Below are 44651 nucleotides of genomic sequence, written 5' to 3'. Positions count from 1 at the left end.
TACACGAGTGTTTGTATATGATTTTTCATATACAATCCCTGCATTGCGCGAGAACCATGAAAGCACCGAAATTTGAGTTAAAAAAACATTTCGACAAATTGTATGTAAAACATCCCATTTCTTCCGATATAAATTAAGTGTGCTTTTGAATGATCCATACATTATAAGGAGGAATATGATGCGTTACATTATTTATCCCACAGGCTTCACTAACCAGACCATTGAAGTCGCCACTTCTGGATTAGGAGGTAAAGCCAAGCTGTTTGTCAATAACCAGGAAGTCGTCAGCAAACGGAGGAAGCCTATGATCCTGCGGCGTGATGACGGGCAAGAAGTAGAAGCTATTTGGAAAAGGGATGCATTCGGACTAGATGTTCCTAATTTGATTATCGACGGAGCTTTAGTCCAAGTGACCAAGCCGCTGCCTGTCATCGCTAAGTTATGGTGCTTTCTTCCGTTGATACTGATCTTTATCGGCGGAGCGATCGGAGGCTTGATCGGCGTAATCGCCGCCGCAGCCAACACCAGCGTGTTTCGCTTATCCGCTAATATTATGGTGAAATTCATAATAACCCTATTGATTGACCTAGTTGCGCTGGGCCTTGTACTATTCCTGGCCGCAACCATTCGTACCTTGCTTACATAGCGACTCGTACCTTGCTTACATAGCAACTCGTACCTTGCTTACATAGCAACTCGTACCTTGCTTACATAGCGACCCGTACCTTGCTTACGCAGCGACTCGTACCTTACTTACATAGCTACTTTTTTCGACAAGATCGCCCTTTGATACATATACATGGCACTGTTTTCAGCCCTGCATCCATTATGAATATTGTTCAAAATGAAGTACAATAAAGACGTTGGACCGTTTAGTATTTCTGCTCATTATACGAATACTATCAAATCAAATTGATGAGGAGGAACGTACATGAGTTTCACGTTGGAGATTGGAGCAAAAGCTCCGGATTTTGAGCTTAAGGCAACAGATGGGGCGTTGTATTCCTTAGACAGCTTCGCCTCGGCCGAATATTTGATTGTCTTTTTTACGTGCAATCATTGTCCTTATGTCGTAGGCTCCGATGAAGTAACCAGGCAAACGGTGGAGAAATTCCAAGATAAAGGTGTAACCTTTGTTGGAATTAACGCTAACAGTGAAAATACACATCCTGACGATTCCTACGAACATATGATTCTCCGAATGGAAGAGCACCGCTTTCCTTGGGTATACCTCAGGGATATGGATCAAGACGCGGCCAAAGCTTATGGTGCACTGCGTACCCCTCACTTCTTTGTGTTTGATCAGCAGCGCCGTCTCGTTTATACGGGCCGCGGAGTGGACAACCCTCGGGATACGACGAAAATGACAACGAACGACCTTGAGAGAGCTCTTGCTGAACTCACCTCGGGCCAACCGGTTAGTGTGCCGCTGACGAATCCGATCGGCTGCAATGTAAAATGGGAAGGCCAGGACGCCCACTGGATGCCGGCGGAAGCCTGCGATTTGGTATAAAACAATGTCTCAGCTATATCAATTCAAAGTGCGGACGATTGACGGAGAGATTACAACACTTGAACAATACAAAGGAAAGGTTCTGCTGATCGTTAACACGGCCAGCGCCTGCGGACTAACACCGCATTATGAAGGCTTGCAGCAGCTTTATAGTACGTATAACGACCAGGGCCTGGCCGTTCTCGGATTTCCCTGCAACCAATTTGCCGGCCAAGAGCCGGGCACGGAAGAGGAAATTAAAGATTTCTGCAATTTAAACTATCACGTCACTTTTCCGCTGTTTGCCAAAATTGATGTCAAAGGGGATAACGCCCATCCGTTATACAGGTACTTGGTCGAACACGTCCCTGCGCCTTACCGCACCGGCGACATTGAATGGAACTTCGTCAAGTTCCTGATCGACCGCGAGGGCAATATTGTGAAACAATATAGCGCACGGACAGAACCGCTGGAGATAGAGGATGATATCCGGCAAGCCTTGGCCGAAGGATAATAATCCTTGCCAGGCTCCTGCAGTTTCAATAGAAGCGATAGGCACCGTCGTTATGAATAATAGCGATAAGAAAAACGTCTGTCGGCGTATTTTCTAGGAAGACCGCTATTATCGGTAGTTTTTGTTGCGATTATACAATTTCAGCTCCGCCGAAAACTTATTAATTCTATGATCTTAAACAATTCAAGGGTTGTCCCAAAGCATTCAACTGCTTGGACAGCCCTTGACTTGTTTATTTCCTGATTTTCCGATGGTTAAACCAGAGCGGAATACGAAAAACCAAATTAATAAATAGAACTACAAAAACGAGCACAGCCGCCGATTTATCCGCAATTTGACGAGCATCCTCAACAATTGCTTCAGACTGGACATACCATAAGTGCACAGCCAGCGTCTCTCCCGGCGAAAACAAGTTAAAATCCCACATTTCCCCCGATGTGCTAAGTCCTGCGGTCAGGAGAATCACCGCCGATTCCCCAAAGGCCCTTCCAGCGACAAGGCAGACACCCGTCACGATCGCCTGCATCGCTACAGGAATAACGACTGTTCGAATCGCTTGGTATTTTGTCGTGCCGAGCGCAAAGGCGGCATTCCGCAAATCGTTGGGAACCGCGCGTACCGCTTCTTCCGTTACACGGGTAAGCATAGGCAAATTCAAGAAGGCGAGGCTGACTGCCCCTCCTAAAATCGTCAGACCAATCCCAAAGTACTCCGCAAAAATAGCAAGACCAAGCATCCCGAACACGATCGACGGCACCGAGGACAGCGATTCTATGCAAATGCGAAGAAACTCGGTTACTTTATTGCTTGGAGCGTATTCAGCCATATAGATGCCTGCCCCGATACCGATCGGCAATGAAATGAGCAGTGACAAGGTCAAAATATAAAAAGAATTGAACAGCATCGGGCCGATGCCGCCTCCTGGATCGATCTCTTCGGGCAGTTTAACGAGAAATTCAAGCGTAATTTCAGGCAGCCCTTTGCTCAAAATCGTGAACAGCAGCCAGAAAATGAGCAAACAAATGAGCACTGCCAAGCTGTAGAAGCCAAAGGTTGCAAGACGATCCCACATTAAGACGCGTATACGCCTGCCGGCCAGTTTGGAATGATTCATGATGGCGCGCCCCCTTTCTTAGCAAGCACGCGAATGAGCAAAATTAACATTACGGAAATGAGCAGCAGCAAAAACGCCATCATATGTAAGGCATAGTTCCAGGTCGACTCAAACTCAACGTTCGATATTTGCATAACGATGTTGCTCGTTAATACCGATGCAGAAGCAAACAGCGATTTGGCCAGCTGCGGCGTATTGCCGATGACCATTACGACCGCCATAGTCTCTCCGATGGCGCGGGTCATCCCCAATATGACCGCCGAAACAATGCCCCTGCCCGCTGCAGGCACAATGACCCGAAATATGACCTGCAGCCGGGTTGAGCCGAGAGCGTAAGCTGCTTCGCGGTATTTTTTGGGGACTGCGGTGATCGCATCGTCGCTGATCCGGCAAATGGTAGGAAGAATCATAACGGTCAAGACGATCGCGGCGGCCAGCAGGCCGTCTCCCAGACCTTGCCCGCTCCATTCCCGAAGCAGGGGCAGCAGCACGGTTAAACCGAGATAGCCGTACACGATGGAGGGAATGCCTACCAATAGGTCAAGCACGGGACGAAACGCTGTTTTCAGCCGCACTGGGGCGATTTCCGCAATAAAAATAGCGAGCAGCACTGAAATCGGAACAGCGATTAATAAAGTCAATGCGGTTAAAGACAACGTATTGATAATAAACAGCGCCGCGCCAAACTTGCCTTCTTCCGGCGTCCAATCCAAAGACAGAAAAAATTCGCCGAAGGATACTTCCTGAAAAGTCAAAATTGCCGTCTTGCCGATGAAAAAAATAACGAGACCGAGTGTAAAGCATAGTGCGATAATGCTAAACAATAAATATTTATGGTAGAAGCTGCTGGCGAGCCGAGCCCTTTGCTGCCGCCGATTATGCTGCTTCGATAGTAACAAACCGGCCGCCTTTCCCTTCGGCGGGTCAGTAAGATCTGCTGACGTATTCACCCTGATTCCTCCCTATACAGCGGCCAGCCCCATATGCGGGGCTGGCCGGGTTTACGAATACATTAGGAATTTGATCGCTGATTCTTGCCCGAATTACTTCATAGCTGAAATCGGAATGAATTTTAACTTTTTCAGGGAGCCTTCCTGAAATTTCTTGCTTTGCACATATTCAATAAATTCCTTGGTCGCTCCTGTCGGCTTGCCGTTCGTCATGTAATATCCGTAGGACCAAATTTTATATTTTCCATTAATGACATTGTCTGTCGTCGCCTCAACGCCATTGAACTTGACCGCCTTAATATCGCCGCCCGTAATGTACGTCAGGTCAATGTAGCCGATAGAGTTTGGCGTCGTGGCTACTGCAGTCTTCATATCTCCGCTGGAGCCGACTTCCTTGTAATTTTTCTCTTTTTTGACGATATCGCCGCCATCAAGCGCTTTGGCCTGATAGTTTACGCGCGTTCCTGACCCAAACGAACGAGTAATGACGACAATATCTTCGTCTTCTCCGCCGACAGCCTTCCAATTCGTAATTTTTCCGGAAAAAATACCTTGCAGCTGCTCGGTCGTAAGGTTATCCACCTTCACGTTCTTATTCACTATCGTGGCAAACGGAATGACCGCCACCTTGTGGGCGACTTGGCCGTCAAAGGCCTTAAAGCCTGGCACATCCGTACTGGCATCCCAGTCGCATGCCCCGATTTCTGCAATCCCCTTTTTCACCGCCTGCGGTCCCGTCACGGAGCCTTTGCCTGAAGCGGCAATTTTTACTTTTGGATGCAGCTTCTGAAACTCCTTAGCCGCCTGCAGTGTCATCGGCAGCAAAGCAGTGGAGCCGTTGATCGTAACTTTTCCTTTGAGCTCATCTTTAGCCCAGACAGAACTCGTAACTGGGAATGAAACCAGAAGAGCTGATGCTATCGTTATGAGAGACAGCTTTTTAAATATATTCATGAGATGAAAATCCCCTTTCGCCATGCTTAATTGTATTATTGAGTTAAAGAAGTAACTTTTCCGTCTTGCACGAGAACGACCTTACCGTCCGCAATCAAGGCAACCGTACCGGAGGATGATACTGCAGCCTCGGTAATTTCCGCCTGTGAAGAATACAGCTCTTTCTTTATGCCAGTGGATGAGATTTCATACACTTTATATAGCCCATCCCCGATCGTTCCCACGACAATCAGCTTTCCATGCAGCAATCGGCTTTGAATTACATCGATATCCGCTGCCAAATCGGCCGTCTTCGCTCCATCTGCAGAGATCACTTTAAGTACGTTATTGCTGACAATGCCTTCAGGATCAGCACTGATGTATACGACCTTGCCATCCGGAAGAAGGGATAAATAAAGCTTGTTGTCGGCATCCTTGGTCCATTGAACAGCGGCAGCCTCTGAAGCGGTAAGATCTAATGAAAATACTTGCGTACCGGCTTTGGAATAATCGATTTGCAGAGATTCCTCTGTGCTGTCCTTGTCATTATCGGCCTTGCCCGTAATGTTTACGAAGTAAACGAGCTTCTTCCCATCCGCGGATACTTGAACTTCCGACTTATTTTCCACCTTATCGGCCAGCACTTCGGTAATTTTTCCAGTGTCTACGTTTATGTATGCAATTTTCTCCTGCTTATCTCCCTGGATAAAGTAGATGTTCTTGCCATCGGCCGACCACGTTAAATCCGTCTTTACGGAGGTGTCCTTACTCAATGGACCGGCATATCCGCTAGCCATATCGATCAGAAACAGCTTGCCGCTCTCATCGGTGAAGGCTCCTGTACGACCGTCCGGTGAAATGACCGCCCCGACAGCATTATCCTCAGACGTAATGGCGCTGTAACCGCCATGCACATTTAATTGAAGCAATACGGATACGTTTCCGTCTTCCTTATTTACGATGACATTTCCATTAGGATGAAAACGGGGATTGGCAAACTGCCCTGACAACCTGGCAACACTGAAAATTTCCTGGCTGCCGGTTAATATTTCTCCACCTAAGCCTTCAATAACCGCTTTGAGTTCTACATATAGTGTTCCGTCTGATTTGACTGGGGTGATCGTGAATTGATGTGAGGTGCCATCAAGCAAATAATTTTTGCTGTCGGCTTTTAATGTGAGGGTATGCTGGCCAGCGGCATCGGTAACGATCAAATCAGGGTTGCCCGATTTAACAGTTGCTCCAAGCGCATTCGCTACATCACGTAAAGCATATAATGTGGTTTGACCCGTTTGAATCGTTCTAACCGTTACTTTGCTTCCATCAATCGTTAATGCGGTATTTCCGGCTTTCACTTTGCTTGCTGTTGCCTTTACCTGAGCAGCAGATGTAAGAACCGCCGATTGATCGTCCGCTGCACTGGCAGTGCCGATCGCTAACGCTGATGCTGCGGATACTAACATTGCGGTAGAGAGGAACATTTTTATCACTTTGCTCTGCTTCATCGCATTCACCCTTTTCTTTTGCTAAATAGCTATGCCTTGATTGTCATACAAAATTGTTAAAGCAATTCTCGCGAATTGTAAAACTATGTAAAATCTAAACAAAAAAATCCCTCCATCCATAGATGAAGAGATGATTTGCTTCTATTATTTAAGCGCCCGATTGACAAGTTCCTGAATTACCTGCCACGATACGCTGTTCGTTTCACGCATCTCATATGTTACTTTGCCCATAGCCAATCCGCCGATTGCTGCCTGACCAACAGCAATTCCGCCGAGAGCGAACAGCCCGATTGCTATGCCTCCTAGGGCAGCCGTGCCAATCGCTATGCCTCCGGCAGCCAACAAAGCCGCAATGGCCAGACCGCCAAAGGAGCATAATCCTGCCGATACGCCTCCCATAGAAATCCCACCAAGCGCAACTCCGCCAAAGGAAATGCATCCGATCGATACATCACCTATCGCAATGATTCCCCGGGCCACTCCAAAACGGTGGCCGAACCTTCTTCTGGTCTTCACATGAATCCAAGGTATCCCAAACAAGGCCGCCTTAGACCGATACTCAAAATAAGGCGAATCTTCATACCGCGTATTTATAAATGCAGGAGCAGCGATATCCAAGTTATTCATGTATTCCATTGCCATTTCGGCTGGGCTTCCAAGACTGGAAATGATGTAATCCGCTTCTCCGGAAGATGCGTAGGCCATTCTTTCGTTCAGCGAGGCAATAAGATCTTCGCGAATTCTATGTTTGACTTCACGATCGGCCTGAATATGAAGCAGCACTTCATTAACATAATTATCGATTTTGTTCATAGCATATCTTCCCCCATCACCTGTTTAATGGAACTGAAGAACAGAGACATTTCCTCCCGCATTTCCGCGATTTTCCGCTGGCCGGAACTGGTGATGCGGTAATATTTCCTTCTAACGCCACGTTTGCCGTCATCCCGTTCCCAATAGCTCTCAATATAACCCGAATCCTCCAGCCGATATAGAACCGGGTACAGCGTCCCTTCCTTCATCTTGAAATATCCGTGGCTGCGAATATCGAGCTCAATGATTAACTGATAACCGTATAAGTCCGATCGGCTCAGCAAATGCAGCACGAGAATTTCCAGAACGCCCTTTTTCAACTGGCTGGCCGTATCGCTCATATCATCACCTTACTCTGCAAAGTATTTAGTATTGCTAAGTATATAATTACACTAAGCTCCCTCGATGTCAATAACTTCCTTTTCTTTATAATTGATTTTTTTTCAAGAGCTCATTAAAGACTCATTAAATATTTTAACAAACCCGATATAATAAATATAATCGGAAAATAATTCCTAATACGGAGGATGTAACAATGACAACACGAAGGACGGAACCCTTCCGTTATTCTATGGTAACCCCCTTGCTTTGCTGGATAGAAATTAGAGAAATTAACGAGGTTGCTGTGAATAGCAAATTAGCAGAAGTTGAGCTGATCGATATTAGCAAGTCGGGATGCCGAATCCAGACCAGGCTGGATCTTCGCGCGTCAACCCATCAGATTGCAGCTACAGTTCATGTACGGCTCAATGAGGATTTACATAAGTTCCCGGGCAGCATTCGCTGGCAGAAAGAGCATGAGAACGCCGTATTCCATTATGGCCTCTCGCTCGAACTGACTGATGAGATGAAAGAATGTCTCAACATCGAGCTGCGGTCCTTGGCTGCCGCCCGCCGGATTGTGGTGCTGTAATACATAAGTAATACATAAGTAATAAACGTCTATCGACATACATTCAAAGAAGACAGACCGCAATTAGCGGCACTTTTTCTTGCGAGATATAATGGGAGATAGGCTCCGCAACTTATATTTTTTATATCTTAGTAAAATAACCGCAGTCGCGGATCTGTGTTGATCTGCAGCTGCGGTTATTGTTAATTTTTGTTTTTGTTTAATAGACCAAAGCTGTAACCATACTGCCTATTCAACGTTCACTTTCACATACAGCTTCCAGCGCTGACAGCTTTCCGTCCCATAGACGCGCCTTCCTCAGTACTTCTCCCTGTTTCGCCTGAAGCACCAATCCTTCTTCCTGCATCACGTATTTCTTTGGATAAGCCGCATAACTAGTAATGATCCAGCTATCTTCATCCTTCGTCACATATCCGTTGACGCAGCGCAGTTGCCCTTGCGTATCACGATATAAATATGACGTTGTGCCAAATCCGAGCAAATACGCCACAAGCTCTTCCCCCATATCCCAATCGTCGCCTGTCGCATTGGAGAACAGGGAAGCAAATAACGGATCGCTTGCGTCCCGGAACACCGATTGTCCAAAGCGATCGCGGGACAGCGCAGGCATATTCAAATTCGGCGCAGCTACGCTGTACGTAGAAGCCGCTTCTCCAGGCTGCAGACGGCGCGGTGTAGATGCCACGTTCCAATCATAGCAATTAAAGACGGCCATAGCCGCGCGATAAGCCGCTTCTAAATATTGCGGATTGCCGAGATGCTCGTAAGCTACCCGGGAGGAGGCTGCTACGAGCCCTCCCCACAAGGAGTGGATCATATATGACAAAGCTTCCCACCAGCGATCTGGATTTTGGGCCCGATAGTCATTGCTGAAACCGATATTGGCAAGGATCAGCTGGCCGTACTGCTCCGCTTCATCCCGCAATCCAACGGAAAGCAGCGTCTCGCAAGTCGGTCCGAAACCGGCATTGTCATAGAAATGCTCCGTAATGGCTCCGGCAAACGGTGTCGTATGCCGCTTCAACTGCTCTCCGAATGATGTCCACAGCTTCGTCAGCCGCTGATGCCACTCCAGCATCCCGGCCGCATCTAAATCCCTAAGCAGATCGTCAATATATAATATAAGCACGCCGCTTAAGCCCGTTTCATCCTTCTCCCTCTGGCCTTGATGACAATCCGGATTCAACCGGACAGCCAGCACCTCCGCCGCCCATTCCAAATAATTTTCCGGCGTGTTCAGTTTCAGCAGCGAAGACTCAATGCGAGAGAGGAGGTAAAACACATGGGCGATATAGTCCAGGTCAAATATTCGGTAAAAGCTTCCATATAGCGAACGCGGCTTATAAAAATCGCCGTCCTCAAACCAGTGCTGCCTCATGTCCAGCACAGCGGAAGCTTCCGCCATGGCTACTTGCTCGGGCACCGGGGTCGTCAAGCTATTTTTCATGAGCAAAAAAGTGAGCTTCCCCAGTGATTCCCCCTGATTAGACAGCGGCAAAAATGCATGTGCCCGCCCCATTTTCCCCTCGGCGTCATAGTTTTTGCTGCACAGCCATTCTGCTCGCTTCTCCAAAATATGATCGACCGGTTCCAGTACGTTCCATACGAGTACGTCTTTGCGTCCGTCTTTGAGCAGCAGCTCGAGTTTATGCTCGCCGGGCTCCGTTCGCTGCAAGGCGGCGCGGTACAAGCGGCCATTCTGTTCATCCGGCACGAAATGGGCCGTAATCTCCTCTACATGAACCGTATCGTACTGAGGCTGGGCAGTGAGCAATCTCACCCGCTCCACCTCGAGGCCCTGCGGGAGCTCCAGCTCCGCTTGAAATAATCCGCCTGAAGTCAGCACGGGCGTATACGTCCAGCTTGGATGTCCATGCCGAAATGCCTGATGATAGAAATCGTCCTGACTGTCGCAAGCTTTGAATACATACTCCCACTGCTCGCGCTGCCCGGCTTCCAGGATGAGCGGACGATATTCCTCACCATAAATCCAATCCGCAGCCGCCGATTCCGGCATCGAACTGCCATCCTCGACGAGCGATAATCGATGGAACAGCAGACCATCAAGCGATGGCGACACCTGCTCCAGAAAACGGTTCTCATATCGGCAAAATGTACCAAAAGCCGCAGTGCGGCCCTTTTTTCCATAAATGCCGAGATGAGGCGCCTCGTTACTGCGCCGAATCGCCGCGAATTTGGAGAAGTCCCCACCCATATGAGCGAATACGGCACACGATTGCTTTATATTGCGCAGTACATTCTCATCGCGAAACATCACATAAGCTAACGAAAACCAAACGTGAAACCCGTCGATCCGCAGCGGTTCGCCCGTCCGGTTATCGACCCCGATATTCCAGCGAAGCTGCTCCTCTTCGAGCCGATAGGTCAGTGTGACCGTTAACCCTTCTGCATCAAAAGAGATTTCGGCACTGTGATCATCGTCTGTTCTAATGGCTGGAGTTAAACTCCAGCTTTCTATATTATGCCCGTTTACAACGGCTGTCCACTCTCCGAATAGCTTATCTTCATCGTCATAACCGACCTCCGCCAAATATTCTGGATCAACGACCCAGTTCATGGCGTTTGGATCGTCCTTCATCAACAGAGACTTTACCGTTCCACGCTCTGTAAAGACAAGCTTAAACTTTGGATTATTCAGTATGTTCATTTGGCTCCACCCCATAGTATTGTTATCTTTATCATTTTTTGACTCCGCTGAGCGAGATGCCCCCGAGAATAAGATTTTGCGTAAAATAAAACAACGTGGCCGGGAACAGAACCGACAAGCAGGATACCGCCATCAGCTTCTCGTATTCGATATTAAATGCATTTTTAAACAAGTTAATACCGAGCGGAAGCGTGTACATGCTCTGGTCATTAATAAAGATGAGCGGTGTTAGAAATTCGTTCCAGCACCAGACGAAATGGAATACGCCAATGACGACCACGATCGGGCGGCACAACGGAAGAATGATGCTCCAGTAAATTTGCCAACGGTTACACCCATCGATCTCAGCCGCTTCGTCCAAATCGCGTGGCACCCCCATAATGAACTGCCGGGCTAAGAAGATAAAAAACGCAGAGCCGAACGCCCCCGGCAAAATCATGGGCCACAGCGTGTTAATAAGCCCCATCTTGTTATATTGGATATATAACGGAATAGCCGTCACATCCCAAGGAATCACCATCGTACCGATAACGAAAAGAAACAGGGCGTTTCTGCCCCAGAAATTGATCCGGGCAAATCCGAATGCGACCATCGTAGCGGACAGCATGGCAAACGGAGTTGATACAGCCACAACGATCAGCGTGTTCAGCAAAAATCGTCCAAACGGCTGGGCATTCCAAGCATCGGCAAAGTTATGCCACTGCCAATTCGTCGGAATGAGCTCCGGCTTGGCTGTAAAAATGTCCTCCGGCGCTTTTACTGCGGTGGACAGCATCCAGGCGATCGGAAAGAGGAATGCTCCGGCACAAATCACGATTAACGCCAGTACCAAAATCGTGTGGAGCGGTTTTTTGGTCCCTATGGCATGCATTAACGTCCACCTCCGTCGTCTTCGTAATGAACCCAGTATTTGGACGACGCTAGCACTAAGCCGGTCAGAAGCACAATCAACACAAACATCACCCAAGCCATAGCGGAAGCATACCCCATTTTAAAATGAGTGAATGCATTGCGATACACATGCAAGGAGTAGAAATACGTCGATTGCGCCGGCCCGCCGCCCGTCAGCACGAATGCAAGTACAATCGTCTGGAACGCCGAAATCAGGCTCGTTAAAATATTGAATAAAATCGTTGGCGTAATGAGCGGAATCGTAATGTTGAAAAATTTACGGACCGGCCCAGCACCGTCGATGTCCGCCGCTTCATAATATTCTGCAGATACAGAGCGTAGCGCTGACAGATACAGCACCATTGGCGAGCCGACGCCCCATAGAGCAATGAATATGAGCGCGTACAATGCAACTTTCGGGTCAGTCAGAAAGTGTATGCGCGGAAGTCCGACGAGCTCAAGCATGTAATTGACGGGTCCGAAATCGTCGTTCAGCATCCAGCTAAAAATTAGAGCCAGCGTTACCCCTTGAATTAAAGAGGGCAAATAAAAGATCGACCTGAAAAATTTAATGCCGTACGTGGCCCGGTTCAGCAGAACAGCGATTAAAACAGCAAATATAACTTGGAGCGGAACCATAATAAATACATATTTAAATGTCACGATCATCGATTTAAAATAGAATGGATCACTCGTGAACATATGGATATAATTTTCAACGCCGATAAACTTCGGACTGCCGACCATATTCCATTCCGTGAAGCTGATCCCCAACGAAAAAACCATAGGTCCGAACATCAGCAGAAGAAAGCCGACTAGCCACGGCGAGATAAAAAATAAACCCGCCGCATTTTCACGAAGCCGTTTCCGCCTGAAGGAACGTTTCAATACAGTCTGATCCGCGCTGGATTGTGCCATGTTGTCATCACCTCAATTCGAGGAGTTGGGGAAGCTGTACAGCCTTTTACCTATGAGCGAATAAGCTTGTATGGCCTTTTAAATCTATTAAGCCCTGCACCCAATAAGCGAATAAACCAGCAGGCCTGTAAGCTTCCCCTCCTTCCATTTCTTTAAATCTTACTATGGCTTAAAACGTTATTTTAAGACCGCTTGAGCCTGCTTGGCCGCATCGTCCAAGGTACTCTTAATGTCGGCATTATTATAGAAGATCGCCTGTACCCCTGCGCGAATCATATCCTCCGCCTCGCTCCAGCTCTCATTTCGCATACCGGCAATCAGCTTATCACTGCCCTCTAGTTCTTTAGCGAACGCTTCCAAATACGGATCACTGGCATATCCATTTTCTTCGTCTACAGAAATAACGGGAGAGAAGGCAAACTTATTTGCGGTAATAATTTTGATTCCTTCCTCGCCCGACATAAACTTGATCAGTTCCCAAGCCGCTTCCTTGTTCTTACCGGACTTCGGCATGGAGTAGCCTGACGTATGGATAATGCCTTTCAAGCTGCCGCCCTCTGGAAGCGGATGAGTTACTGTGCCAATATCCAGCTTGCCTTCTTTCAGAATATCTCCAAGCGGCCACATTCCGTTGTCAAACATTGCAATTTGTCCTGTAAGGAACGATTCCAAGCCGTTATTCGTACTAAATTTTCCGGCTGAATTGATTTTGGAAGAGGCGTCATACAACTGCTTCAGGAACGTCATTGTTTCTATATTCTCAGCACTGTTCAGCACGCCTTCGACCGTTTTCCCGTCGTCGCTCACCATGTCCCCGCCATTGCTCCATACATATGGCTGCATCGTCATGACATCATCCGGGGTCATAATGAATCCGTATTGTCCAGGTTTCGTCAGCTTCTGAACGGTATCGACAAACTCATCCCACTTCCAGCCGTCCTGCGGATACGGGACTCCGGCTTCATCAAACAGACTTTTGTTATAATAAATCGCCCGTGTAGAGTACGTTGTCGGAAGTCCCCACAGTTTCTCATCATATTTCATATAATCCATTAAAATCGGATAGTACTTGCCAAGATCATAGCTGTCTTTATCTACCCAAGTCTGCATATCTTCCAGAGCTCCGCCCGGCACATAAAGCGGATAATTCCAAGCCATGAACACATCCGGAGCGGTACCCGACGCAAGTGATGTCAACAGCTTCTGGTCATAGTTATCCGGTACAGATTCAACTTTGACTTTAATGTCAGGGTGTTTCTCCATAAAAGCGTTAATTGCATTCTGGTAAGGCTGAAGCGTCTGTCCGGAATCCCAGGTCATAAAACGGAGTGTAACCTCGTTTCCTTGAGCACCCTTATTTCCGCCATTAGCCGCCCCTTCCGGATTGTCACCGCTTTCATTTTTAGCGCCACAGGCGGACAACAAACCGAGACACATCACTGTTATGAGAGATAGAATAAGCCACTTCTTATTTTTACCTTTGCTCCTGCTCATTTGCACATTGACCCCTCCTAATATGTGTAGTTATTTATGTGAACTTGTATTTGAAAACCGCAGAGCCAGGGGCCTAGGATTCCTAGAATCTGCAAATTCTCACCTACAAGCTGTCACCATTTGGACAAAAAGTTAAACGTTTAGATTATATTGGAAAAAGAAGAGCTGTCACGAAAAATTACACTTATCTCTTCGGAGCAGCTACAGAGTCACGTTCAATCAAACGGCACGCGGGCATATTCATAAGCTCGTTTTTTTTGCCGCGCATGAAATTATGGAGAACCTCCATCGCCCGGTATCCCATTTCATGTAATGGAATATCCATCGTTGTAATCCGGGGAGTCAAATAGTCACTAAATTCACGGTTATCGAAGCCGATAACGGATAGATCTGCGGGCACCTTAACTCCGGCTTCATTGGCTGCTTCCAGCACCCCCACCACCATGACGTCGTTCATGGACAATACCGCTGTTGGCGGCTCGGGCAAAGCTAGCAGCTCCTTCGTTAACCGGTAACCGGAATCCCGCTCCCAATCCCCCATCTTAATGTATAACGGGTCGAAGGGCAGCTCGAATTCCGTGATCGCTTTATAATACCCATTCAAGCGAAGACGAGAAGGTATCGAATCCATTAGGCCGCTGATGATTGCGATGCGGCGGTGTCCCTTCTGGACCAAATAAGACATCGCTTCATAGGAAGCTTGCTCATCATTATATTGAATCGATACATCATTCTCCGTGTACCCATACGTGTAGACGATCGGTTTCCCTTCCGTATCGATCAATCCGCTCAAATCCCGGGTATGTACACCGATGTATATAATTCCGTCCACTTGCTTGCTAAGCAGCTCAGACACAGCGCTAGTAGCATACTTCTTGTACTTATCGATGTTGCTGAAATCACGGCCAATCCGTTTATCCAGACGGAGGTTCGTCAGCAGAATATGCAAATCATGATGGTCGCCGTAATCGTTAATGCCGTCGATAATTTCCGGCGTATTAAATACGGTAACGTCCTCAGCAATTACCCCGATCGTGTCGGTACGTCTGCGTTTCAGGCTTTTCGCGATGTCGTTGGGCTTATAATTGAGCTCCTCAATGACCGCTAATACCCGTTCGCGCGTTTTGGGACGGACATTCCGCGTGCCATTCAAAACGTAGGAGACGGTAGCTGTAGACACATTCGCTTTAGCTGCTATATCTTTGATGCTGACGTTGGACATACTCCACCTCCTTAGTCAAATAAATTTTGTGTGTGAGCCCAGGACTTCTGTTTTCTGCTTTGTTTCTGTGTTGATTTTCTTTTCGTTTCTAGGGATTTTTGAATTCTTATCAAATAACTGGCTCAAAATCTAAACGTTTAGATTTATCTTTTTTATACCACATCCTATTTCATCCTGCAAGCGGTTTCTTGAAATATAAATAAAATATAATTTCATTTGGGTAATTATTTTTTTAAAAAAATGTGGTAATCATTAGGGAAACTAGTTATAATAATCGATAATTTAATAATATATCGATGACTGGAAGAGTAATTATTGTCCTCTATGTTCAAGCGAGCCGGGATAGTGTGAGCCGGCCGGAGTCAATAATGAAACGGATCCATGAGATGGACTTCTGAACAACATAGTAGGATGTCCCGGCTAAAACCGTTATTTTAATGAGGTGGTTGAACATCCATGTTTAACAACGAGAGTGGTACCGCGAGCGCTATTAAGCCTTCGTCTCTTAGGAGACGAAGGCTTTTTTTATTTATAGACCATTTAGCAGTTACTTAGGAGGTTGGATAAATGTTAAGTACATTGATTGCAAAAAAAGTGACAGAAGCTGCCCAAAGTCTGTTTGAAGAATGGGAAGCGGATCGTTCTATGCTTAATGCTATTCAAATCGAACAGCCAGCAAACCTGGAATATGGGGATTACTCCAGCAATATTGCGATGCAGTTAGCGAAAATACTGAGAAAACCTCCGCTGCAAATTGCGGAGCTGCTCAAAGCAAAAATTGCCCAGCAGGGTTACATCGATAGCTTACTGAGCAGGATCGAGATTGTAACGCCTGGATTTTTGAATTTGTATATCAACTGGGATGAGTGGGCTTCACGCGAATTCGAGCTGCCGGAATGCCCACTGGAAAAAGTAATCATTGAGCATACCTCCATTAATCCGAATAAATCAGCGCATATTGGGCATCTGAGAAATTCCTGTATCGGAGACACCTTAGTGAGGCTGTTAAGAAGAGTCGGCTACGATGTCGAAGTCCACAATTATATCGATGACTTAGGCAATCAATTGGCAGATACCGTGGTCGGACTGTTGAATATTCCCCTATCGAGCGGGCACGGGCGTTTTGGGGATTATTGCTGGGATTTATATGCTGCAACTAATAAGAAATATGCAGGCGACTCCAAGCTCTTAGAGAAACGTACAGAAGCATTGCATGTTCTGGAGAAGGGAGGCTCCAACGTATCATGGATCGGCATGCTGGCCGCGGAACGCATCGTCCGCGAACATGTGGAGGATATGAATGAGTTTGGGATCGAATATGATCTATTGGTCTGGGAGAGCAATATCGTAAGAGAAGGATTTTGGTCATCCGCATTCAAGCTGCTGCAGCAGACCTCTTTATTTTATCGAGAGACTGAAGGCAAATTAGCCGGCTGCTGGGTGTTAAAGCAGGCTGGGGAAGTTAGGGCTATAGCTAGCAGCCAGCAAGATACGGCCGATCATACGATGGACAAAGTACTGGTCCGTTCAAATGGAATTTTAACTTACACCGCAAAAGACATAGCATACCATTTGTGGAAATACGGGCTGTTAGACAAGGACTTCTCTTATCAACCCTTTGCAGGCGATTTGTGGACGACAGCTTCCAAGGGAACAGACAGAAGCTTTGGGCAGGCCGATCTGGTTATTAACGTAATCGATCATCGTCAGGAATATCCCCAAAATATGGTCAAACAGTCTCTTCAAGCACTGGGGTATGTGAAAGAAGCAGAGAAGCTGCAGCATGTAAGCTACGGCATCGTTTCCTTAAGCCCTTCTGCGGCTGGTGAACTGGGAATAGATATATCGGTTGGAAAGTCTTCCTATGCCATGTCCGGTCGACTAGGGATTGGAATTAAAGTTTCCGAATTCATCGACATGATGGAAAGAACAATCGAAAACAGACGCTCGAATTCAAATGGATTGGCCAGTCGCGTCATTGCCACGGCGGCTATTCGTTATTATTTGCTCCGTTTCAGTCTGCAAACCGAGGTCGTGTTCGATTTACAGCAAGCAACAGAAATATCGGGGAACACGGGAGTCTACCTGTTATATGCTTACGCTCGCGCGTGCAGCGTCTTAAATAAAGCGCAGAATGACAATATTATCCTTGTAAAGCCGGACAAAATCGCTGCAATGGAGCCAGCGGAATATGCTTTGATCAGACATATCAGCACTTGGCTGGATACTCTGTATACTGCCAGTAAAGAATTAACGCCTAGCTCGGTTTGCAACTACGCCCACCAGTTGGCCACCTTGTTTAATAACTTCTATTCCGCTTGCCCTATTCTGAAATCAGAAGGAGAAATTCAGCAGTTTCGAATTTGGCTGACCGCTAAATTCAAGGATACGCTTGGGGATGCGCTGCAGGTTCTTGGTTTGCCGGCACCGGAGCGGATGTAAAAACTCTCCCAATGGAGAGTTTGCATACGTCCCAGAAGGGATACTCGCGCTACGGCGCGAGACTCGGTCGTCCTGCCGCTCCGCTTGGCGTACTCCCTCCGACGAACCCCCAAGGGGTTCTCATCCCCGGGACGCAAAAAACTCTCCCAATGGAGAGTTTGCATACGTCCCAGAAGGGATTCGAACCCCTGACCGACGGCTTAGAAGGCCGTTGCTCTATCCAGCTGAGCTACTGGGACATAATATAGATAATATGTATGCAATATGTATAAAAAGGATGCGATATTTATTATAACGCATCCTGACTTTTTTTCAAACTAAAAATTTTGGCCTACGTTATTTTATCCGTTGTCTCCAGCCAGCTTCTCATTTAGTTTATCGGCGATATCGCCAAAAGCGAGCAGTTGCTTCTTGAACTCGGCTCGCTGGGCAGCTGGCTCCGGCCAGCCGGTATCGCCAAAATTCTCCTCGGCAACCTCTGCATAAGCTTGATGCAAACTGTTATCAAACCAATCGATTTCCAAATCCGCCTCACTGCGGATCATCTTAATGATCTCATAGTCCCGGCCATCCCCAGAGCGTGCTATATATACGAAAAGCTCCGGATCGTCCACTGCTCCGGGACTCACTTGAATCTCCGCACATTGCCGGCCATTCTGCTCAGTCAGCCGTCTAAACTTGGCATCCTTGATATAATACATCTTGCTTCGCCCCTTGTTCATTGAAATCTATTATTCTGCTTGCGAATTCCCATAGCCTGCACGGCGCAGCTGCTCTCTTGTCTCTTTTGTACCGAGCCGATAAATTTCCCGGTATACCTCGTCAATCTGGCTCTGGAAGTTGCTGTTTACTTCATCTTCTGGTGTATCGGGCCAAGGGTAAGTATAAGCGGCAAAAGAACTCTCTTCCTTCTCCCCAATCCGCTCCAGCATATGCCTTAAATTTGCAGCAACCTCGGGAGTGGACTCAATAGTCCACTCGTAAGCTGTCGCCCCCTGTTCTTCTAATACTGAACGTCCATGAACAGACACATAATACCGCTTGTTCACCACCATGCCCCCTAGTTCATTCCTTCCAGACGTCGTCCTGCTTTACCGGAGAAACACGATACGTCCTACCCGATATCCGACCATCCTTACCATTGTGTACAAGGGGCAAATAATTAATGCATAGGAGGCGAACTTTTGTATAATTCCGCGGAGAACATAGAACAAGAACGGCCGACAACAAACGAGCTATAAAACGCAACATACCAGCCGGGAGAGCTCCCAGCTGGTATGAACAATCTTGTTATCTTTTTCAGTATTCATTATTTAATATTTAGCCCGACCAAGCTTATCAGGAAGCATGAGGGCAAGGCAGGGGCGCCTTATTGCTTGTCCAATTGTTCAGCAGGCTTGCGCATGCTGAGTCCGACTCTCCCTTTTTTCGTATCAACGGTCAGCACCCAAACCGTCACATTGTCTCCAACGGACACCACATCCATCGGATGTTTGACATAGCCCTTACTAAGCTGGGAAATGTGGACAAGACCATCGTTTTTGATTCCAATATCTACAAACGCACCGAAGTCGATGACGTTACGGACAGTGCCCTGAAGCTCCATGCCTGGGGTCAAGTCTTCAATTTTCAGAACATCCGTGCGAAAAATAGGCGGCGGCAGCTCTTCACGCGGGTCGCGCCCCGGACGCTGCAAGCTATCCAAAATATCCCGCAGCGTCGGCACACCTACGCCAAGCTGTACGGCTAAGTTTTCCGGATCCAAGGTTGATAACATTTCAGCCAATTCTTTAGTTCCCAACTGGCTCAATTCCATACGCAATTCCTTGAACAATTGAGTTACTACGCTATAGGATTCGGGATGAATGGGCGTACGGTCCAGCGGATACTCGCCATCATTTATTCGCAAAAAACCGATGCACTGCTCGAATGTCTTTGCTCCAAGCCGCGGTACCTTCTGCAGCTGTTTGCGACTCGTGAACTTTCCATTTTCCTCCCGGAATTTAACGATGTTTTTGGCTATCGTTGCATTTACTCCAGATACATAAGACAGCAAAGCAGGAGAGGCCGTATTGACATCTACGCCAACATGGTTCACCGCCGATTCGACTACAGCGGTAAGGCTTTCGTCTAAATGCTTCTGGGATACGTCATGCTGGTATTGACCTACGCCAATCGCTTTAGGTTCGATCTTCACCAGCTCAGCCAGCGGATCCTGCAATCTCCGGGCTATAGATACCGCACTTCGTTCGGCCACATCCAAATCAGGAAACTCCTGCTGAGCCACCTTTGAGGCAGAGTATACACTGGCCCCCGCTTCATTGACGATCAAATAGGCAAGCCCAGGGTCATTGCGCTCCGCAATAATTTCGGCAACAAACTGCTCCGTCTCGCGGGAAGCCGTCCCGTTACCGATGACGATCAACTGCACCGCATATTTTTCTATTAGCTCATTGAATGTTGCTGCGGCTTCCCGTCTCTTATTGTTTGGCGGCGTAGGATACGTGACAGCTACCTCCAGCAGCTTGCCAGTATCATCGACTACAGCAAGCTTGCAGCCGGTACGATAGGCCGGATCGACGCCCAATACAGTTTTCCCTTTAACAGGCGGCTGAAGAAGCAAGCTTCGCAAATTGGCAGAAAATATAGAAATTGCCTGCTGCTCCGCCTTCTCCGTCAACTCGGCTCGAACTTCCCTTTCGATAGATGGGGCCAGCAGTCTTTTGTAAGCATCGTCAATCACGCTTAGCAAAGTGCTTTCCGAAACCGACGGCCCTTTAATGAAACGCCTCGCCATATAGCGGTGAATGGATTCCGCCTCTACCTCCAGCGAAACCTTCAAAATATTTTCACGCTCTCCCCGGTTAATAGCCAATATACGATGAGGCGGCATTTTCTTGGCAGGCTCGCGATAATCATAGTACATTTCATATACGGATTCTTCTTCCGGGTTTTTGGCTTCCGAAACGATGATGCCTTGATCCATGCTATACTTTCGTACCCAAGCCCGAATTGCCGCTTCGTCCGCCATCCCTTCGGCAACGATATCCATGGCGCCCTGGATCGCTTCCTCTGCTGTTTCTACTCCTTTATCGTCACTTACATATTTGGCAGCCTCCTCCAGCAGCGCGCCCGTTTTGGGCTGGGCCAACAACCATTCCGCTAAAGGCTCCAAGCCTTTTTCCTTGGCTACGCTAGCCCGGGTCTTCCGCTTCTGACGGTAAGGGCGGTATAAGTCCTCCACTTCCTGAAGCTTTACCGCCTCAACGATAGCTTTCTGGAGCTCATCTGACATTTTCCCCTGTTCAACAATAATGCGAATAACTTCCCGTTTGCGAACTTCCAAATTACGCAAATATTGTACCCGGTCACTAATATCACGAAGCTGATTCTCGTCAAGCTCCCCCGTCATTTCTTTACGATACCGGGCGACAAACGGTATTGTATTTCCTTCATCAAGCAAGCCAACGGTTGTTCGTACTCCTTTTAAGGAAAGGCCAAGCTCTTTGGCAACCTGAACTACAATGCGTTCCTGGACTTCAGCTTCGATCTGTTCCTGAATCTCAGCTCCAATTTGCTCTTGAACTTCAGATTCAATCTGCTTCGTATTCGTATTCGTTTCCGGACTCATCCCGTTATTTGACAAGGTCATCCCTCTTTCATTCACAAATTACGCTGTTCCTATTATCACAAAATTTATAGTTCATTTCCAGTCAAGGGCGTTTCTCTTGCTCCAAAAAAACACAGCACCGTACATTAACTACGGTGCTGTGGCATTCCTATTAAAAGTTGGAGTAGTTGATCAGCTCATTGGATGTTTCTGAAAACGCGAATATAGCGACGATCACTAGAAACAATACGATAATTCCGTATAGTACGGTACCGATGATTCCGCAAACTAACCCGGCAGTCGCAAATCCGCGGCCTTGCTCATTAGTCTGTTTTAGTTCCTTAAACGAAATCGTTGACATGATGATCGCTATAATTCCAATAATAAATCCCAAGTATGGAAGAACAATAGACAAAATACCCAGTACCATCGCTGCGATCGACTTTCCATTCGTTACCTGTTGGGCCGGTGGTTCGGGCGGCGGCGCAGGGGGATAATTATAGTTGTACTGCCCTGTTGAATTATAATCCATTTAAAAACGGTCCTCCTCAGAAAATAGATATGCTTATTATACCAGATTAAACCAATGAAGCTATCTGTAATTGTAAAGTATTCTAAAATAAAGAACGCACCAGTCACTCGGAGCGTTCAATTGGGACAATTTTTTTCTAAATTTAAAAATCAATTAAGCCGAGACTAATGAGCAGCGAATCGTTAACCTTTTTCATTGTCTCATCATCCAAATGCGTAATTTTATCCGTCAGTCTTTGCTTGTCGATCGTACGGATCTGTTCAAGCAAAATGACAGAATCCCGGTCAAAACCATGTGTAGCCGCCGCGATTTCCACATGAGTAGGCAGCTTCGCTTTCTGAATTTGAGCGGTAATGGCAGCAACAATTACCGTAGGGCTAAATCGATTGCCAATATCGTTCTGGATGATAAGCACCGGTCTTACCCCTCCCTGTTCAGAACCAACAACAGGAGAGAGATCTGCAAAAAATACGTCGCCGCGCTTTACGATCAATGGTCACACCCCGCTAACTAGGCGGTCCAGAGTGCTGTCTGCATCTTCCTCCGCATGAAAAGCTTCAGAGGCCATGGTTAAGTTGATCTTAGCCATTTCCATATAGCCGCGCTGCATAGACTCCCGGATGAAACGCTTCTTCCGTTCATTCAAATACAGCTTCATAGCCTGTCTAATAAGCTCACTGCGGTTGGAATTCTCCATCGCAACGATTCCATCCACTTCCTGCAACAAATGATCCGGTAAGCTGATCATAATTCTTTTGGTGTTCTGCATATTGGCCATCTTTAAACATCCACCCCCAAAACCTTGTCGACCCATTCCTTGTGAATCAGTATAACAATATCCAAGGATATTTATACAAAGAAATATATGCTGAGTGTATATCAAGTATGCTGCATTTCATTATAACCAAAAATGGCATAACCGTACATACCTGATCATTTCCATCTTTATCATTCGAGCTTATTGTATATCATTCGATGGGCTCAGCATAAATTCCTTCCATAGGAAGAAAGTTTTGTTGATTATTGTCTGCTATTAGGCAAACAACGGATTTAGTAAAAGATGCGGCCTATCTGTACCTATGTAAAGACGGGGCACACGATGAGCCAACATACAAACCACCTCGTAGGGAATGGTACCTAGCATGGAGGCCAATTCGTCCGCTGTAATACTTGCGCCGGACTGCTGGCCGATGAGAACAACCTCCTCGCCGACTTGGATTTCTTTAGCCTCTTCAGCTAAAGATTGCAGCGAAACCATACACTGGTCCATACAAATTGTTCCGACGACCGGAACACGCTTCCCGCGTATCAATACCTGCGCCTTGTCACCAAGCATTCGTGAATATCCATCGGCATAGCCTAATGGCAGCGTTGCGATAATCTCTTCCCGTTCCGTCACATATTTCGCTCCATAACTAATGGCGGAATGCGGCGGCAAGGATTTTACATGCACCGTTTCCGTCTTGAGAGTCAAGATCGGTTGAAGCGGTACCTGCTCCTTGTCGATTTCATCTGACGGGTAGAGACCATACAATGCGATGCCAATTCGTACCATTTGGTACGAAATCTCTGGTAAATCAATTGCAATCGCACTGTTGCCCGTATGTATAATCGGAATATTCAGATCATGGTGCTGCAGTGTATCAACTACGCTTTGAAAACGCCGGTATTGCTCCAATGTATAGCTCTTATCTCGTTCATCCGCAGTTGCAAAATGAGTAAACAAGCCTTCTACTTCCAGCTGTGGCAAACTCATCGCATCACGGATGAAAGCAATCGTCTCATCTCCAGGAAGGAGGCCGAGACGCCCCATACCGGAATCGATTTTAATGTGAACTTTAAGCTTATGAGTAAATTCCGATGGATCCAGATCACGGATCGCATAAAGAACTTCTCTGCTGAATAAGGTAAGCGTTATGCCGTTCTCCCAAGCGTCTCGCACTCCATCGGGAGGAGTGTAACCAAGCACGAGAATAGGCAATGTCAGCCCTGCTTGACGCAGCTCTAACGCCTCGTCCAAGAAGGCTACGCTAAGATAATCAGCCCCATACCTCTCCAGTTCCCTTGCAATGGGTACGGCCCCGTGTCCATAAGCATTAGCTTTAACACATGCCAACAGCTTTGCGTCTGCAGGGATTCTTCTCCGCAGAGCCTCATAGTTGGCATAAAGCGCGTCCAAATCGATTTCAGCCAGGGTAGGTCGATACTTCACTTGCACTTTGTTGGTCACCTTCTCTAAAAAGAGTGAAATCATCTTCAAGCAATACATTAATCGTAATGTTCCTGAAGGCGACTGTCAATTATACAGAATAAACCATTTTGTTGCTTTAAAACTATTTTAAGCCAAATTGATTGTTAAACCAAATAAAAAAGAGAGAGACCGACGGACCTAGCGGCATTTCAGTCTCTCTCCAAATACCGCAGGACCGTCAGTCTTCTTCTTATTTACCCGTTTGCTCCTCCATAGAAGCGGCGATTTTCACCATTTCATTGACAGGGAGATTATCACTCGTTATCCGGAATTCCAGACCATCTACTGTCCACGTTAAAGTTTGCAGCGCATCCCCCGTCAACAATCCGGCAGTAAAGCCGAGATCGACGACATCTCCGGGCACTAATGAAGCGGTACGATCCGGCGAACGAGATTCTGTCAACGTAAATTGATATGTACCGTCAAATCGCAGGAGCACACTGCTTCGTTCACTATCATCTACGATTTTGTCATCTTTATACGCTACCCCTGCCGGCAAATAGGTCGGGAAAAATACTCCAAACGGCTCGGACAGCCCCGGAGCGGCCATCTGTTCTCCTGCTGCTATATCGGTTCCAACTGCGGATGCATCCGTCTTCTCCACAAGCATTCCGTTCTCATCCACTTCAAGCAGCGTCCCTTTGGACTGCTGTCCAGCCGTGTTCAGATTATGCTGCATATCAAAGGAATTATTATCGAACTTGGCATCAAAATCAAACTTGTCAAACTTCACTTCGACTACGACTTTCGCCTCCGCATCGGATACCTGAACCTGCCTAGGCGCGTAGTCATTTTTGGCCAGCCATATTTTCTGCCTAACTAAAGCATGGGTATTATAATTAGCTGCCACATCAAATACATAACTATCCTTGTCACTTACAAATTGGCGGGAGTTGTCACTCAGGATGCTTCGCACGAGCGTTTGATACAAGTAGACCTGCCCCTGATTTTCGGGCCAGTCGCTTTGGAACCGGAAGCTCTTATTCAAGCTTGGCGTCAATACGTAGACCCCTTGATCATTTTTGAGGACGATCTGCGTAATATCCTTTTGAGCGTTGGTAAGAGCAATCCGGTAAAAAGACGGATTCTGATACCATACCTCTACTTTGTACTCTTGCGGCTTATCTCCCGTATGAAGCGTCATCGTCCCCGAGCCCTGATAACTTTCCAGCTTCGCTACGACATTATCCAAATCCTTGACGACACCATCAGCATCCTTTTTACCGCACCCGGCCAATACAGCACTCAAGCATATCACAATGGCAAGCGCCCATGTGATCCGACGCATGAGATCATCCCCTCTGCAGATTGATTTCCTAAACTGATAACATGTCTATGAGGGAACTTGGCCGATTATGCGGACTGGTTGTAGGCTTGGCTAAAGTTTTTTGCTTCTATATATGTATAGGTGTTGAAACTGTTTACAGCAGGATGACAACAGACTTCTCTAGAATGCTCTTGCAAACGCCTTGCAGACCCGAGCTTTTGAAAGTTGTTTCTATAGTGGCTAGGAACAAAGGTCTGCTTGCGTGAGTAGAGTTCAGAGCAGTGTGGTACAGTAAAGCTTTCATGTCATGCTTTTTGCGATCGTTTGCTCTGTATAATAATAGTCACAATAATGATGTGGACCGAATCCTGTACATCGTTCAATGAATTAATTAACAATTTACGCCGATCATGTTAACATTATATATACACTATGGAAGAGGGTATAACTATTGGATTCGAAGCTAGCGGCATATATAACATTAGTTTGTACTTCGGGTGTTCTGAATTTGTCTATACTTGTCTATACTTATTGGAGGAGACATCATTATACAAGTATCGCCAAATTGTTCATGTGGAATACATTAACTTCAATGATTTATTGCTTTGGTTATGCCTTTAGCTTAACATCTACTTCATTAGAACAACTTAGATTTTGGAATATTGTACAGTATGCAGGGATGCCATTTTTCCCTCCGTTAGGATTATTGTTTGTCATGCAATATTTGGGATATAAATTAACGAGAAAAAGAATAATCGCTATACTTATATTGCCTTGTCTTACTTTACTCATCAATGTAACAAATGAATCTCATCATTTTTACTATAGAATATATGATATCCATTCGGTGCTTGGGGCTCCATATAGTCAGATTGAATATGGGGTATGGTTTGTTGTACATAATATTTACATTTTTTGCTGTATGCTTGCTGCGTTCTTATTGCTGCTTTCACGCTGGAAGGAAACAGTTAGTGTATATCGACCTCAATTATTTGCCCTAATCTGCGGTCAGTTGCTTCCAATAGTGACTGCATTTTTATTATTCATAGGAGTGGCACCCGATGGTATCGATCCTGTACCAATGGTTATTTGGTTTTCTTCTGTTTTGTACCTCTGGTCTATTACTTCCTCTCGAATGTTATCAATTATACCAATTGCGAAGGAAACGATCTTTAATAGTATGAATGATGGTGTTATTGTGCTTAATGATACCTATCAATTAATCGAATATAATCAAGCTTGTAAAAATATGTTTAGTGAATTGGATCGATCAACGTTAGGGCAGCCATTTGATCAAGTTTGGTATATGCTAACGGGTCAATCATTTCCTGTTCAATTAGATACGTTATCAGATCAATTGAGTGTTAAGATTCATCAAGCTGATTATATTTATCAACTACGTATTTCTAGGCTTCAGCAATCAAATAATAGGTCTGGCTTACTAATTATATTTACAGATATAACAGAGCTACATATATTACAGCAAAAGTTAGAGCATCAAGCCTATTATGATGAGCTAACGCAAATATACAATCGTCGTGCCTTTTTCCAGCAAATTGAGCAAAACTTAATGAAAGTAAAGGATAATTTGTCATCTTTTACGATTATTCTATTTGATATTGATTTTTTCAAAAAAGTGAACGACACTTATGGGCATCAAACCGGAGATCAAGTACTAGTACATGTGGCTCAAATATGTAAGGCTGAGCTGGGAGAACATATGCTATTTGCTAGATATGGTGGTGAAGAATTTGTACTAGCTATAACTGGTTATACACTAGTGGAAGGGGAAAACTTCGCTAATCACCTTAGATTTTGCATTGAACAGAGCCCCCTAGTTGAAAATGAACGATTTGTTTCAGTTACCTCCAGTTTTGGAGTATCCGTAACGACAGGAGCTAGGGAGGAAACAATCTATCAACTTCTTCAAAAAGCTGATGAAGCACTTTATGCTGCCAAAAGAGCTGGTCGAAATCAAGTGCAGGTTTTTACTGAAAAGTACAATTTTGTGGAATAGTACATTCTCGTTTTCATCTTTCCCCACGCCACGATCCATTTCATGATATTGGGGTAGCTAGCGTACGATTTGCAAAGGAATACAGTGTATTATTTCGAGATTTAGTGATGAAACCAAACCAACATATGCAGGATTTTGACAAAGATATGGGCGACGATCTTGTAAAGAGGATGAAAAGGGATGCAGAACTTGAGGGATTTTCCAATGATGAGCTGAAACTTATATTATTAAAAATGAAAATATTTCAAACGGGTCTTTCTGTCATGGTAGCCAACGGATTATTTCCAGACAATCTTAGTGAAGAACAAGTGATTGAGTTATTGGATAGCGCTGCAGCCGATATTATCGTTGCCGCTCGCCAGCATAGTGCGAACATACGGTTGCCATAACCAAGGATGAAAGGAAACTCAGAAGGGAGAATTAATATTGCAACTAGAAAAAATTTGCAACCCCACTTTCCTCCTGGCAAAGGTGTTCAGTATGCAGATACCGGTTATAACCTTCTAGGTCTAATCATTGAATCCCTCACATCAAAACCGTATCACGAAGTGCTGCAGGAGTATATTTTTAATCCTTTGCGTATGCAGCACACCTATTTATCGCATTATTCTGAACCCAAGGTGAGAAGCAAACATCCGACAGCGCATCTGTATATGGGCAAGCTAAAAATTTCTGTTGAGGAATACCGTAGCTTTAGCAGTTTTTATGCAGGTGGCCAAACGGTATCTACCACAGAGGATCTGCTTGTTTTCATGAATCTTTGGTAAACAACGAGCTCATTCGAAAGATACGTTAAACTTAATGCAGCAATGGAATCGCTTGCGGCCGGGAATGGATTACGGGTATGGTTTAATGAGGTTGCCGTTTATTCCGTTCACAAACAAATATGTTGGCTTGGGTCATCTCGGGGCAAGCGGCTCCTCTATGATCTATTTACCAATGCTTGATGTGTATATTATCGGCAGCTTCAATCAAACGGCTTACCAATCCAAGGGCCTGACTTTCGTCTATATTCATGCCCTTCGAAAATTATCAAAGCTTAGTTACTTAGATAAACACTAAAAGTATAGCTAACTTTGCAAGATGTATTGATTATGTTTAGGACGGGTGAAGCTGATGTAAATCGTAACTAGCAAACATACCAAAAGCGTGAAGTGAAACACCACGTGAATCGTATTAGGGACAATCCCGTTATTGACCGGTAAAAAAGCATGCGTATTACCAAACATCTCCATGTACCTTTCGGTTTTTTCCTTTGCACCAAAACCGAGTAAGTAAGGAATCCACCAATCCAGCAAAACACCAGCAAAAATGAAGCCTTGATGGATGATTAACCAAAGCTTTATCCAAAGCGGTTTTTTCCTGCCCATGAACAATAATACGAGCGCCATTAACAATAAAATTTGGGTCGCCCCAATCAACGTTACGACGATCAATTCATTGACACTACGAGATTCAGACACTGCCTGTACATCATTAAGTTGCCCTAATGGCACCCAGTCATGAACAATCATAAATAGAAAAATAAAACTTAACCCTGTCAATAAAATAATTTCTGAAGTGCGAATCTTTCTGTTCATATACATGACCTCCGAAGCTTACTTCATTAGTAATGATTTTACTAGAGCCGACCCTCTTGCAAAACAGGCTTTGGTATGAGATGTAACCTAGACCTAGGTTGGGAAAATTTATCTTCTTGCTGGCAATAAAAAAGAAACGGCCATATAAATATCAGAATTTATTTGGCCTCTTTTATTTCATTCGTATTTGGTTGGACGTTAAGTTCTATTTGACCATCCCGAGAACTTGATCAATGATTTGATTGGAACCGATTGGCGCAATTCCGCGATTCCATAGCTGTTGTTCGACAATGTAAACTTGGTCATTCTGGACCGCTTTGATATTTTTCCATATCGCAGAGTTCTCCAGTTCATCTAATCTGCTCTTGGCTGTATCCTCTACATTTTCCATCAAAAAAATATGATCAGGATTGAGGCTCGGCAGTTCCTCCAATGAAATCGGCAGCATCGCTTTGCTATCGGCAAGTTTCAAGCCATTTAAACCAAGTTCTTCGTGAATGATCCGGCCGATCCGAATGTCATCCATCCCGTATACTCGCAATTCCTTCGGCATTACGCGCATCACGACAAATACTTCATCGCCGGCCCTGCTATCCAGCTCCTCTTTTGCACTTTCAGCTTTTGCTATATAATCGCTCAGCTTCTGCTGCGCCAATTCCTCTTGCCCAACTATTTTGCCAAGCTCCAGGAGCAATTGGCGCCAATCATTCATTAACTCCCCGTCAAGCAGCAGGGTCGGAGCTATTTTTCGCAGACTATCCTCGATATTTTGATGTGAAGGGGCATAAGCCAAAATTAAATCTGGCTCCGCTTCCAATAGCACTTCGAGATTGGGTGATTCCGACGCTCCTAACGGAATAACGCCTTCCATTTGATCTGATATATAAGGCAGGAACTGATTATTGACAAGTGACGTAGTTGAGGCATGGGGCTTGATTCCAAGCTCCAATAAATGATCTGCATAGTAATCCAGCAATACGGCGATTTTTTTCGGCTCAGCTGGTATTTCCACATCCATACTTGCATCCTTGATTATACGCGGAGCGAGGGGAGGAGCATCACCAGTTGTTTTATTGCTTTGTTCTGTTCCTCCGACAGCGGAATTGCTAGAATCAGCTACTGATGCAGCCGAACTGCATCCCGAAACAAGTATAGTAGCTATCAAAAATAAGACGGCAAAATATGACCTCAATTTGTATGTATAACGCACTATGTTCCCTCCAAAGATATTATTGATAATGATAATCGTTATCAATGGAGATTATATGTTCAACTCGCTCCGCTGTCAACCTGTGTAACAACTGCAACTTGAATGAAAGTTGCCTATTCGCATGTGTTCATTTCAACAAAAAATTGCTTATAAAAAAAGAAGGAGCCTTAAGCTTCCTTCTCTTCTATAACAATTTATTTCTTATATTTGCTATTTTTCATATAAAGCACTTCAATGCTTTCTTTCAGATGAATGGACCAAGCGTAGTCTTTATCATTGAACAAAGGTCCGATGTATAAGTTGTTCATCTGCTCCAGCTCGTCCATCGTCAGGTCCGTCTGGCTCAACATGCTTCTGAATTTATAAAGATCAACATCCATTTCTCCGTCTCTTTCTAAAATATAGCCTTCATTCATGACCTTAATAGTCAAAGGAAGTGAGAACTCCTCGATCGTTTTTTTCAAGCGGTACACCGTATTGTAAACGTTATGGATCGCTCTTTTTCCGTCCAAATCCGGCCATAATTCATCCGCGATAATCCACTTGCTGACGATTTGCGCCTCTTTCACCAGAAAAAAAGCAAACATCTCCTCCGTCTTTCGGGTTGGCCATTTCACAATTTCGCCCTCCTGGTTGGTCGTTTTGAAACTGCCAAAACATTGAACCTTCATATCGGGCCGGTCTGACTGGGCATTTTGCAGCGTAAGCAGCCGCTTTATTTTTTCTAATTTATGTGCGATGGAATCGATCATTTTGCTTGTAATCGGCTTTACTAAATAGTCTACAGCATCAACGCGAAAAGCATCGACAGCATACTCACTATATGCCGTTGTAAAAACGATTTGCATCGATTCACTTTTTACCCGCTCCGCCAATTGCAGACCACTTAGGCCTGGCATCCCGATATCGACAAAGAGCACCTCGGCTTGCAGGCTGGGGATGTTCTCCAATGCTTCGAACGGATCGGAATAAGCGCCGATCAGCTCGTACTTTGGATGTTCGCTTATGTATCTTTTCATCATACCCAACGCAAGCGGTTCATCCTCAACGATGACTGTTTTCAACATGACAATTACCTACCCTCAAACTTTTTTTAGACGCGATGGCAAAGTAAGAGTAATCCATTTTGTGAGTGTTTTTGTGAGATTCCTGTGAGTTTTGTAATGTATGATATCTATTATGCTAAATTTCGCTGAACCATCCAAAGTGGACCATCGATTATGGATTTAATACTAATTCGGTCAATGCCGTGAATTTATTAATGGTTTCACATATTTGTAACTAATCAAATTTCTTAAAGGCAGGTTTGAAGCAAAAAAATGAAGCTAAAGCATTTGCAGAAAAATTCGATTATGCTTATTTTGTCGGGGATTACACTATTATTATCATTAGCAACACACGCCGTGCACAGATATACCTCTCTGTTCGACTTGCACAGGGCAATTAACGGCATCGGCCATCTGACACAGGGGCTATCCATCTTCAAAGACCTTTTGTTGTTTATTCCGATTGCCCTTTTTATACTAAGCCTCCTTACATACCGGTCAAATTCGCATTCTCCGGCATTGCCCTGGATGATTTGTACGACGCTGACATTCAGCAGCATTTCCATTATCGCGGGCGGGGACGGATTTGTGGAGTATCATTTCTCCATTTTCATGACGATTGCAATTATTGCTTACTATGAAAATATTAAAATCCTTCTATACAGCACCGCAATATTTGCCGTCCAGCATTTCGCAGGGTACTTTTGGTTCCCGCAATTGCTTTGCGGCACAGCGGATTACCGGTTTTCCCTATTGCTCATCCATGCGCTCTATTTGATCCTGACGAGCGGTGCGACAATCTGGTTTGTTTATTCGAAAAATATACATACGATGGAATATGAAAAAAAGGTTGCCTCCCAGCAGCAGGCCTTAAACGAAGTGCTTAAAAACATGAACACCTCTAGTAAATCCGTTCTCGATTCGGTCACACATTTAATGCTAGGCGCAGGACAATCTGCAAAGGCCAGTCAAGAAATTGTATCCTCCATTGAAACGATTTCAACAGGCGCTTCCGAGCAGAAGGACAAACTGGCCTTAGGGGTTGAAGGCATTCAAAGCATGTTAAGTCAAGTTGAACACATTAACGAAAATACGATGATCGTCGCGGAAAATTCCGTTGCCACGTCAAGTCAGGTCCTTTATGGAAAGGAGCATGTGCACTCGTTATCGAATCAGATACAGGTGATTACTTCAGCTGTCCACAATGTTAACGGGGTCATCAACGAACTCGCTGGCAACTCTCGGGAAATCGAAAATTTGGTGGAGCTCATCTCTTCGATCGCAGAACAAACCAACCTGTTGGCGCTGAATGCTTCCATTGAGGCGGCTCGGGCGGGCGAGCATGGTACAGGCTTTGCGGTGGTCGCTGCGGAGGTGCGAAAGCTCGCTGGCCAATCCAATGAATCGGCAGTCGAAATCAAGAACAACGTCCATTCTTTCCAATCCCATATCGATAAAGTATTGAATGAAATGGATCACAGTTTGACCGAAGTGCAGAAGGGGCTGGAGCAAATTGAGGAAACCAAACAGGTATTCGAACAAATTTCCGAATCCTCCATCAAAGTTGACTTGCAAATAAAAGACATGTCTAGCACAACACAATTGTTACTCCAGCATTCCCAACAGACAAATGACATAATGAATCAAATTTCCGAAATTACATCCGCCTTTTTTATGAACATCGAAACGATTTTATCCGCTGCGGAAGAACAGTCCACCACTTCTGATTCGGTCAACGATGTTGCTGTAAATTTAAAATCAATGGTTACCGAATTAGGCAGCATCGTAAACAGCATCCAGGCAAGCTTGGCCGAGAACGCAAAATAATGTGTAAAAAAGAAAGAAGGCCTACACCGAAAACGGTGATTTGCCTTCTTTTTTCTAATCCATATTGTGAATGAGCTTTAGCAATACAACGGCTGCCTCTGCTCTTACAGCATTCTCCTGCGGCTGAAAGCGGTGATTCGGCAGGCCAACCATCATTTGCTGCTCTGCGGCCCATTGAATGGCATCGCGTGCCCATATCGAGATATGGCCGGCATCCTCATAATGCAGCACGGCACCAGGCTCTCGGGCAGATTGCCCGTCAGACTTCAGTCCGTATGCGTGGGCTTTAGCAAGAATTACGGCCATCTGCTCGCGCGTAATCGGTTCATTCGGGGCAAACATGTCGTTGCTGTAGCCTTGAATCAGTCCATGGTTCCGGGCTGCCGCTATCGCATCCTGCGCCCAGTGTCCTTGCGTATCGCTAAACATAACTTCAGGCGAAGCTTCGTTCGATACTTGCAATTCCAGAGCTCGAACCACCAACGTGACGAATTCAGCTCTGGTCAGCTTACGATTTGGCTGAAAGGTTCCGTCAGGATAGCCTTTAATGTAACCCCTCGCTACCAGCTCCCGAATTGCTCCTGCCGCCCAATGTCCTTCGATATCGCTGAAGAATACCGAACTGTCGTTATTATTGCATGCAGCCCCGTTCGGGCATATCGGCTGGTCCTCGGGATGACCAGGCCTAACACGGTCCTCGTTCTCCACGGAAGGTGTCGTGTTGCCGCCTTTGGAGGAATTTTCGCTGCTGCCGGAGGTGCTTCCCCCGAAAGGGCTGCCGCCACTGGAAGGCGAGCCGCCACCGCTGCTGTTATTCCCCCCGCCGCCTTGCCCGCCATCATCGATGATGGGAGGTGGAGTGACTTTCACCGTACGTATAACCTCTTCTGCTGCATTCCCCGCTGCATCAGAAACGTTATACCGCAGTATATACTCGCCGGCAGCTCCTGTATTAACCTGGCCGGACACCCGGATCGCATGCGAAATATCTCCGTCCGCATCGTCTATGGCGCTAGCCCCCGGATCGTGAAAGGTGCTGCCTTGCACAAGACGAATGGTCGAGTCGCCCGTTAACGTAATGACGGGCCGAGTGCGGTCAATGTTCGTAATTTCGATTTGCTTTACCGTTTCATTGCCGGCCTCATCCTTCGCATAGAAGCTGATCCAGCCATTATCCATGGCGACAATCTCTGGCAATAACGGTTCCCCATTATGCTCGAAATAGGCAGCATCCTGGAGCCCGAATACCATTTTCTCAGCAACCAAGTTCACTGGTGAATAAACAGATGTAGTCACGGTAACGTTCTGGTTCGTAGATACCGTCGGAAATACCGTAAGCGTAATGATCGGCACATCCCTATAGATATTCGTGATCTCGATCGTTTGTACGGCAGCATTGCCAGCGCGATCCTTTGCGTAAACTGTGTAGATATCGTTCAACTCAGCTTCAAAGGAGCTTGCTCCGCCAAAATCCGTTCCAGCCAGCTCAAAATAACTGACAGGCTGATCTCCGGCCGCCCATTTCACCTCGCTGATTCCGCTTAAACGGTCATATACGCTGGCGGTTACCGTCACGCTCTGATTGGTCGGCAGGCCGTTCCCAATACTGAGATGAATCGTGGGCTCTGCTCCGTCATAATTACTTACCACAATTGTCTCCGCGGCCCCATTCCCTGCGTGATCCTCTGCGTAAACCGCATACTCTCCATTTTGGCTGACCTGAAAAGAATCCTGGAATGAAACTCCTCCGCCATTTTGAAAAAACGAGACAGGCTGCCGTCCTTCATTCCATTTCAAACCCACGCGATCATCCGTATCGTCGCTAGCGGCAGCGGTGATTGTAATAGGCTGATTCGTCCAATCCACTGGCTCCAAGCTCAGATCCAACTGCGGAGCCTCTACGTCAATACGGCTCACCTCAATATCGGCACTTACCTCGAACCCGGCCTTATCCTTTACATAGACCGTATAAGTCCCGTTCTCATGAGCGAGGAATCGGGTATCGTCCACATTCAGGACAACCCGCTGCCCATTCGGCCCCTGCTTGGCCCACTCCAGCTCAGCAATCCCGCTTCCGTTGTCGATATAGTCGATATTCACGGCAACAGGCTGATTGCTCCAGCTTGTTGAAGATAAAGAGAGGGTAAGGCTCGGACTGGTCTTGAAAATATTTGTTATGGTGATCGTCTGTACAGCTCCATTCCCAGCTCCGTCCTCAGCATACACCGTGTAAATACCATTCTCGGAAACAGGGAAACTGCCAGTAAACACGGTGCCGCCCTGGGCGAAATAAGCAGCATGGTGATCTCCCTTAGCCCACTTCAGTTCAGCTATTCCGCTCTCCAGATCGGCTGCGCTAGCGCTAACTATCACATCTTGATTAGTTGGCGCCCCTGTAGAAGGCGTTAACGTTATACTTGGCGGAATGAGATCGATTTGATCAATGGTGAGGGTTTGGATCGTCTCATTGCCAATCTGATCCACAGCATAGACGGTATACTTGCCATTGCTAGCGGCAAGAAAAGTATTATTCACGATTAAGGTGCCGCCCGAACGGAAATAATCAGCTGTCTGCTGCCCAGCGGCCCACTTGAACTGCCCCGAATTCAAACCGCTCTGAACGTCTTCTGCATTCGCCGTAACCGGGATCGGGTGATTCGTCCATCCCTGCTGCTTCGTAAAGACCTCCAGCGTCGGTGCCATACGGTCAATATTCGTAACTTCAGTGACTGCAACGCTTTCATTGCCGACGTGATCTTTCGCGTACCAGGTATACTTGCCGTTATCGGTCGCTATAAAATAGTTTCCAGGCACTGTGGTTCCATAATTCCGCATGACTGAGGCGTCATGTTCGCCCTGCAGCCATTTTTGGGCAGCAACGCCAGATCCATCATCTCTCACGGTGCCTACAACACTCACATTCCCCCTCGTCCAATCTGTCGGTGAATGCCTAAAATCAATCATGATTGGCGGAGTTTTATCGACGTTAACTTTACTCCCGTCCGTAGTGGCATCAATTTGGCCGCGCCTCTGTCCTGTTTCATCTTCATATTCAAGCTTAAACGGGATAGGGCTTTCAGTAACGGAAGAGTCCAGCGTCAGAGTAGCCGTCCAGTTTTTACGGTTGCCATTTTGCATCGCCTGAACCTCCTGCCCGGCAATTCGTACAACGGGGGGCTTTAGATAAAATGCAGAGGAAATAGATAGCGTCACCGTATCTCCTTCCCGTGCGTACCCTGGGGCGTTCTGATTGCCCGATGAAATGTTCACTTTCTGTATCGTATCGACGTTTAACGTATAGGTGCCTGAAGATCTGCTGAAATCAAGCGTTTTGGCCTCGCCGCCCCAAGAGGTCTGAAAATAACTTAGGGTAGCCCATATCGCTTCCGCTGGAACCGAATCCCCTTCCAGTACAGTAACGCCGTCCAGGCTGTATCTGTATTTTTGGTTGTAAATAGGATTCTTTTCGCCAAAACCGCCGTCGAAATTGCTGACCGTGATCCATCTGGCATCAAGAGGAAGTCCGAACCAGTAATCCGTGATGAATCGTTTCTCAGTCGTAACTCCGTCACGACTGTAATAGATTTCTATCCCCTCACTCAAACCATCGATTGGCATAAACGTGACCCATTTCGCGTCGGAAGGCAGCTGACTAAAGTTCAAATCAATAAAAAATCTCTCCGTTCCGTCGCTATAGCGATGTGACATCGTTGCGAATCCACTCGGACTGTAATTAATGATATTTATCGCCTCGGCTTGAATCTGCTCAGCAGAAGCTCTGCTTGCAGGGCCGGCAAATAAGAGCGCCGCAGTATAACAGATCATCGATAGCAAACAAATAAATATTTTTCTATCCGTGTATTTAATAGTACACTCTCCTTTCTGGATCAGCCCGTCCAAACCTATCACTTCAAATTGTAGATTGTAAAAAATGAAATAAACATCCCCCGATTGAGGGATATCTATTGATATTTTCCACCAGATGAGTTCCATCAAAAAAAGGCATACAGCTCTTTGGCTGTATACCTTCTTATTACTTGATTTAATAGCTTACCTGCGCTCTTCCTCATCCAACAATCCAATCGTTTTGGCTATAGCCGCCGCCTTCATTCGCCGATCCACCTTTAGCTTCTCAAATATATTCTTGAGATGCGTTTTTACCGTTTCGCTCGTAACCGTTAGTGTGGCAGCAATTTCTTTATTGGACAGCCCTTCAGATACGAGCTTTAAAACTTCCTGCTCTCTTGTAGTTAATGCACGCCTGGCCTCTGTCTGCCCGTCCAGCTCAATGACTCGCTCTTCATAATTTTGAGCTCCAACAGTAAAGGCTGACGACCTAGATTTTAATGCAAATAAAGCCTGTGAGGCTAAATTTTTGATCACATGAAATCGTTCTGCTGCAAAATACTTTGATGTAAGCATATTTTCCATATACAGCAAAGCATGAACTTCATCGTGGATGACGATAGGAATGCATAGAGCAGTTCCGCTGATTTTACTTCTTCCGCCCAGTGATGTCTCCCGGCATGCTTCCCGCGTCTCCGCTGCTTGCATAATCATTTTATCCTGAAGAGCACCGGCGACAAGCTCTCTTCTTATTTCCGGGTATGTATCGATAGGCATATGCTGAAGCGAAGAGACGATTGCCTGACTTTCAAGCTTGGCTTCTATGTTCACGTACCATTGATTATGGCTGGGGATGATAAGTAATCCCCGCTGTGCTCCTGCGTTTTTTATGATAAGCTGCATGAATTGCTCTGCAATTTGTTCCCCGTTCATATGGTCTGCGAAGATTTCTGACGCTTGAACGATCGCGGCCAAATCCAATACTTGAGGATAACTGACAATGTTATCGGTCACAACCAGTGTAGTGCGCTGAACTTGTACTTGATAGTTTTCAATAGAAGCAGTCATAGCATTCGTACGCTGGGGAAGTGAAGTCATTGGCAGATTGTTGCCCCCGCTCGAGCCCCTCTCCCAGTCATCCCGATCAATGCTGCTTTTTCCGTTCTCTATTAAAGTATACTTCTCTAAAGTATGCTCCCCTAGCTGCTCCAAAATTGCTTTCATGCTTGAAAAACGATTTTCCGGGTTCTTGGCCAGCATTTTCATGACGATATCCGAGATGATCGAAGGGATCATCACGTTTGCTTGCAATAATGGCACAGGCTGCCGGGCCAGATGGGCGTGGGCCCAATCGAGCGCTCCCCTTGCAGTAAAAGGAAGCTTCCCGGCAAACAATTCATAGAGCGTCATCCCCAAGGAATAAATATCCGTGCGAACGTCAACCGGATAATCCATTCGTCCCGTTTGCTCCGGCGACATATATATCGGATTTCCTTCCAGGCTGCTCTCCCCTTGCTTTTCCCGCCCATTCATTTGTACCGCATACCCAAACCCAGTCAGAAACACTTCATCGGTATGCTGCTGAATCAGCAGTGTGTCAGGCCTAATATTTAAATGAAGTATTCGCCGCTTATGAAGCTCCTGCAGGCGTGTCACAGTACTCTTCATTATTTGCACATACGAATCAGGTGTTACAGTCACCTTTGACCAATAATCCCGTAAGGTTAGCGCGTAAATCGGTTCATACTCCAGCACCATCATATTTTTAAAATTCTTATAGCAATTAGGCTTGAGAAGCCCCTTCATATCCAGCCCGTTCAGAAAGTTAAATTCATGAATAAGCTTGGCGTTTTCAATCGTTGTACTTTTCCCTATTTTAACGATCTTTAATAACACCTGCTTAGGTGTTTGTTCTGACGTTTGTTCTGTAGAGGCGAAGGCAACTAAAAGATAAGAATCTTCATAGACCGTCCGTGTAATAGAGTAGCCGGGAATGTTTATCATTACGCTACAATCCTTTTTAACTGTAATATGTTGTAATTTATTAGTTCAAGCAAGTTTAGGCCGCTTTTTAATTCCATTATAAACTAAAACTATCCAGCTAAAAAATCCGATTTCTCCAGTCATTCAACTTGGCGATCGCCTCTACAAAAAAATAATCGCCATAAATCAACGATACGTCTACATTGTCGCTGGCAGGCTTATGGCCCGTTGCTTGAAGCAGGATCGCCTCGTGGGCTGGCAGATGCCAGGTGGCATAGTTTTGATGCAGCGACACAAGGATACGCTCGGCCGCTTTGCGGTACACCCCGCCCTCCATCTCTGGAAGCAGGGAGGCCAATTCCAGCAATCCCGATGCGGCACAGGCACCGGCGGAACTGTCTCTTTTCTTCAGCTCAGTACTCCCGCTTGAATTTATGCAAAAAAAAGGAGCCTGCGGGCCCCCTGCAAAATGTGCTGTACTAACCTATTCTCCGCAACCGCCGCCGTCTTCTCCGTCTCTCCAGCAACAAAATGGCCAGCAGATCGAACAGGACCAGCGGGATAATGAACGGAACAAAGGTCGCATGAGCTTTGCTCTTCCGATCGTGAACCGAGGCCACCTGAAGATACAGCTTATTGCCGCTTACCTTCACGACTTTACCGTACAGAACCGCGCCTGTTCTCGTTTTAATTTTAACTTGCTTGTTGAGATACCTTCTCGCCTTAGCGCCTAATTTTGCCAACATAGTCACCTCCCCAGCACCATGACACAGTATACGTGTCACCCGCTGAGTCCGTGTGGACGCCAGCCTATTTATGCTGGAACTAATCGATCCAGCATAAATAGAATGAAGGCGTTTATGGCTGCCGTCTTAAAAGCTGACACCTTCCTGGCTTACACGCTTTTGCTCCAGCCGGGACAAGCTTCGGTGAGCCGTAAACAGAAAAGGAATACCACAAGCTGTCGTCAGTCCCAATATTAGAAAGATCAGCTGTGAAGAGGCAACCCCGAGGCCGTCCAGCAAAAAACCTCCCAGCAGCGGAGCAAGCACCGCTCCCAAATTGTTAAAGCCAAACATGCCGAAATACGCCCCCCGCAGCTCCGGATCTGCGATGCGGTCCACAAGCACATCCGTCGAAGTGAAAACGAGAACCTCCCCGATCGTAAAAATAACTACGCAGATCATCAGCAGCGGGAGAGAGTGAAACATTCCGAACATGACAAGACTTATGGCGATAAATAAATTGCCGGCAATGATCGGCAGAGCCGGAGCAAAGCGGCTTGCAAAGCGGACGAGGGGGTATTGAAGCGTCAATACGACGATGGCATTGAGCGATATCAAGTAGCTGAACCAGGTAACCCCTTCTTCGATCTGCGGACTCAACTCCATATACTGAGTTAGCGTGGAATCGAAATGGCCGTAACCGAGCAGGCAAAAGATCATGCCAGCGAGCACGAGCATAAATGTGCGGTTGCCGCTCGTTGCTTTTAGCGCACCGGTCAGGCCGATCCGCTGCTCCTTCCCCCCGGCTGCCAGTCCAATTTCCCGATAACGGGAAAACTGGATAACGAGGCCCAGACTGTAGCATGCGTAAACTATCGCAGCTATAAGGAACACGCTGTTCGAATTCGAAACGCCGACCCGTAGGCCCAGAAGGGGGCCGACGACAACGCCCATATTTATCGCAGCATAACGTAAATTGAAGACGAGCAGTTTGCTCTCCTTCGGCGTAATGTCGGCAAGCAATGCACGGGAGGTCGGCTCGAATGTCGCTCTGCACAGTCCATTAAGCGCGTTCATGATAAAGAACATCCAAATTTGATGCGCGTAGGCAAATCCGGCAAATACGAGGACCCATCCAAATATAGCTATATAGAGCACCTTTTTTCGGCCGATGATATCGGAGATATAGCCGCCGTAAAAGCTGGCAAACACGCCGATCAAAGAGCTGACGGCGACAACCATGCCGGTCTGCGCCGGTGTTGCACCCATCGACCGGATTAAATAGATCGATAGAAACGGGATGCTCATCGAGGTAGCTGTACGGCCAAATATGGTCCCGACAATAATCGTCCAGGCAAGGGGGTGAATGTGTTTCAGTGAGGAGTTCATTTATTCGCCTTCTTCTTCTGACATTTTATGCAAAACTATTCAACTATTTAACTCTTTATTTGCTAACGTGTCAATATATTGAATTGGGAATAACATGGTAGAATAGTTTAGTATAACTACAATGGCTGAATAATATAATCCAATAATAGGCTGGTGTCATGATGGAACAACTTATACTTCTTGTTGAAGATGATCTCTCTATTAGCGATATGGTGATCAATTACTTGTCCAAGGAAGGCTACCGCATCGTGCATGCACGTGACGGAAAGGAAGCGCTTCGATTATTTGAAGGGCAGGATTACGCCCTTATCCTGCTTGATCTCATGCTTCCTCATCTGAATGGCATGGACTTCCTGAAAACAATCAGAGAACGAAGCCGGATTCCGGTGCTCATTATTTCCGCGAAGGACAGTGAAGTGGATAAAGCGCTGGGCCTCGGCTTTGGAGCCGACGACTACATTGCCAAGCCCTTCTCATTGATTGAACTTACCGCCCGGGTAAAATCGGCAATCCGGCGGGCGACGGAATACTCCGACGCAGGAGGCTCGGCCGCACCACAGCCGGCGCCTCTTATAACTGTACATGAAATTACGATCGATATCGACAATATTCAAGCAAGCAAGAACGGGCAGGAAATTCGCCTTACCGCTAAAGAATGGAGCATTTTGAAGCTGTTTTTTTCCTATCCCAAAAAAATATTTACGAAAGAACAAATCTACCGCTCCGTCTGGGGAGACGAATATTATGGGGACGAAAACATTATTAACGTCCATATGAGCCGCCTGCGTGAGAAGATTGAAGACAATCCATCCTCGCCTCAATACATCAAAACCGTATGGGGGATCGGCTACAAGCTGGGGGATTTCCAGCAATGACGATGTTAATCGCGATGCTCTCTGTCCTTGTTGTCCTGTTAGCCGGCCTGAACTTATGGCAATACATGGCGAGAAAAAAACGCGACGCCAGCCTGTTGGAAATATCCCGAAAGCTGAGCCGGATTATCGAGGAACAGTCTGCCGAACGACTGCTGCTCTTTACAAGCGATCCCTATCTCCAAGCAATTGTAAGCGAAATAGAACAGCTGCTTAACGAAAACCAGAAAATGAATGCTCGCTTTGCGAGAACAGAGCAATCCATGAAAAAGATGCTGGCCAACATCTCCCATGATTTAAAAACACCTTTAACTGTAATTTTAGGATACATTGAAATCATTCAAGGCGATCCTGCCATGGAACGCGAGGAGCATGCCCGCCTGCTCCTTGGCATGAAGAACAAGACGATGGAAATCATCGCCTTGATGAACTCTTTTTTTGATTTAGCCAAGCTGGAGGCTGGTGATCAGCAGCTCCTGTTGACTAAAGTACATATGAACGAAATTTGCAAAAAGAACATTCTCACTTTCTATGAATTTGTTCAGTCCAGCGGTATGGAAGCGGTAATTGACATTCCCGACCATCCAGTATACGCCTATGGGGACGAGGAGGCTTTAGAGCGGGTTTTAACCAATCTGCTGTCTAATGCGATACGTTATGGCCGGGACGGAAGAACCCTCGGTCTGACCCTGACTGCTGATGAGACACATGCTATCGTCGAGGTATGGGATCGGGGCAAAGGGATTCAAGAGCAAAATTTGGAGCGGGTATTCGAGCGGATGTTCACGCTGGAAGAGTCAAGAAATCGTACGTTTCAAGGCAGCGGATTAGGCTTAACGATTACGAAGAGGCTGGTGGAGGCGATGGATGGAACCATTCAGCTGCACAGTATCCCGTATGAGAGAACGATATTTTCATTCAAACTGCGCAAGGCAGCGGATGCTAATGTAAGGTTTTCTTAAGATTTATATCACAAAAAAGATAATTTCTCTAAATATAATGACGTTGTAAGCAGATCATGAAATAGAGAAAGGAAGGAATTTCATTTGATGGAATATACGATTACAACCCGTGGGCTAAGTAAAGCCTATCAGGGCAAAGAGGTTATCAGCAATGTGAACATGAACGTCCGGAAAGGGGAAATATACGGGTTCCTCGGGCCGAACGGGGCGGGGAAAACAACAATTATGAAAATGCTCACCACTCTCGTTAAGCCGACGGCCGGCGATATCCATCTATTCAATGAGCTATTAACAGCTTCTTCTTATGAAGTGCTTGGGCGGATCGGGAGCATTATTGAATATCCTATATTTTATGAAAAGATGACCGCTCGGCAAAATTTAGAGCTGCATCGTGAGTACATGGGATACCATAACAAACAGGCAGTACAGGAAGCTCTGGATTTGGTGCAGCTGCGGGGAATAGATCATAAGCCCGTAAAGGAGTTCTCGCTCGGCATGAAGCAGCGTCTCGGAATCGCCAGAGCGATACTGACCAAACCTGAGCTGCTTATTTTGGACGAACCAATTAATGGTTTGGATCCACAAGGCATTAAGGACTTCCGCAGCCTGTTTCAAATTTTGAGCAGGGAATACGGAATTACGCTGTTAATCTCCACTCATTTGTTAGGTGAAATCGAGCAAATCGCGGATACTATCGGAGTGATTAGCGGCGGCCGGCTGCTGGAGGAAGTATCTATGGACAATATTCGAGGACAAAATACGGAATTTATGGAGCTGGTCACCAGCGAGCAGAGTAGAGCCGCAGTGCTGATCAATCATCAGATGGGCATTTCCAATTATAAGGTGCTTCATGACAACATCGTGCGCATCTACGATGACAAGATCAACCAAAAAGACCTCTTTAAAGCATTAGCGGAGAACAATATCGATATTCAATCTATAAATAAAAAAGTGATGTCCCTCGAGGAATATTTCCTTGATCTCGTCCAGCGGGACAGCAAGATGAACGAGGGGGCGTAACGGATGCTAAAACTAGTAAAGCTGGAGCTTACGAAATATCCACTGAAGTGGTACGGTGTCAGCGCAATTATCGCCAACCTATCGATCATCATCCTTATAACTTTAGTATCTTATTTTGAGCCAGACAGTGAAATAGTCTTCAAGAACGTAGAGGAAGCTTTAGTCGTTCTAAGCTCTTTCTTACGGGCTACATTTGTTATATTGGCTGCAGTGCTTATTGCAAAGCTGATCATCGAGGAATATAAAAACAAAACGATCTCCGTCCTGTTCACCTATCCAATCAACCGAAAAAAAATGTTTGGCGTCAAACTGCTGCTTATTGCGCTTCTTACATTTATTGCGTTGTTTGCATCTAATTTATTTTCGGCAGGTGTCTTCCTCCTGATCAATTCTTATCTTCAAATCGTTCCAGGTACCGTTAACCAGGCATTTCTTCTTCATCAGGTGTTATCGATACTTACCTTCTCGATCGCTACAGCCGGTACAGGATTAATTCCCCTGTATTTCGGATTGCGCAAACATTCGATGCCTGCGACGATTTTATCCTCACTCCTAATCGTTGCTTTCACCAGCGCGCACAACCCTTCGTTCTCGCTCGCTTCGATTGTTTACATTCCGCTAGCTCTCGCTATAGTTGGTGTTATG

General features: G+C 46.1%; 41 protein-coding genes, 1 tRNA gene and 1 other annotated feature (1 of these 43 only partly in view). Of the genes, 14 read left to right on the top strand and 28 right to left on the bottom strand.

The features are described from left to right. Positions 1-175: 175 nt before the first annotated feature. The 3 genes from G358_RS0116035 (at position 176) to G358_RS0116025 (ending at position 2006) form a co-directional block, all read left to right on the top strand. Positions 176-646 carry a hypothetical protein gene (locus G358_RS0116035; RefSeq protein ID WP_157274391.1) on the top strand — a complete coding sequence of 157 codons (471 nt, stop codon included), beginning with the start codon at positions 176-178 and terminating at the stop codon, positions 644-646. A 285-nt stretch (positions 647-931) separates the two neighbouring features. Then, positions 932-1513 (top strand): thioredoxin family protein, encoded by a 582-nt coding sequence (locus G358_RS0116030; protein WP_019638255.1) that lies wholly within the window; start codon positions 932-934, stop codon positions 1511-1513. 4 nt (positions 1514-1517) lie between these two features. After that, positions 1518-2006 (top strand): glutathione peroxidase, encoded by a 489-nt coding sequence (locus G358_RS0116025; RefSeq protein ID WP_019638254.1) that lies wholly within the window; start codon positions 1518-1520, stop codon positions 2004-2006. A gap of 232 nt (positions 2007-2238) precedes the next feature. On the opposite strand, the gene pstA is transcribed toward G358_RS0116025, so the two are convergent. The 6 genes from pstA to G358_RS0115995 all read right to left on the bottom strand — a co-directional run bounded on the left by pstA (position 2239) and on the right by G358_RS0115995 (position 7662). Then, positions 2239-3120, bottom strand: coding sequence for a phosphate ABC transporter permease PstA (gene pstA, locus G358_RS0116020; protein ID WP_019638253.1), 882 nt, complete (start codon positions 3118-3120; stop codon positions 2239-2241). After that, complete coding sequence (gene pstC / locus G358_RS0116015) at positions 3117-4070, bottom strand: phosphate ABC transporter permease subunit PstC (RefSeq protein ID WP_019638252.1); 954 nt, start codon at positions 4068-4070, stop codon at positions 3117-3119. The genes pstA and pstC overlap by 4 nt, the downstream gene beginning before the upstream one ends. Before the next feature lie 93 nt (positions 4071-4163). Further along, entirely contained in the window at positions 4164-5024 is an 861-nt protein-coding gene (locus tag G358_RS0116010; RefSeq protein ID WP_019638251.1) for a phosphate ABC transporter substrate-binding protein, read from the bottom strand. Positions 5025-5059: 35 nt separating this feature from the next. Next, positions 5060-6508, bottom strand: a complete 1449-nt coding sequence (locus G358_RS0116005; protein WP_019638250.1) for a stalk domain-containing protein — start codon at positions 6506-6508, stop codon at positions 5060-5062. 144 nt (positions 6509-6652) lie between these two features. Then, on the bottom strand, positions 6653-7321 hold the full coding sequence (locus tag G358_RS31800; RefSeq protein WP_019638249.1) for a hypothetical protein: 669 nt from the start codon (positions 7319-7321) through the stop codon (positions 6653-6655). After that, positions 7318-7662, bottom strand: coding sequence for a PadR family transcriptional regulator (locus tag G358_RS0115995; protein ID WP_019638248.1), 345 nt, complete (start codon positions 7660-7662; stop codon positions 7318-7320). The genes G358_RS31800 and G358_RS0115995 overlap by 4 nt, the downstream gene beginning before the upstream one ends. Positions 7663-7856: 194 nt before the next feature. Here G358_RS0115995 and G358_RS0115990 point away from each other — a divergent pair, with 194 nt between their 5' ends. Continuing rightward, positions 7857-8234: a PilZ domain-containing protein gene (locus G358_RS0115990; protein ID WP_019638247.1), complete on the top strand. Its 378-nt coding sequence runs from the start codon at positions 7857-7859 to the stop codon at positions 8232-8234. Between the two features lie 232 nt (positions 8235-8466). Here G358_RS0115990 and G358_RS0115985 read toward each other — a convergent pair whose 3' ends face one another. The 5 genes from G358_RS0115985 to G358_RS0115965 all read right to left on the bottom strand — a co-directional run bounded on the left by G358_RS0115985 (position 8467) and on the right by G358_RS0115965 (position 15427). Continuing rightward, positions 8467-10902: a hypothetical protein gene (locus G358_RS0115985; protein WP_019638246.1), complete on the bottom strand. Its 2436-nt coding sequence runs from the start codon at positions 10900-10902 to the stop codon at positions 8467-8469. Between the two features lie 31 nt (positions 10903-10933). Next, positions 10934-11773, bottom strand: a complete 840-nt coding sequence (locus tag G358_RS0115980) for a carbohydrate ABC transporter permease (RefSeq protein WP_019638245.1) — start codon at positions 11771-11773, stop codon at positions 10934-10936. Then, complete coding sequence (locus tag G358_RS0115975) at positions 11773-12711, bottom strand: carbohydrate ABC transporter permease (protein WP_019638244.1); 939 nt, start codon at positions 12709-12711, stop codon at positions 11773-11775. The genes G358_RS0115980 and G358_RS0115975 overlap by 1 nt, the downstream gene beginning before the upstream one ends. A gap of 177 nt (positions 12712-12888) precedes the next feature. After that, positions 12889-14205: an ABC transporter substrate-binding protein gene (locus G358_RS0115970; protein ID WP_019638243.1), complete on the bottom strand. Its 1317-nt coding sequence runs from the start codon at positions 14203-14205 to the stop codon at positions 12889-12891. A 184-nt stretch (positions 14206-14389) separates the two neighbouring features. Continuing rightward, positions 14390-15427, bottom strand: coding sequence for a LacI family DNA-binding transcriptional regulator (locus G358_RS0115965; protein WP_019638242.1), 1038 nt, complete (start codon positions 15425-15427; stop codon positions 14390-14392). A gap of 287 nt (positions 15428-15714) precedes the next feature. Further along, positions 15715-15936, top strand: a binding site (T-box leader). 58 nt (positions 15937-15994) lie between these two features. Between G358_RS0115965 and G358_RS0115960 the strand changes: the two genes are divergently transcribed. Beyond that, positions 15995-17869 carry an arginine--tRNA ligase gene (locus G358_RS0115960; protein ID WP_019638241.1) on the top strand — a complete coding sequence of 625 codons (1875 nt, stop codon included), beginning with the start codon at positions 15995-15997 and terminating at the stop codon, positions 17867-17869. 165 nt (positions 17870-18034) lie between these two features. Here G358_RS0115960 and G358_RS0115955 read toward each other — a convergent pair. The 9 genes from G358_RS0115955 to G358_RS0115915 form a co-directional block, all read right to left on the bottom strand. Continuing rightward, positions 18035-18108: transfer RNA gene (locus tag G358_RS0115955), tRNA-Arg, on the bottom strand. A 102-nt stretch (positions 18109-18210) separates the two neighbouring features. Then, a complete protein-coding gene (locus G358_RS0115950) occupies positions 18211-18570 on the bottom strand; it encodes an SH3 domain-containing protein (RefSeq protein ID WP_019638240.1) in 360 nt (119 codons plus the stop codon). A 30-nt stretch (positions 18571-18600) separates the two neighbouring features. Then, positions 18601-18924, bottom strand: coding sequence for a hypothetical protein (locus G358_RS0115945; protein WP_033404119.1), 324 nt, complete (start codon positions 18922-18924; stop codon positions 18601-18603). A gap of 314 nt (positions 18925-19238) precedes the next feature. Next, positions 19239-21521 carry a Tex family protein gene (locus tag G358_RS0115940; protein ID WP_420836064.1) on the bottom strand — a complete coding sequence of 761 codons (2283 nt, stop codon included), beginning with the start codon at positions 21519-21521 and terminating at the stop codon, positions 19239-19241. A 130-nt stretch (positions 21522-21651) separates the two neighbouring features. Next, the gene (locus G358_RS0115935) at positions 21652-22011 is read right to left on the bottom strand and encodes a DUF4190 domain-containing protein (protein ID WP_019638237.1); all 360 of its coding nucleotides are present in this window, start codon (positions 22009-22011) and stop codon (positions 21652-21654) included. A 142-nt stretch (positions 22012-22153) separates the two neighbouring features. After that, positions 22154-22504 (bottom strand): type II toxin-antitoxin system PemK/MazF family toxin, encoded by a 351-nt coding sequence (locus G358_RS0115930; protein WP_026342294.1) that lies wholly within the window; start codon positions 22502-22504, stop codon positions 22154-22156. 3 nt (positions 22505-22507) lie between these two features. Next, positions 22508-22789, bottom strand: coding sequence for a CopG family ribbon-helix-helix protein (locus G358_RS0115925; RefSeq protein WP_019638235.1), 282 nt, complete (start codon positions 22787-22789; stop codon positions 22508-22510). A 255-nt stretch (positions 22790-23044) separates the two neighbouring features. Continuing rightward, complete coding sequence (gene alr, locus G358_RS0115920; protein WP_026342293.1) at positions 23045-24229, bottom strand: alanine racemase; 1185 nt, start codon at positions 24227-24229, stop codon at positions 23045-23047. A 223-nt stretch (positions 24230-24452) separates the two neighbouring features. Continuing rightward, positions 24453-25550, bottom strand: a complete 1098-nt coding sequence (locus tag G358_RS0115915) for an outer membrane lipoprotein-sorting protein (RefSeq protein WP_019638233.1) — start codon at positions 25548-25550, stop codon at positions 24453-24455. Positions 25551-25980: 430 nt separating this feature from the next. Here G358_RS0115915 and G358_RS0115910 point away from each other — a divergent pair, with 430 nt between their 5' ends. From G358_RS0115910 to G358_RS34010, 4 genes are all read left to right on the top strand, one after another. Further along, complete coding sequence (locus G358_RS0115910; RefSeq protein WP_026342292.1) at positions 25981-27546, top strand: histidine kinase N-terminal 7TM domain-containing diguanylate cyclase; 1566 nt, start codon at positions 25981-25983, stop codon at positions 27544-27546. A 107-nt stretch (positions 27547-27653) separates the two neighbouring features. Beyond that, positions 27654-27935 carry a hypothetical protein gene (locus G358_RS30295; RefSeq protein ID WP_019638231.1) on the top strand — a complete coding sequence of 94 codons (282 nt, stop codon included), beginning with the start codon at positions 27654-27656 and terminating at the stop codon, positions 27933-27935. Positions 27936-27941: 6 nt separating this feature from the next. Further along, positions 27942-28313: a serine hydrolase domain-containing protein gene (locus tag G358_RS34015; RefSeq protein ID WP_240480044.1), complete on the top strand. Its 372-nt coding sequence runs from the start codon at positions 27942-27944 to the stop codon at positions 28311-28313. 34 nt (positions 28314-28347) lie between these two features. After that, on the top strand, positions 28348-28608 hold the full coding sequence (locus G358_RS34010; protein WP_019638229.1) for a hypothetical protein: 261 nt from the start codon (positions 28348-28350) through the stop codon (positions 28606-28608). 8 nt (positions 28609-28616) lie between these two features. On the opposite strand, the gene G358_RS0115890 is transcribed toward G358_RS34010, so the two are convergent. From G358_RS0115890 to G358_RS30285, 3 genes are all read right to left on the bottom strand, one after another. Further along, positions 28617-29126, bottom strand: coding sequence for a hypothetical protein (locus G358_RS0115890; protein ID WP_019638228.1), 510 nt, complete (start codon positions 29124-29126; stop codon positions 28617-28619). 205 nt (positions 29127-29331) lie between these two features. Then, positions 29332-30144, bottom strand: coding sequence for an ABC transporter substrate-binding protein (locus G358_RS0115885; RefSeq protein WP_019638227.1), 813 nt, complete (start codon positions 30142-30144; stop codon positions 29332-29334). Positions 30145-30530: 386 nt separating this feature from the next. Next, entirely contained in the window at positions 30531-31403 is an 873-nt protein-coding gene (locus tag G358_RS30285) for a response regulator (RefSeq protein WP_019638226.1), read from the bottom strand. 252 nt (positions 31404-31655) lie between these two features. Here G358_RS30285 and G358_RS0115875 point away from each other — a divergent pair, with 252 nt between their 5' ends. Then, entirely contained in the window at positions 31656-33209 is a 1554-nt protein-coding gene (locus G358_RS0115875) for a methyl-accepting chemotaxis protein (RefSeq protein WP_019638225.1), read from the top strand. A 54-nt stretch (positions 33210-33263) separates the two neighbouring features. Here the strand turns inward: G358_RS0115875 and G358_RS0115870 are convergent, their stop codons facing one another. From G358_RS0115870 to G358_RS0115850, 5 genes are all read right to left on the bottom strand, one after another. Further along, entirely contained in the window at positions 33264-37202 is a 3939-nt protein-coding gene (locus G358_RS0115870; RefSeq protein ID WP_019638224.1) for an S-layer homology domain-containing protein, read from the bottom strand. Positions 37203-37259: 57 nt separating this feature from the next. Beyond that, positions 37260-39059: a protein kinase domain-containing protein gene (locus G358_RS0115865; protein ID WP_019638223.1), complete on the bottom strand. Its 1800-nt coding sequence runs from the start codon at positions 39057-39059 to the stop codon at positions 37260-37262. Between the two features lie 97 nt (positions 39060-39156). Continuing rightward, on the bottom strand, positions 39157-39396 hold the full coding sequence (locus tag G358_RS0115860) for a hypothetical protein (protein WP_338042707.1): 240 nt from the start codon (positions 39394-39396) through the stop codon (positions 39157-39159). A gap of 121 nt (positions 39397-39517) precedes the next feature. After that, entirely contained in the window at positions 39518-39784 is a 267-nt protein-coding gene (locus G358_RS0115855) for a hypothetical protein (protein ID WP_019638221.1), read from the bottom strand. 126 nt (positions 39785-39910) lie between these two features. After that, positions 39911-41152 (bottom strand): MDR family MFS transporter, encoded by a 1242-nt coding sequence (locus tag G358_RS0115850; protein ID WP_019638220.1) that lies wholly within the window; start codon positions 41150-41152, stop codon positions 39911-39913. Positions 41153-41313: 161 nt separating this feature from the next. On the opposite strand from G358_RS0115850, the gene G358_RS0115845 reads away from it, so the two are divergent. The 4 genes from G358_RS0115845 to G358_RS0115830 all read left to right on the top strand — a co-directional run. Continuing rightward, the gene (locus G358_RS0115845) at positions 41314-42027 is read left to right on the top strand and encodes a response regulator transcription factor (protein ID WP_019638219.1); all 714 of its coding nucleotides are present in this window, start codon (positions 41314-41316) and stop codon (positions 42025-42027) included. Continuing rightward, positions 42024-42986, top strand: a complete 963-nt coding sequence (locus G358_RS0115840; RefSeq protein WP_019638218.1) for a sensor histidine kinase — start codon at positions 42024-42026, stop codon at positions 42984-42986. Before G358_RS0115845 ends, G358_RS0115840 begins: the two co-directional genes overlap by 4 nt. A gap of 87 nt (positions 42987-43073) precedes the next feature. Then, complete coding sequence (locus tag G358_RS0115835; RefSeq protein ID WP_019638217.1) at positions 43074-44006, top strand: ABC transporter ATP-binding protein; 933 nt, start codon at positions 43074-43076, stop codon at positions 44004-44006. A gap of 3 nt (positions 44007-44009) precedes the next feature. Then, positions 44010-44651: the 5' portion of an ABC transporter permease gene (locus G358_RS0115830; RefSeq protein WP_019638216.1), read on the top strand. Its footprint extends 48 nt past the window's final position; the window shows 642 of its 690 coding nt (coding positions 1-642); it begins with the start codon at positions 44010-44012; its stop codon lies beyond the right edge, outside the window.

Origin of the sequence: Paenibacillus fonticola DSM 21315, from assembly GCF_000381905.1 — a bacterium.
GTDB lineage: Bacteria > Bacillota > Bacilli > Paenibacillales > Paenibacillaceae > Fontibacillus > Fontibacillus fonticola.
This window is presented reverse-complemented; position numbering and strand designations above follow the sequence as displayed.

Bases quoted from the DNA above. Each gene is read 5' to 3' on its own strand.
- G358_RS0115925 (WP_019638235.1), bottom strand. From the start codon at position 22,789: ATGGCCAATATGCAGAACACCAAAAGAATTATGATCAGCTTACCGGAT.
- G358_RS0116005 (WP_019638250.1), bottom strand. From the start codon at position 6,508: ATGAAGCAGAGCAAAGTGATAAAAATGTTCCTCTCTACCGCAATGTTA.
- pstA (WP_019638253.1), bottom strand. From the start codon at position 3,120: ATGAATCATTCCAAACTGGCCGGCAGGCGTATACGCGTCTTAATGTGG.
- G358_RS30285 (WP_019638226.1), bottom strand. From the start codon at position 31,403: ATGTTGAAAACAGTCATCGTTGAGGATGAACCGCTTGCGTTGGGTATG.
- G358_RS30295 (WP_019638231.1), top strand. From the start codon at position 27,654: ATGAAACCAAACCAACATATGCAGGATTTTGACAAAGATATGGGCGAC.
- G358_RS0115865 (WP_019638223.1), bottom strand. From the start codon at position 39,059: ATGATAAACATTCCCGGCTACTCTATTACACGGACGGTCTATGAAGAT.
- G358_RS0115980 (WP_019638245.1), bottom strand. From the start codon at position 11,773: ATGCATGCCATAGGGACCAAAAAACCGCTCCACACGATTTTGGTACTG.
- G358_RS0115940 (WP_420836064.1), bottom strand. From the start codon at position 21,521: ATGACCTTGTCAAATAACGGGATGAGTCCGGAAACGAATACGAATACG.
- G358_RS0115845 (WP_019638219.1), top strand. From the start codon at position 41,314: ATGGAACAACTTATACTTCTTGTTGAAGATGATCTCTCTATTAGCGAT.
- G358_RS0115835 (WP_019638217.1), top strand. From the start codon at position 43,074: ATGGAATATACGATTACAACCCGTGGGCTAAGTAAAGCCTATCAGGGC.
- G358_RS0116035 (WP_157274391.1), top strand. From the start codon at position 176: ATGATGCGTTACATTATTTATCCCACAGGCTTCACTAACCAGACCATT.
- G358_RS0115870 (WP_019638224.1), bottom strand. From the start codon at position 37,202: ATGGAACTCATCTGGTGGAAAATATCAATAGATATCCCTCAATCGGGG.
- G358_RS0115990 (WP_019638247.1), top strand. From the start codon at position 7,857: ATGACAACACGAAGGACGGAACCCTTCCGTTATTCTATGGTAACCCCC.
- G358_RS0116030 (WP_019638255.1), top strand. From the start codon at position 932: ATGAGTTTCACGTTGGAGATTGGAGCAAAAGCTCCGGATTTTGAGCTT.
- G358_RS31800 (WP_019638249.1), bottom strand. From the start codon at position 7,321: ATGAACAAAATCGATAATTATGTTAATGAAGTGCTGCTTCATATTCAG.
- G358_RS0115960 (WP_019638241.1), top strand. From the start codon at position 15,995: ATGTTAAGTACATTGATTGCAAAAAAAGTGACAGAAGCTGCCCAAAGT.
- G358_RS0115840 (WP_019638218.1), top strand. From the start codon at position 42,024: ATGACGATGTTAATCGCGATGCTCTCTGTCCTTGTTGTCCTGTTAGCC.
- G358_RS0115935 (WP_019638237.1), bottom strand. From the start codon at position 22,011: ATGGATTATAATTCAACAGGGCAGTACAACTATAATTATCCCCCTGCG.
- G358_RS0115850 (WP_019638220.1), bottom strand. From the start codon at position 41,152: ATGAACTCCTCACTGAAACACATTCACCCCCTTGCCTGGACGATTATT.
- G358_RS0115970 (WP_019638243.1), bottom strand. From the start codon at position 14,205: ATGAGCAGGAGCAAAGGTAAAAATAAGAAGTGGCTTATTCTATCTCTC.
- G358_RS0115890 (WP_019638228.1), bottom strand. From the start codon at position 29,126: ATGAACAGAAAGATTCGCACTTCAGAAATTATTTTATTGACAGGGTTA.
- G358_RS0115950 (WP_019638240.1), bottom strand. From the start codon at position 18,570: ATGTATTATATCAAGGATGCCAAGTTTAGACGGCTGACTGAGCAGAAT.
- G358_RS0115945 (WP_033404119.1), bottom strand. From the start codon at position 18,924: ATGGTGGTGAACAAGCGGTATTATGTGTCTGTTCATGGACGTTCAGTA.
- G358_RS0115995 (WP_019638248.1), bottom strand. From the start codon at position 7,662: ATGAGCGATACGGCCAGCCAGTTGAAAAAGGGCGTTCTGGAAATTCTC.
- G358_RS34010 (WP_019638229.1), top strand. From the start codon at position 28,348: ATGCAGCAATGGAATCGCTTGCGGCCGGGAATGGATTACGGGTATGGT.
- G358_RS0115965 (WP_019638242.1), bottom strand. From the start codon at position 15,427: ATGTCCAACGTCAGCATCAAAGATATAGCAGCTAAAGCGAATGTGTCT.
- G358_RS0116010 (WP_019638251.1), bottom strand. From the start codon at position 5,024: ATGAATATATTTAAAAAGCTGTCTCTCATAACGATAGCATCAGCTCTT.
- G358_RS34015 (WP_240480044.1), top strand. From the start codon at position 27,942: ATGAAAGGAAACTCAGAAGGGAGAATTAATATTGCAACTAGAAAAAAT.
- G358_RS0115875 (WP_019638225.1), top strand. From the start codon at position 31,656: ATGAAGCTAAAGCATTTGCAGAAAAATTCGATTATGCTTATTTTGTCG.
- G358_RS0115985 (WP_019638246.1), bottom strand. From the start codon at position 10,902: ATGAACATACTGAATAATCCAAAGTTTAAGCTTGTCTTTACAGAGCGT.
- G358_RS0115915 (WP_019638233.1), bottom strand. From the start codon at position 25,550: ATGCGTCGGATCACATGGGCGCTTGCCATTGTGATATGCTTGAGTGCT.
- G358_RS0116025 (WP_019638254.1), top strand. From the start codon at position 1,518: ATGTCTCAGCTATATCAATTCAAAGTGCGGACGATTGACGGAGAGATT.
- G358_RS0115855 (WP_019638221.1), bottom strand. From the start codon at position 39,784: ATGTTGGCAAAATTAGGCGCTAAGGCGAGAAGGTATCTCAACAAGCAA.
- G358_RS0115885 (WP_019638227.1), bottom strand. From the start codon at position 30,144: ATGGATGTGGAAATACCAGCTGAGCCGAAAAAAATCGCCGTATTGCTG.
- G358_RS0115975 (WP_019638244.1), bottom strand. From the start codon at position 12,711: ATGGCACAATCCAGCGCGGATCAGACTGTATTGAAACGTTCCTTCAGG.